This is a genomic window from Burkholderia semiarida (genome assembly GCF_029268935.1).
GTDB classification, from domain to species: Bacteria; Pseudomonadota; Gammaproteobacteria; order Burkholderiales; family Burkholderiaceae; genus Burkholderia; species Burkholderia semiarida.
On the sequence record NZ_JAHLCL010000008.1, the window covers coordinates 1,905,352 to 1,962,458 of the forward strand.

At 67.7% G+C, this 57,107-nt stretch carries 50 protein-coding genes (2 of these 50 only partly in view); 12 read left to right on the forward strand and 38 right to left on the reverse strand.

Going from position 1 to position 57,107, the window contains the following annotated elements:
• Nucleotides 1-15: the start of a choline ABC transporter substrate-binding protein gene (locus KPB06_RS31665; RefSeq protein ID WP_060011927.1), read on the reverse strand. The gene continues 939 nt to the left of window position 1, outside the view; only the first 15 of its 954 coding nucleotides appear in the window; its start codon is at nt 13-15; the stop codon falls past the left edge of the window.
• 445 nt (nt 16-460) lie between these two features.
• Between KPB06_RS31665 and KPB06_RS31670 the strand changes: the two genes are divergently transcribed.
• Nucleotides 461-628 carry a hypothetical protein gene (locus KPB06_RS31670; protein ID WP_155644555.1) on the forward strand — a complete coding sequence of 56 codons (168 nt, stop codon included), beginning with the start codon at nt 461-463 and terminating at the stop codon, nt 626-628.
• A 148-nt stretch (nt 629-776) separates the two neighbouring features.
• Here KPB06_RS31670 and KPB06_RS31675 read toward each other — a convergent pair whose 3' ends face one another.
• The 7 genes from KPB06_RS31675 to KPB06_RS31705 are packed head-to-tail and all read right to left on the reverse strand — an operon-like array spanning nt 777 to nt 6,276.
• Nucleotides 777-2,282, reverse strand: coding sequence for an aldehyde dehydrogenase family protein (locus KPB06_RS31675; RefSeq protein ID WP_275905722.1), 1,506 nt, complete (start codon nt 2,280-2,282; stop codon nt 777-779).
• A gap of 33 nt (nt 2,283-2,315) precedes the next feature.
• The gene (locus KPB06_RS31680) at nt 2,316-2,783 is read right to left on the reverse strand and encodes a c-type cytochrome (RefSeq protein ID WP_226094018.1); all 468 of its coding nucleotides are present in this window, start codon (nt 2,781-2,783) and stop codon (nt 2,316-2,318) included.
• A 59-nt stretch (nt 2,784-2,842) separates the two neighbouring features.
• Complete coding sequence (locus KPB06_RS31685; RefSeq protein ID WP_275905721.1) at nt 2,843-3,343, reverse strand: c-type cytochrome; 501 nt, start codon at nt 3,341-3,343, stop codon at nt 2,843-2,845.
• Entirely contained in the window at nt 3,340-3,885 is a 546-nt protein-coding gene (locus tag KPB06_RS31690) for a methylamine dehydrogenase light chain (RefSeq protein ID WP_059643247.1), read from the reverse strand. Before KPB06_RS31690 ends, KPB06_RS31685 begins: the two co-directional genes overlap by 4 nt.
• Nucleotides 3,886-3,924: 39 nt before the next feature.
• On the reverse strand, nt 3,925-4,560 hold the full coding sequence (mauD, locus tag KPB06_RS31695) for a methylamine dehydrogenase accessory protein MauD (RefSeq protein ID WP_275905720.1): 636 nt from the start codon (nt 4,558-4,560) through the stop codon (nt 3,925-3,927).
• Nucleotides 4,557-5,111, reverse strand: a complete 555-nt coding sequence (locus KPB06_RS31700; protein WP_059584391.1) for a MauE/DoxX family redox-associated membrane protein — start codon at nt 5,109-5,111, stop codon at nt 4,557-4,559. Before KPB06_RS31700 ends, mauD begins: the two co-directional genes overlap by 4 nt.
• Before the next feature lie 7 nt (nt 5,112-5,118).
• Nucleotides 5,119-6,276 (reverse strand): amine dehydrogenase large subunit, encoded by a 1,158-nt coding sequence (locus KPB06_RS31705; RefSeq protein WP_059584390.1) that lies wholly within the window; start codon nt 6,274-6,276, stop codon nt 5,119-5,121.
• A 241-nt stretch (nt 6,277-6,517) separates the two neighbouring features.
• Between KPB06_RS31705 and KPB06_RS31710 the strand changes: the two genes are divergently transcribed.
• The 5 genes from KPB06_RS31710 (at nt 6,518) to KPB06_RS31730 (ending at nt 12,559) form a co-directional block, all read left to right on the forward strand.
• Complete coding sequence (locus tag KPB06_RS31710; RefSeq protein WP_059584388.1) at nt 6,518-7,480, forward strand: helix-turn-helix domain-containing protein; 963 nt, start codon at nt 6,518-6,520, stop codon at nt 7,478-7,480.
• Between the two features lie 113 nt (nt 7,481-7,593).
• Entirely contained in the window at nt 7,594-8,538 is a 945-nt protein-coding gene (locus KPB06_RS31715) for a GlxA family transcriptional regulator (protein WP_059584387.1), read from the forward strand.
• A 480-nt stretch (nt 8,539-9,018) separates the two neighbouring features.
• A complete protein-coding gene (locus KPB06_RS31720) occupies nt 9,019-10,731 on the forward strand; it encodes a M36 family metallopeptidase (RefSeq protein ID WP_275905719.1) in 1,713 nt (570 codons plus the stop codon).
• A gap of 79 nt (nt 10,732-10,810) precedes the next feature.
• Nucleotides 10,811-12,064, forward strand: coding sequence for a M20/M25/M40 family metallo-hydrolase (locus KPB06_RS31725; RefSeq protein WP_275905718.1), 1,254 nt, complete (start codon nt 10,811-10,813; stop codon nt 12,062-12,064).
• 132 nt (nt 12,065-12,196) lie between these two features.
• Nucleotides 12,197-12,559 carry a YbjQ family protein gene (locus tag KPB06_RS31730; protein WP_059584382.1) on the forward strand — a complete coding sequence of 121 codons (363 nt, stop codon included), beginning with the start codon at nt 12,197-12,199 and terminating at the stop codon, nt 12,557-12,559.
• 19 nt (nt 12,560-12,578) lie between these two features.
• Here KPB06_RS31730 and KPB06_RS31735 read toward each other — a convergent pair whose 3' ends face one another.
• The 4 genes from KPB06_RS31735 to betC all read right to left on the reverse strand — a co-directional run bounded on the left by KPB06_RS31735 (nt 12,579) and on the right by betC (nt 18,027).
• Nucleotides 12,579-13,829 (reverse strand): MFS transporter, encoded by a 1,251-nt coding sequence (locus KPB06_RS31735; RefSeq protein WP_275905717.1) that lies wholly within the window; start codon nt 13,827-13,829, stop codon nt 12,579-12,581.
• A gap of 248 nt (nt 13,830-14,077) precedes the next feature.
• A complete protein-coding gene (locus tag KPB06_RS31740; RefSeq protein ID WP_059584379.1) occupies nt 14,078-15,217 on the reverse strand; it encodes a porin in 1,140 nt (379 codons plus the stop codon).
• A gap of 260 nt (nt 15,218-15,477) precedes the next feature.
• Entirely contained in the window at nt 15,478-16,446 is a 969-nt protein-coding gene (choX, locus tag KPB06_RS31745; RefSeq protein ID WP_275905716.1) for a choline ABC transporter substrate-binding protein, read from the reverse strand.
• A 45-nt stretch (nt 16,447-16,491) separates the two neighbouring features.
• Nucleotides 16,492-18,027 carry a choline-sulfatase gene (betC, locus tag KPB06_RS31750; protein WP_059584376.1) on the reverse strand — a complete coding sequence of 512 codons (1,536 nt, stop codon included), beginning with the start codon at nt 18,025-18,027 and terminating at the stop codon, nt 16,492-16,494.
• A gap of 240 nt (nt 18,028-18,267) precedes the next feature.
• Between betC and KPB06_RS31755 the strand changes: the two genes are divergently transcribed.
• Both KPB06_RS31755 and purU read left to right on the forward strand, forming a co-directional pair.
• Entirely contained in the window at nt 18,268-19,173 is a 906-nt protein-coding gene (locus KPB06_RS31755; RefSeq protein WP_059584374.1) for a choline sulfate utilization transcriptional regulator, read from the forward strand.
• Between the two features lie 180 nt (nt 19,174-19,353).
• On the forward strand, nt 19,354-20,238 hold the full coding sequence (gene purU, locus KPB06_RS31760; RefSeq protein ID WP_059584373.1) for a formyltetrahydrofolate deformylase: 885 nt from the start codon (nt 19,354-19,356) through the stop codon (nt 20,236-20,238).
• Between the two features lie 23 nt (nt 20,239-20,261).
• Here the strand turns inward: purU and KPB06_RS31765 are convergent, their stop codons facing one another.
• From KPB06_RS31765 to KPB06_RS31790, 6 genes are all read right to left on the reverse strand, one after another.
• Nucleotides 20,262-20,414, reverse strand: coding sequence for a hypothetical protein (locus KPB06_RS31765; protein ID WP_179231788.1), 153 nt, complete (start codon nt 20,412-20,414; stop codon nt 20,262-20,264).
• Nucleotides 20,411-21,304, reverse strand: coding sequence for a sugar phosphate isomerase/epimerase family protein (locus KPB06_RS31770; RefSeq protein WP_059585084.1), 894 nt, complete (start codon nt 21,302-21,304; stop codon nt 20,411-20,413). Before KPB06_RS31770 ends, KPB06_RS31765 begins: the two co-directional genes overlap by 4 nt.
• Nucleotides 21,301-22,359: an ABC transporter permease gene (locus KPB06_RS31775; RefSeq protein ID WP_275905715.1), complete on the reverse strand. Its 1,059-nt coding sequence runs from the start codon at nt 22,357-22,359 to the stop codon at nt 21,301-21,303. Before KPB06_RS31775 ends, KPB06_RS31770 begins: the two co-directional genes overlap by 4 nt.
• A 2-nt stretch (nt 22,360-22,361) precedes the next feature.
• Entirely contained in the window at nt 22,362-23,369 is a 1,008-nt protein-coding gene (locus tag KPB06_RS31780) for an ABC transporter permease (protein ID WP_059584371.1), read from the reverse strand.
• A complete protein-coding gene (locus tag KPB06_RS31785; protein WP_059584370.1) occupies nt 23,362-24,921 on the reverse strand; it encodes a sugar ABC transporter ATP-binding protein in 1,560 nt (519 codons plus the stop codon). The genes KPB06_RS31780 and KPB06_RS31785 overlap by 8 nt, the downstream gene beginning before the upstream one ends.
• Nucleotides 24,922-25,006: 85 nt before the next feature.
• Complete coding sequence (locus KPB06_RS31790; protein ID WP_059584368.1) at nt 25,007-25,999, reverse strand: substrate-binding domain-containing protein; 993 nt, start codon at nt 25,997-25,999, stop codon at nt 25,007-25,009.
• 212 nt (nt 26,000-26,211) lie between these two features.
• On the opposite strand from KPB06_RS31790, the gene KPB06_RS31795 reads away from it, so the two are divergent.
• Nucleotides 26,212-27,285 carry a LacI family DNA-binding transcriptional regulator gene (locus tag KPB06_RS31795; protein ID WP_059584365.1) on the forward strand — a complete coding sequence of 358 codons (1,074 nt, stop codon included), beginning with the start codon at nt 26,212-26,214 and terminating at the stop codon, nt 27,283-27,285.
• Nucleotides 27,286-27,421: 136 nt separating this feature from the next.
• Here KPB06_RS31795 and KPB06_RS31800 read toward each other — a convergent pair whose 3' ends face one another.
• From KPB06_RS31800 to KPB06_RS31850, 11 genes are all read right to left on the reverse strand, one after another.
• Nucleotides 27,422-29,077: a trimethylamine N-oxide permease gene (locus KPB06_RS31800; protein WP_226221196.1), complete on the reverse strand. Its 1,656-nt coding sequence runs from the start codon at nt 29,075-29,077 to the stop codon at nt 27,422-27,424.
• A 226-nt stretch (nt 29,078-29,303) separates the two neighbouring features.
• Entirely contained in the window at nt 29,304-30,167 is an 864-nt protein-coding gene (locus KPB06_RS31805; protein ID WP_059642386.1) for a glycine betaine ABC transporter substrate-binding protein, read from the reverse strand.
• A 134-nt stretch (nt 30,168-30,301) separates the two neighbouring features.
• The gene (locus KPB06_RS31810; RefSeq protein ID WP_226290715.1) at nt 30,302-31,450 is read right to left on the reverse strand and encodes an FAD-binding oxidoreductase; all 1,149 of its coding nucleotides are present in this window, start codon (nt 31,448-31,450) and stop codon (nt 30,302-30,304) included.
• A gap of 113 nt (nt 31,451-31,563) precedes the next feature.
• The gene (locus tag KPB06_RS31815; protein ID WP_059583196.1) at nt 31,564-32,805 is read right to left on the reverse strand and encodes an aromatic ring-hydroxylating oxygenase subunit alpha; all 1,242 of its coding nucleotides are present in this window, start codon (nt 32,803-32,805) and stop codon (nt 31,564-31,566) included.
• 52 nt (nt 32,806-32,857) lie between these two features.
• Complete coding sequence (locus KPB06_RS31820; RefSeq protein WP_059583197.1) at nt 32,858-33,643, reverse strand: electron transfer flavoprotein subunit beta/FixA family protein; 786 nt, start codon at nt 33,641-33,643, stop codon at nt 32,858-32,860.
• A complete protein-coding gene (locus tag KPB06_RS31825; protein ID WP_059583198.1) occupies nt 33,640-34,809 on the reverse strand; it encodes an electron transfer flavoprotein subunit alpha/FixB family protein in 1,170 nt (389 codons plus the stop codon). Before KPB06_RS31825 ends, KPB06_RS31820 begins: the two co-directional genes overlap by 4 nt.
• A 4-nt stretch (nt 34,810-34,813) precedes the next feature.
• On the reverse strand, nt 34,814-36,739 hold the full coding sequence (locus KPB06_RS31830; RefSeq protein WP_059642375.1) for a (Fe-S)-binding protein: 1,926 nt from the start codon (nt 36,737-36,739) through the stop codon (nt 34,814-34,816).
• Nucleotides 36,740-36,742: 3 nt separating this feature from the next.
• A complete protein-coding gene (locus KPB06_RS31835) occupies nt 36,743-38,806 on the reverse strand; it encodes an NADH:flavin oxidoreductase (RefSeq protein ID WP_089465733.1) in 2,064 nt (687 codons plus the stop codon).
• A gap of 68 nt (nt 38,807-38,874) precedes the next feature.
• The gene (locus KPB06_RS31840; RefSeq protein ID WP_059583203.1) at nt 38,875-39,408 is read right to left on the reverse strand and encodes a DUF5943 domain-containing protein; all 534 of its coding nucleotides are present in this window, start codon (nt 39,406-39,408) and stop codon (nt 38,875-38,877) included.
• 138 nt (nt 39,409-39,546) lie between these two features.
• Nucleotides 39,547-40,518 (reverse strand): dipeptidase, encoded by a 972-nt coding sequence (locus KPB06_RS31845; protein ID WP_034186088.1) that lies wholly within the window; start codon nt 40,516-40,518, stop codon nt 39,547-39,549.
• Nucleotides 40,519-40,556: 38 nt separating this feature from the next.
• Nucleotides 40,557-41,831 carry a serine hydroxymethyltransferase gene (locus tag KPB06_RS31850; protein ID WP_089465735.1) on the reverse strand — a complete coding sequence of 425 codons (1,275 nt, stop codon included), beginning with the start codon at nt 41,829-41,831 and terminating at the stop codon, nt 40,557-40,559.
• 355 nt (nt 41,832-42,186) lie between these two features.
• Between KPB06_RS31850 and KPB06_RS31855 the strand changes: the two genes are divergently transcribed.
• Entirely contained in the window at nt 42,187-43,302 is a 1,116-nt protein-coding gene (locus tag KPB06_RS31855; RefSeq protein ID WP_081066474.1) for a GlxA family transcriptional regulator, read from the forward strand.
• A 54-nt stretch (nt 43,303-43,356) separates the two neighbouring features.
• Here KPB06_RS31855 and KPB06_RS31860 read toward each other — a convergent pair whose 3' ends face one another.
• A complete protein-coding gene (locus tag KPB06_RS31860) occupies nt 43,357-44,766 on the reverse strand; it encodes a discoidin domain-containing protein (protein ID WP_275905713.1) in 1,410 nt (469 codons plus the stop codon).
• 266 nt (nt 44,767-45,032) lie between these two features.
• Here KPB06_RS31860 and KPB06_RS31865 point away from each other — a divergent pair, with 266 nt between their 5' ends.
• Together KPB06_RS31865 and KPB06_RS31870 are read left to right on the forward strand one after the other, a co-directional pair.
• Nucleotides 45,033-46,454: an aminotransferase-like domain-containing protein gene (locus KPB06_RS31865; protein WP_089465738.1), complete on the forward strand. Its 1,422-nt coding sequence runs from the start codon at nt 45,033-45,035 to the stop codon at nt 46,452-46,454.
• Nucleotides 46,455-46,643: 189 nt separating this feature from the next.
• Complete coding sequence (locus KPB06_RS31870) at nt 46,644-47,402, forward strand: hypothetical protein (RefSeq protein ID WP_104013278.1); 759 nt, start codon at nt 46,644-46,646, stop codon at nt 47,400-47,402.
• A 267-nt stretch (nt 47,403-47,669) separates the two neighbouring features.
• Here KPB06_RS31870 and fdhA read toward each other — a convergent pair whose 3' ends face one another.
• The 8 genes from fdhA to KPB06_RS31910 all read right to left on the reverse strand — a co-directional run.
• Entirely contained in the window at nt 47,670-48,866 is a 1,197-nt protein-coding gene (gene fdhA / locus KPB06_RS31875) for a formaldehyde dehydrogenase, glutathione-independent (protein WP_044844368.1), read from the reverse strand.
• 251 nt (nt 48,867-49,117) lie between these two features.
• Nucleotides 49,118-50,308, reverse strand: a complete 1,191-nt coding sequence (locus KPB06_RS31880) for an HlyD/EmrA/EmrK family protein (protein ID WP_275905712.1) — start codon at nt 50,306-50,308, stop codon at nt 49,118-49,120.
• A 7-nt stretch (nt 50,309-50,315) separates the two neighbouring features.
• Nucleotides 50,316-52,160: an efflux transporter outer membrane subunit gene (locus tag KPB06_RS31885; RefSeq protein ID WP_275905711.1), complete on the reverse strand. Its 1,845-nt coding sequence runs from the start codon at nt 52,158-52,160 to the stop codon at nt 50,316-50,318.
• Nucleotides 52,161-52,171: 11 nt separating this feature from the next.
• Nucleotides 52,172-53,110, reverse strand: a complete 939-nt coding sequence (locus KPB06_RS31890) for a glycosyltransferase family 2 protein (RefSeq protein WP_275905710.1) — start codon at nt 53,108-53,110, stop codon at nt 52,172-52,174.
• A 9-nt stretch (nt 53,111-53,119) separates the two neighbouring features.
• Nucleotides 53,120-54,712 (reverse strand): DHA2 family efflux MFS transporter permease subunit, encoded by a 1,593-nt coding sequence (locus KPB06_RS31895; RefSeq protein WP_059583218.1) that lies wholly within the window; start codon nt 54,710-54,712, stop codon nt 53,120-53,122.
• Complete coding sequence (locus tag KPB06_RS31900; RefSeq protein ID WP_059583220.1) at nt 54,709-55,992, reverse strand: glycosyltransferase; 1,284 nt, start codon at nt 55,990-55,992, stop codon at nt 54,709-54,711. The genes KPB06_RS31895 and KPB06_RS31900 overlap by 4 nt, the downstream gene beginning before the upstream one ends.
• A gap of 16 nt (nt 55,993-56,008) precedes the next feature.
• The gene (locus tag KPB06_RS31905; protein WP_059583221.1) at nt 56,009-56,578 is read right to left on the reverse strand and encodes a methyltransferase family protein; all 570 of its coding nucleotides are present in this window, start codon (nt 56,576-56,578) and stop codon (nt 56,009-56,011) included.
• A gap of 67 nt (nt 56,579-56,645) precedes the next feature.
• Nucleotides 56,646-57,107, reverse strand: partial view of an alpha/beta fold hydrolase gene (locus KPB06_RS31910; protein ID WP_059583275.1) — the 3' portion only. 441 nt of this gene lie beyond the right edge of the window; 462 of the gene's 903 nt are visible here — the last part of the coding sequence; the start codon falls outside the window, past its right edge; the stop codon is at nt 56,646-56,648.

Below are 57,107 nucleotides of genomic sequence, written 5' to 3' on the forward strand. Positions count from 1 at the left end.
CTTCGTCGACTTCATGGTTCGATTCCTCCCGGTTGGTCTCGCGGCAGCCGGTGCGCGAAGTGTGCGCCGGCCTGCATCGTGGGAGTAAAAGTAACGAGCCATATTCGCCGCGAGAAGACCGGCGGCGACCTGTTCTTGCCTGTTTGCGACTATGAGTGGAAACCACTAGGTTTCGTCCGAGGCTTGACAGACGGGGGTTTGGGGTTTTTATGGAGATCCGCCGGATTGCCCGGATGCGGCGCACACCTTTCGATTCCGTCACGGTGTTGCTGACGGATTTCCGACGCGTTGCCGGATGCCGTGGGCCGGCCCTATGCTGGCAGTCGCCGGGCGTTCGCGCGCGGCTCGCCCCGTTGCCGTGCCGCACCGGGCCCGGACGTCGCGCGTCGCCGGAACGAATGCAGACGGACACGGCCGCCCGTCGCGACGTCAGTCTTCGATCTTTCCGCCAAGGAACACCATGATGCTTGCCGCTTTCTTCGTCGTCGCCCTTGTCGCCCTCATCGCGCCCATGTACCGCGGCGTGATGCGCGGCGCGGATGCGAAACTTCGCGCGCGATTCGATGAGGAGGCCCCGCGCGGCGATGCGGCACGCCAGTTGATGCGCGACGCGGGATACAACGTCTGATCGGCATACCTGGCATCGCGCGGCATTCGGCGAGCGCGATCCGCGTCGCCGGCGCGGCGTGCGTCATCGTCGGGGGGGGGCTGATCCGCGCGTGACGGCCGCGCTTGCGTTCCCGATACGCCGGAAACGCACGCATTCGCCGCGACGCTCACGCGTAGTTCATCATCACCGACTTGCTTTCCGTGTACTGATCGATCACCGCGCGGCCGAGCTCGCGGCCGAAGCCCGACTGCTTCATCCCGCCGAACGGCAACGCGTTGTCGAGCAGCGAGTGGCAGTTGACCCACACGGTGCCGGCCGCAATACGCGGAATCAGCTTGTGGATCGCTGCAAGATCGTTCGACCAGATGCTCGCGCCGAGGCCATACGGGGTGTCGTTCGCGAGCCGTACGGCCGTGTCGACGTCGTCGAACGGCATCGCGACGAGCACCGGCCCGAAAATCTCCTCGCGCACCACGCGCATCGCATGCGTCGTATCGACCAGCACCGTCGGTTCGACGAAGAAGCCGGGGCCGTCGATCGCGCGGCCGCCCGCCGCCGCGCGCGCACCGTCGCCAAACCCCGAGTCGATGTAACCGCATACGCGCTCACGCTGCTTCGCCGACACGAGCGGGCCGACCTGCGTGGCCGGGTCCATCCCCGGGCCGATCTTCAGGCTCGCGGCGATCTTCGCGACGCGCTCGATCACGCCGTCGAACACCTTCGCGTGGATGTACGCGCGCGACCCGGCCGTGCACACCTGCCCCTGATTGAAGAAGATCGCGTTCGCGACGCCCAGCGCGGCCTTGTCGAGATCGACGTCGGGCAGCACGATCACCGGCGACTTGCCGCCGAGTTCCAGCGACATCCGCGTCATGTTGTCGAGCGCCGCGTGGCCGATCGTCTTGCCCGTCTGCGTCGATCCGGTGAACGCGATCTTGTCGATGCGCGGATCGCGCGACAGCGCCGCGCCGGCCGTGTGACCGTAGCCGGTGACGATATTGACGACGCCGTCCGGGACTCCGGCCGCCTGGATCAGCTCGCCCAGCCGCAATGCGCTCAGCGGCGTGTCCTCGGCGGGCTTCAGCACGACGGTGCAGCCGGTCGCCAGCGCCGGCGCGATTTTCCATGCGGCCATCAGCAGCGGGAAATTCCACGGAATGATCGCGCCGACCACGCCGACGGGCTCCTTGCGCGTATAGGCGAAGATCTCGCTGTCCGGCAGGTACGGCATGCCGGCATCGATCACGCTGCCTTCGATCTTCGTCGCCCAGCCGGCCATGTAGCGGAAGCATTGCGCGGCCATCGCGACGTCGAGCCCCTGCGCGACCATCACCGGCTTGCCGTTGTCGAGCGATTCGATCTCGGCAAGCTCGCGCGCGTGGGTTTCGATCAGGTCGGCGAGCGCGAGCATCAGGCGCTCGCGGTCGGTGGTCTTCGCGCTGCGCCACGGGCCCGCATCGAAGGCGCGGCGCGCGGCAGCGACCGCCTGCTGCACGTCGCGCTCGTCGGCTTCGGGCACCCGTGCGATCACGGTGCCGTCGGCCGGATTCACCACATCGAGTTCGCGGCCCGACATGGCATCGCACCATTCGGCGCCGATCAGCATCTTCTTCGGCTTCGCGAGAAACGCGCGCGTTGCGTCGAGCAGCGCAAAGGTTTGGTTCGTCTCCATGTTCACGTTTCCTTGAATCGTTGAATGAGTCGGTCAATAGCGATCCGTGACGCCGTCGATCCCGCGCGCCTGCAACGCGCGAACGAGGCCGGCGCGCACGGTCGCGACGTCGGACAATGCGGGACGGCGGTGCGCGGCGACTTCGGCGGCCGTATACGGCTTGAAGTCGCGCGGCAGCGCATCGCGGTTCATCGTCGTCAGCACCCAGTTGAGCACGTCGGCCAGTTCCCGATCCGACAGCGCCGAGTTCGACGCGCCGGGCACGCGCATCACGTACTCGCGCCCGGCCGGCAGGTGCGTGAAATAGCCGAGCGAATTCGCGAGCGGCGGCACCTTGCCGGGAATGCCGCCACCCGTGGCCGTGTGGCAACCCATGCAGTTGAGCACCCAGTGCTGCCGCGCGAGCGCGGCATCGGCCGCGCCGTCGGCCCGTGCGGGCGTCGCGAACGCGCAAGCCGCCGCGCCCGCCAGCAGCAGCCAGGACGACAGGCGATGCGACATGCCGCCGAGCCGCGACGCCAACGCGCACCGCCTGCCGCGTGCCGGCGCGCGAACGCCGTTCACAGGCCGAGCCCCTTGATCACCGCCGCGCGCTGCGCATGCACGGCCGCGCCGTCCATCGGCTTCGCGCGCGCCGCGCGGATATCGGCGGCCGTGAACGGTTTCGCGTCGCCGTGCTGCGCGTTGAGGTCGAACACGACGTAGTTGAGCACGTGCGCGATGTCGTCGTCGCTCGCGCTCGCGAACGACGGCATCTTGAAGTTGTAGCGCTTGCCATGCACGTCGATCTCGCCAAACATCCCGTGCAGCAGCGTCGCGATCAGTTGCGCTCGCCCCGCTTCCGCCGCCGCGTATTTGCCCGGATACTCGGTCAGCGGCGGCGCGAGGCCGTCCTGCCCTTTCCCGCCCGCCTGGTGACACACCACGCACTGTGCGTCGAACAGGCTTTTCCCGGCCGGGTAATGGACGGTTGCCTGTGCGCCCGCCGCGGCGGGCCACGCGAAGGCCGCCACGGCTGCCATGCACGCCACGACGATCTTTCCTGCCTGCGTCATTTTCATTGTTTTGCCGCTCCCAGCAGAACCGAAACCGAACAGTGGTAATTCGAATTACCGTTCGCCATGCACCAGTTGATGTCGTTGTTCAGCGACAGCTTGTACAGCGGCTTCTCGCGCTCGTTGCGGTTGCAGAAGCATTTGCCGCACGAGGTCTTGCCGCAGCAGTCGTTGTACGACACGATGTAGTCCGAACCGTCGTGCGGATTGCGGCAGGTGCCGATCCACGTGATCGGCGAAGGCGTCGTGCCCGGTGGACAACTGCTCGACGTGCCGCCGCAGCAGCTGCAGAGCCAGCCGTCGATCGCGCAGTATTTCCAGTAGTCGCAGCTCGTCGGGTCGTCGCTCGCGCCCGCCGCGGCGGCACCGGATGCGCCTGACGCCCCCGACACCGCCTCGGCCGCATACGCGGTACGGTCGACGGGCAGCAGCGGCAAAAGCGCCGACCCCACCAGCACCTTGCCGAGCTTCGCCATCGCGCCGCGCCGCGAGCTGTGCTGCGCGACGCCGCGCGCCGACCGCTCGAACCATGAATCAAACACGCCCATGTCGTCGTTCTCCAGTGACGTTGAAAAAGGTTCGGCCGGTCATGCGTGCCGCGCGTGCGCGTCGTGGGCATCGTGGCCGCGATCGCCGTGCACGAACTGCTGCAACGACGCGACGCCGCGCTCCTTCGCCTCGAACAGGCTCTCGAGATGCTCGCGCGTGTTGACGAGCCCCTTCGCGCGCACGGTGCCCGTTTCGTCGAGCAGTACCGCATACGGCAGCTTGCCGATCTGATAAGCGAGGCCGAGCTCCCGCGACAGCACGTACGGGAAGCGCCCGAGGTCGTGCTTTCCCGCGAAGCGCGTGTGTTCGTCGGCATCGCCGTCGCTCGCGAGCACGATGTTCACCGGCGTCGCCTCGCTGGCCTGCAGCGACGGCAGCAGCGGCAGCAGCTTCTTGCAGACCGGGCACGTCGGCGACAGGAAGAACAGCAGCGTGGCCTTGCCCGCTGCATCGATGCCGCCGACCTTCACGTGCGACCCGCGGATGTCGGCCAGTTCGAACGTCGGCGCGATCGTGCCGACCGCCGGCCCCTTGTCGATCATCAGCGCGCCGGCCGGCATGATGCGTTCGTACAGGATGCCGATCTGGCGCACCAGCGCGAGGCAGATCGCGCCGAGCGCGAGGACGGCCACCCACAACAGGGCGGTGGAAACGGTGAGAGCGGTTTGCATCATGAATTCCTCAGATGAGAAAGGCGCGGGACGTTGGCGAGCAGCACGTCGACGGTGAGCAGCGCGCAGACGATCAGCAGCACGGAGAAGAACAGCGTCAGGTAGTCGAGCCACACGATGGCGCGCACGCCCGGCTCGACGAAGGCGGTCGCCGCCAGCGCGACGAGCAGCAGCACGCGGCCGACATGCAGCCAGCCGATGCCGCGCGGTGCGTCCGCACGCGCGGCCGTGAAGCCGGAACAGCCGCAGTCGATGTCGGTGCGGCCGCGCAGCAGATTGATCGCGAGCCCGGCGGCAAACGCCGCGAGCAGCGCGATCAGGCCGCTCGCGCCGGCCGCGCGTGTGTCGGGAAACAGCAGCGCCACGGCGGCGACCACTTCCGCGAGCGGAATCGCGAATGCGACGGGCGCGGTCAGCGCATCGGGCAGCAGCCGGTAGCCGGCAAGCGCCTGGCGGAACGCGGCGGGCCGGCGCATCTTCGCGAAGGCGCCGAGCAGCACGACGGCGGCCGCGCCGGCCTGCGCGCCGGTGGCGAGTACGGGATCGAGTGTCATCGCGGCCTCACGGGTTGACGAGCAGCGACGACGTATTGCCGACCTGCTTCTCGACGTGCCGCAGCGCGCCGGTGCGCGCGTCCATCACGACGAGGTCGGAGGTCGCCGTCAGCCCGTAGAAGAGCGGCTTGTCGTCTTCGCTGACCTGAATCGACACGAGCGGCTCGACCTTCATCTGCGCGAGATCCCAGCGCGCGACGCGCTGTTTGGTCTTCAGGTCGTATACCCACACCTGCGTGCCGGGATCCTTGTGCGAACCGTCGGCGCCCTTGTGCATCAGCACGTAGTAACGGTGCTGCTTCGCGTGCACGGCCGTCTGCTGCAGGCCGCCCGGGCGCCAGCCCGCGGCGCGCTCGGCGTCCGTCAGCAGCGGCCACGGCTTGCCGAACGCCGGCTTGTCGCCGCTGAAATCGGCGCTACGCACGTTGCCGCCGTAGGTGGTGAACAGATAGCCGCCGTCGTACCGCGACGCGTTCACGAACGCCGGATCCCTGTCGACGTCGATGAACGCGTCCGACATCGTGCGCTTCGCCTCCTTGCCGTTCGCGTCGAGCGTGACGGTCAGCGCCTTGCCGCTTTCGCACAGCGCGGTGAAGCGGTCGTTACCCGACGGATAGGCGAGCACGCACGCGGCCATGTCGATCTCCGACAGCACCTGCTTCGAGACGGCGTCGATCACCGTCACGGACGCGGCCGGCGTGATGTTCGCGACGTACAGCCGCTTGCCGTCCGCGCTGAACGCGGTGTTGTACGGCGACGGCACGTGTTGCGCGTGCTTCGCCGGAATCACGATCTCGCCCGCGTGATCGAGCGTCGTGTTGTCGATCATCTCGACGACGTCGGTGCGCGTGCCGTGCGAGCCGCGCGAGAAGTAAGTCGTCGCGACGAAGCTCGTCTTGCGGTCCGGCGAGATCGCGAAACCGGGGGCGAAGCCGCCGTCGATCTGGCCGAGCAGCTTCTTCGCATCGGCGTCGTACACGTGGATGCGCCCGTCGGTCATCGACGGCATCGAGATGTCGACGACATAGACCTCGTGCGGATGCCACGGCGGCATCTTCCGCACGGCCAGCTCTTCGGGTTTTTCCGTCGCGTTCGCGCTGCCGGCCCATGCCGCCGCCAATGCCAGCGTCGCCGCGAGCGCCGCGGTTCGTCGCCTTGTCCTCATGCCGCCTCCAGTGGGGAATTCACGTTGTGTGAGGCGACTGTAGTTCGACAATAAATGCGTCCAGCACCCGGACCGGCAACGCGTACGTGCCGATTCGGGATATCGGAAATGTGCGTGAAAGCCTCGCGGCGGCATGCGTTGCGCCCCTCTGAAGCACGCGCACGGAATAGCGCTGGCCCGTATTGCGTCGACCGCCCGGTCGGTTTAATCTTGCGCGGTCCGAACGATCGCCGGAGGTGCCGTGCTCGCGTTTCATCAGAGGTTCGACGACGCAGATCGGCATGCGGAGGCGCTGCGCGGCTGGAATCAGCGTTACGACCAGATCGGCTCCGGCGCGTATCGCAGCGCGGTCAAATACGCGGTGCTCGATGGCGTCCAGCTGTTCCAGGAAGCGGCGAACGTGCGCATCATCCAGCGCGGATGTTTGCCGCACGGCCATACGGTGTTCGGCATGCCTCTGACCGGCTCGGGCACCTTCGCGTTCGGCGACGCGCGCCTCGAACGCGGCACGATCGTGATGGCGCGCGGCGGCATACCGTTCGAACTCCATTCACCCGACGACATGTCGCTGATCGGCGTGGTCATCGAACCCGAATTGATGCAGCAGATCGAAGATGCCGCCGACGTCCGGCTGGATGCACGCGCGCTGCGGCGCGGCGTCGTCGAGGTGCCGGTCGCCGCACGCGAACGCGCGAGCGTGCAGCTCGCGACGCTGCTCGAACGCGTGCTGTCGGCGCCCGACACGTTCGATTCGGCCCGCGCGCAGTGCTCGATGCGCGCCGACGTCGGCAACGTGCTCGTCGATCTCCTCACGTACCGGATGCCCGAGCCGTCGAACCGGCTCACGCACGCCTGCCACGCCGACATCGTGCGCCGCGTGCACGACTACGTGATCGAGCACCCGGAAGCGCCGGTCGACATCCTGAGCCTCTGCACGCAATTGCGCGTGAGCCGGCGCACGATGCAGAACAGCTTTCAGTCGGTCGTCCAGACGAGCCCGCTCAACTACACGCGCTCGCTGCGCCTCGCGCAGGTCCGGCGCCTGCTGCTCGACCCGCGGCAATCCGACCTGCCGATCAGCGAGGCGGCCGCGCGCTGGGGCTTCATGCATCTCGGGCATTTCGCGAACGCGTACAAAGCCCAGTTCGGCGAATTGCCGTCGACGACCGTGCGCCGGACGGTGCATCGTGCGAAAACGCGCTGAGCGCCGGCAAAACCCGCGATAATCGGGCTTGAACGTCCGGCGAGCGCGCCGGGCGCGGCCCGCTCGCCGCGTCGCGCGGTGCGCGACGACCACCCGCTTCCACCCACGCTCCGATGCCCGAGGACTTCCACTTCCTGCTGCTGCCCGGCTTCTCCGCGCTCGGCTTCATGTCCGCGGTCGAGCCGCTGCGCGTCGCGAACCGCTTTCGCACCGAGCTCTATCGCTGGCACGTGATCAGCGCGGACGGCGCGCCCGTCGCCGCGAGCAACGGCATTCCGGTCGCCGCGGAAGCCGCGTGCGCGGACGTCCCGCAGGTCGATACGGTGTTCGTCGTCGCCGGCTTCGATCCGCTCGTCTGCTACACGCGTACGCTCGGCGACTGGCTGCGCCGCCAGCACCGGCATGGCGCCACGCTCGGCGGCATCGATACGGGCAGCTTCGTGCTCGCGGAAGCCGGGCTGTTCGACGCGTCGCAATCGCTCACGCTGCACTGGGAAGCGCTCGCCGCGTTCCGCGAGCGCTACCCGGGCCTGAACGCGACGCAGGAGCTGTTCGAGATCGACGACCGGCGCATCACCTGCGCGGGCGGCACCGCATCGATCGACATGATGCTCGACCTGATCGGACGCCGGCACGGCGCCGACCTCGCGGCGGCGATCTCCGAGCAGTTCGTCGTCAGCCGCATCCGGCAGCGCTCGGACAGCCAGCGGCTCGAGATCGCCGCGCGCTACGGCGTGCACAACCGCAAGCTGATCCAGGTGATCGGCACGATGCAGCGGCACATGGAGAATCCGCTCGGCTCCGACGCGCTCGCGCGGGAGGTGTCGATCACGCGGCGTCAGCTCGAACGGCTGTTCAGCGCGACGCTGAACGACACGCCGACGCGCTTCTACCTGAACCTGCGCCTCGATCGCGCGCGCGAGCTGCTGCAACAGACCGACATGAGCATCACCTCGGTCTGCGTCGCGTGCGGCTTCGAATCGCCGTCGCATTTCTCGCGCACCTATCGCGCGCGATTCGGGATGAGCCCGCGCAGCGACCGGCGGGCAACGCGCTGATCGTCGCGGCTTTTGACTACAATCCGGCGCGGTATTGCGGGTTCCGACAGCGTTTCCCGCCGTTCGCTCAACAATGCCGGCGATTGAACGGCCAACCGAAGCGGTCGTCGAAAATAATCTGGAATGTCGTTGAAAATATTCTGTAACATACCAAACAAAGTTAGATAGGGAGCCTAACGACACGCGTGCGTCATCTCCACGCGCGTCGGGTCGTGCAGGCTGCCAACCGATATCCGATATCGATCCGAGGGGTATGACATGACGATGCTCGATTCGCCGTCGCCGCACCTGCCTGCCGTTCGCTTCTCCTCCGCTTCGCCTGCCCGCTTATTTTCGACCTGACAGTTAGGCTTCCTTAGTCAGTCGAGACTCCCAGCACCGCTTCGCCGCACCGGTTCCATCGAACCGGCGCGCGGGCCGTGTCGTGCCTGCTCGCCACGAGCGCGCGGGCGTGTCCAACCGTTGAGATGAGGATCACGTATGCAGACATCACGCAAAGCATTGCCGCTCGCCCTGGGTCTCGCGCTCGGTTTCGGCATCGTCGGCGGCACCCTGGCCGATACGAAAGTGTCGAATCCGCAGGCCGCGAGCCTGCGCGAAAGCCTGACGCGCGGCGTCGCGCCGCCGCCCGCGAAGGCCGATACGGCCACCGGGCAATTCCGCGCGGACGGCGTCGCCGTCACGCTGTACAACCCGGCCTATCGCGCCAGGAAGGCCGCCGCGACGCCCGCCGCCACCGCGCGCGACTTCATCGCGTCGCAGGCGGCGCAACTCGGGCTCGACGCCACCGCGCTCGCGAGCCTCGTCGTCACGTCGGAACGCGACGACGCCGACTTCACCGTCGTGCGCCTGCAGCAGCAGGCCGCCGGATTGCCCGTGTACGGCAGCGACATCGCGGTGACCGTCGCGAAGGACGGCCGCATCCTGTACGTCGCGAGCAACACGATCAACGGCGTGGTCGCGACGACGCGCAAGTCGCAGGCCGTCGACCAGCAGCAGGCGCTCGAGCGCGCCCGCGCGTATCTCGGCGTGAGTGGCTTCACGCATCTCGACGCGCAACTCGTCGCGTTCGTCGACAAGGCCGGCACGCATACGGCATGGAAGGTGCGCGGCCGCCCGCAGGACGGCCCGAAAGGCGACTGGGAGCTGCTGATCGACGCGGGCAGCGGCGAAGTGCTGCGCGCCGAGGACAAGGCGTTCTACGCGACCGACGGCACCGGCTTCGTGTTCCGCCCCGATCCGCTGTCACCGACGAAGAGCAGCTACGGCAGCACGGGCTACAAGGACGGCAACGACACCGATTCGACGCAGCTCACGGCCGCGCGCGTGCGCGTGACGCTGAAGGATGTCGCGCAGTCGGGCACGCGCTACACGCTGACGGGCCCCTACGCGGCATGCGTCGATTTCGACGCGCCGCTCGACAAGGCCTGCCCGTCGCAGTCCACGCCCGCGTTCGAATTCACGCGCGGCAACCTGTATTTCGAGGCGGTGAACGTGTACTACCACATCGACACGTTCCTGCGTTACGTGAACCAGACGCTCGGCGTCAAGGCGCTGCCGTACCAGTACACGGGCGGCGTGCAGTACGACCCGCACGGCGAATCGGGCGACGACAACTCGTCGTACTCGTCGAGCAGCGGCCGGCTGACCTTCGGGCAGGGCGGCGTCGACGACGCGGAAGACGCGGACGTCGTGATCCACGAGCTCGGCCACGGCATCCACGACTGGGTCACCAACGGCGGCCTGTCGCAACAGGAAGGCTTGTCCGAAGGCACCGGCGACTATCTCGCCGCCGCGTACAGCCGCGACTTCAACCAGTGGAGCCCGTCGGACGCGCAGTATCACTGGGTCTACAACTGGGACGGCCACAACGAGTTCTGGGCCGGCCGCGTCACCAACTGGAACGTCGGGCGCACCTATGCGCAGGCGCGCGGCGCGGAGATCCACACGGCCGGCCAGTACTGGGCGTCGTGCAACCTCGTCGCGCGCGACGCGATCGGCGCGCAGGCGATGGACAAGGCGTTCCTGAAGGGGCTGTCGATGACCAACAGCTCGACCAACCAGAAGGCCGCCGCGCAGGCCGTGCTGACCGCCGCATCCGCGCTCGGCTACAGCAACGCGCAGCTCACCGCGATCGGGAACGCGTACAACAAGAGCTGCACGTACGGCGTGACCGTCCCGCAGAAGTCGTAATCCCGCAGCAGGCGGGAGCGCATCGCACGACCTGCGGCGCGCTCCCTTCATCGACATCGCCATCCTCACGAGATCGAACATGCCTACTCTGACACCGACCCGCCTGAGCGCCGCGCTGGGCGGCATGCTGCTGACCGCCGTCGCGCACGCGACGCCCGTCTGGATCACGCTCGGCGACACCGCGTTCCGCCAGCTTCAACGCGTCGATGCGTCCGCAACCGCGCAATACAGCGCGAGCGTCGACGCCGGCAAGGCGGCCGACGGCGCCGCGCGCCGCGAAACCGTTCACGTCGTCGAGATCGACGATTCTCGGCTCGGCGAACTGGCCCACGCCGTCCACCACACGCGCGGCCACGGGCCCGGCTACGTCGTCCACGATTCGTTCGACGACGCGCGGCAGGCGCTGCAGCCGTTGCCGGCGACGCTCGCGAAACAGGCCGCCGCCCCCGCGTACACTGTGTCGAACGTGCCGCAGATCGGCACGTGGATCCAGCAACTGCAGGCGAGCAACATCGTCGGCACGATCACGTCGCTGTCCGGCTTCACGAACCGCTACTACACGACGTCGCACGGCGTCGCGGCGTCCGACTGGCTCGCGCTGCAGTGGAAGCAGCTGGCCGGCTCGCGCGCCGACATCACCGTCGAACAGTTCGCGCATACCGGTTTTCCGCAGAAATCCGTGATCCTGACGATCCGCGGCAGCGATCCGGCCGCGGGCACCGTCGTGCTCGGCGGCCACCTCGATTCGACCGTCGGCCGCACGACGGAGAACACGCGCTCGCCCGGCGCCGACGACGATGCGTCGGGCATCGCCAGCCTGACCGAGGCGCTGCGCGTGCTGCTCGCGAACAACTACCGGCCGAAACGGACGATCAAGTTCGTCGGGTACGCGGCCGAGGAAGCCGGCCTGCTCGGCTCGAAGGCGATCGCGAAGCAGTTCCGCACGCAGAATGCGAACGTGGTCGGCGTGCTGCAGCTCGACATGACGAACTACAAGGGCGATCCGAAGGATATCTACCTGATCACCGACTACACGAACGCGGCGCAGAACACCTACGTGAAGAACCTGGCGGCGACCTACCTGCCCGAGCTCGCGATCGGCACGTCGCAATGCGGCTATGCGTGCTCGGATCACGCGTCGTGGAACGCGCAGGGGTATCCGGCATCGTTCCCGTTCGAGGCCGACCAGAACGACAGCCCGTACATTCACACGGTGAACGACACGCTGGAAAACTCGGATCGACAGGCGAACCATGCGCTGAAATTCGGCAAGCTGGCGCTGGCCTATGCGGTCGATCTCGGCGGCATGGCGGGCGCGACGGCCAAGCGCTGAGCGTTCGTCGTCGAGCGGCTTTCTCGTTCGGCAACGAAACGGGCGTTCACCCGCGCGAGTGCGCCCGTTCGCATGCCTTTGCTCCGTCCGGCTAGAATCGTCGTTCGACCACTCGCTACACGCTCGCCCACCATGACCGAATCCACCCGCTCCATCGACGACCTGTCGCCCGATCGCGTCACGACTGCGTTCGACCTGCCCGGCCATACGACCGTCCGCTCGCTCGGCGTCGCGCAGGGTATCGTCGTGCGCTCGCGCTCGATCGTCGGCTCGTTCGGCGCGTCGCTGCAGACGATCTTCGGCGGCAACATCACGCTCTATACGTCGCTGTGCGAGAAGGCGCGCGAACAGGCGTTCGACAAGATGCTCGCCGATGCGCGCAAGCTCGGTGCGAATGCGATCGTCGCGATGCGCTACGACTCGACCGAGATCGGGTCGGGCGTCACGGAAGTCATCTGCTACGGCACGGCCGTGCGCGTGACGCAGGACGCGTGACGGGATCGCGCATCACGCGTCACGCATCGCGTTCGAGCGACTTCATGTTCGTGAGCTGCGGAAACAACCGCATCCACGCCAGCGCGACGGCGATCGTCGCCACGCCGCCGACGACGATCGCGGCCGGCGCGCCCCACCATGCCGCCGTCACGCCCGATTCGAATTCGCCGAGCTGGTTCGACGTGCCGATGAACAGCGAATTGACCGCGCTCACGCGACCGAGCATGTCGTCGGGCGTGCGCAGTTGCACGAGCGACAGCCGCACGACGACGCTCACGACATCCGATGCGCCAAGTGCCGCCAGCGCGACGAGCGACAGCACGAAATGCCTCGACAGCCCGAACACGATCGTCGCGACGCCGAACGCGATCACGCCGCCGAACATCGCACGGCCCGGCCGCCCCTTCAACGGGAAGCGCGTGAGCCACAGCGTGCCCGCGAGCGCGCCGACCGCCGGCGCCGCGCGCAATGCGCCGAGCCCCCACGGGCCGACCTGCAGGATGTCGCGCGCATAGATCGGCAGCAGCGCGGTTGCGCCGCCGAACAGCACGGCGAACAGGTCGAGCGACAGCGCGCCGAGAATCGCCGGTTCGCGCCGGATGAACGCGATGCCCGAAAACACCGAGCGCAGCGTGACCGGCTCGCGCGCGGGCGGCGCGCCGCGCAGCGGAATCGTGCCGCTCAGCACCGCCGCGACCGCGAAGGCCGCGACGCTCGTGCCGAACGCGACGGGCGCGCCGACACCGTAGAGCAACCCGCCGCACGCGGGCCCGAGGATCTGCGCGGCCTGGTTCGCGGACGTCGACAGCGCGGTCGCGCGCGGCAGGTCGGTGCGCGGCACGACGGCCGGCAGCAGCGACGACACCGACGGCGACTCGAACGCGCGGGCCGTGCCGACGACCGCCGCGAGCGCGTACACGGCCGGCGCGGCCAGCCACCCTTGCAGCGCGCCGAGCAGGAACACGCCGGCGGCCAGTGCTTCGACGCTCTGGCAGATCGTCGCGATGCGCCGGCGGTCGTAGCGGTCGGCCACCTGTCCGACGACGAGCGTCAGCGCGAACATCGGCACGAACTGCGCGAGGCCGACGAGGCCGAGCGCGAACGCGCTGTGCGTGAGCGCGTACACGTACCAGCCGATCGCGACCGACAGGATCTGGAAAGCCAGCGACGACATCACGCGCGTGCCCCAGAAGCGCTGGAACGGTGCGTGGCGGAACAGGTTGGCGGGTAACGGGGATAAAGGACTGGAATCGGGCACGGGGGTGGTCATCGGGGTCTCGGCGGTTGGCGGTGCGCACCGCAGCCGTTCGGGAAACGACGACACGCGCGAATGCGTGCGCGCGGCAACGGTGCAGGCGCGGCCAAACCGCGATGATATGCCAACCGCCGAAAACCGGCCGGCCGCCGGCCACGCGCCCCGTCGAGCCGCGGCATCGCACAAAAAAAAGCGCGAACCACGGTTCGCGCCAAAGAGAGACCTCGCTGAAGACGTCACATCACTACACGGCACCCACTCGCTCAGAACGAATGCCGCATCCCGATCCGCACGTCGGCCTGCGTCTGCGTCGTCGACGGCGTGAAGCTGTAGCCGATCACCGCATCGACGCCCTGCGACGCGCGCAGGTAGTCGCCGGAGATGTACACGTCCGTGCGCTTCGACAGCAGGTAATGCAGGCCCGCCGTGCCCTGGTTCCAGTGATGGCCTTCGAAGCGCGTGTGCTGGTAGCCGGCGATGAAGCTCAGCGCCGGCGTGAACTGGTACAGGCCGCCGCCTTCGTACACCTGCATGTGCGACGACTGGCCGAAGCCCTTGATCGTCGTGTACGAGTAGTTGGCATCGAGCGTCAGCTTGCCGATCGTGTAGCTCGTGCCGATGCCGAACGTGCCCTGGCTGTCGACACCCATCGGCGTGTTCGCGAACAGGTCGGTACGTGCGCCGGTCGCCGGATCGACGGTGACGGTCTGCTGGCCGAGGAACGTGTGCGTGCCGATCATCGCGTACGGGTCGAACGCGTAGATGCCGTTCGGGTTGTTCAGGCGCGTGTACGCGGCGCCGATCGAGAAGTCGCCCTTCGTGAAGCTCGCGCCCGCGCTCCATGCGCTGTTGCGGTGGAAGTTGCCCGCGACGTTGCCGAACGAGTACATCGCGCCGAACTTGAAGCCGCTCATGTCGTTCGACAGGAACTTCACCGAATTCGGCAGGCGGTCGCCGTTGAAGCGGTCGAAGTCGCCCTGGTGGATGGCGTAACCGCTGCCCCAGGCCGAGATGTTGTAGATCGACACGAGTTCGTTCGTGATGTCGAGCTGGTTGCCGAACGACAACGTGCCCCAGTCGTTCTGCAGGCCCACATACGCCTGCCGGCCGAATTCCGCGCCGCCGAAGCCGAGTTGCCCGTTGCCGAGACGGAAGCCGCTCTCGAGCACGAACACCGCCTTCAGGCCGCCGCCCAGGTCTTCGGTGCCCTTGAGGCCGAAGCGGTTTCCGTACGCGACGCCGTCGTCGAACTTGACCACGTGCGAGCCGCCCGTGTTGTTCACGTACGTGATACCGGCGTCGAGAATCCCGTACAGCGTCACGCTGCTTTGCGCGTGTCCGATGGCGGGAATACAGGCCGCGCATGCAAGCGCGGCGGCTACGGCAACTTTCGTGTGCTTCATTGTCGACCACCCTCCCTGAACCATTCGATGGATAGAATCTCGTCCCGGCGCGTGCCGCGATGCGCCGGTGGATTCGAATTCAGACCGCCCCGCTGGCTTCGGTATTTCGTTTTCCGCAATAACGCAGCCATTGGCGAAAAATACAAACCCATATTTCGGGTCACCCGTCTGAAGGCGACACTAAATGGTCACGATGCGACGGGTCGGGAAAACACGTAGACAGGCGGCACGGCGAAAACCGGCCGCCCGGAGGGAGGCGATCAGCGGCCGTCAAGGGCCGCGCGCACCGCCGGCAGGCCCGGCGCGCCGGCCGCGGTCGTCACGCCGTCGAGCCAGCCGGCGACCAGCGCGGGCTCGGCTTTCAGCGCATGCTGCGCCGCGAGCGCGGGCGGCGTCTTGTTGTCGAGCATGTCGGCGATCATCCGGTTCTCGACGTCGACGGAGAACGTCATCTGCCGGAACAGCCGCGCGAGGTTCGCGCACTGGCCGGCGAACCCGGCACGCGCGACCGTGTTGACCGTCGCACCGCCGTAGTTCGGGCCGAAATACGCGTCGCCGCCCGACAGATACGTCAGATGAAACTTCGTGTTCATCAGATGCGGCTCCCACGCGAGAAACACGATCCAGCGCTTGTCGCGCACCGCGCGCTCGACCTGCGTGAGCATGCCCGTCTCGCTCGATTCGACGAGCGACCAGTTCGCGGACCCGACCGCGTGGTCGGACAGCATCCGCTTGATGTTCTGGTTCGCGGGCGCACCGGGCTCGATCCCGTAGATCTTGCCGTCGAAGCGGTCCGCGTAGCGCGCGAGATCGGCGAACGTACGCACGCCGGCGGCGGCCACATAGTCGGGCACCGCGAGCGTGAATTTCGCGCCGCTCAGGTTCGCATGCAGCACGTCGATCGATTTCTCGTCGACGAACGGCTTCACGAGCGGCGCCTGCGCGGGCATCCAGTTGCCGAGGAACACGTCGACCTGGCCTTTCTTCAAACCCTGGTACGTAATCGGCACCGACAGGTTCGCCACCGCCTGCCGGTAGCCGAGCGCCTTCAGCACGACGCCCGCCATCGCGTTCGTCGCATCGATGTCGGTCCAGCCGGGCGCCGCCATCTTCACGTCGCCGCACGTGCCCGGATCGGCGGCAGTCGCAGGCTGCGTCGCCGCCACGCACGCGGCGGCGGCGAGCGCCGCGCCGATCCTTCGGATTGCTGCATTGCATTGCCGTTTCATCGTCCGCTTCCTCCGTCGTTCGTCAATGTTCGCACTGCCGGACGTTCAGCGCCCGACGCGCGGAAAACGCGCCATCGCCTCGAGCGTGTCGAGTTCGATGTGATTGCGCATGTAGCGCTGGCTCGCGTCGGTAAACGGCTGCCAGTCCCACGCGTGGATGCGGCCCTGCGTCGTCGCCGCGTAATGGAAGCGCCGGCGCCGCTGGCTCGCGCGCACCTGCCGGTCCAGCTCGGGCAGGTTCCAGCGCTGCCCGGCCTCCGCACGGAACGCGGCGAGCACGTCGGCGGCTTCCGGCCGACCGGCCAGATTCGTGAGCTCGCGCGGGTCGTCCGACAGGTTGTAGAGCTGGTCCGGATCGGCCGGGCAATGCACGTATTTCCAGTCGCCGCGGCGGATCATCACGATCGGCGCGAGCGCCCCTTCCGCGAGGTATTCGCCGAACGCGACGTCGTGCGCGGGCGTGCCGTGCAGATGCGGCACGAGGCTCGCGCCGTCGACCGGGTCCGGCCAGCCGCCGGCGGGCGCCGCGCCGGCCAGATCGACGAGCGTCGGCAGCAAATCGACGTGCGACACGGGCCCGCGCACGCGCGCGGCGCCGAAGCGGCCCGGCGCATGCACGATCAGCGGCACGCGGCAGCCGCCCTCGAAGAACGTCATCTTGTACCAGAGCCCGCGCTCGCCGAGCATGTCGCCGTGGTCGGACGTGACGATCACGATCGTGTCGTCGGCGAACCCGCATTGCTCGAGCGCGGCCAGCACGCTGCCGAACTGCGTGTCGACATAGGACGTCGCGCCGTAATACGCGCGGCGTGCGGCGCGGATCTGCGCGTCCGTCGGCGGCGTGCGGTCGTTCTCGCAGACGAAGCGCAGCCGCTGCGAATGCGGATCGCTTTCGGCCGCATCGAGCCGCACGGCCGGCATGTCGATCTCGTCATCGTCGTAGCGATCCCAGTATTCGCGCGTGATCGCATACGGGTCGTGCGGATGGGTGAGCGACACGACCATGCAGAACGGCCGCGCATCGTGTCCGGCCGCACGCTCGCGCGCGACGTCGTATAGCTTCTGCTTCGCGGCGAACGTCACTTCGTCGTCGAAGTCGAGCTGGTTCGTGCGCACGCACGGGCCGGCGTCGAGCACCGAGCTCATGTTGTGATACCAGCTCGGCCGCTCGGTCGGGCTGTCCCAGTCGGGCACCCAGCCGAAATCGGCAGGATAGATGTCGGTCGTGAGGCGCTCCTCGAAGCCGTGCAACTGGTCGGGCCCGCAGAAGTGCATCTTGCCGGACAGCATCGTCCGGTAGCCGCCCGCGCGCAGGTAGTGCGCGAACGTCAGCGTTTGCGCGGGCAATTCGGCGGCGTTATCGTAGGCGCCGATGCCCGACGGCAGCTTGCCGGTCAGCAGCGAGAAGCGCGACGGCGCGCACAGCGGGCTCGCGCAGTACGCGGCGTCGAACACCACGCCTTCGGCCGCAAGCCGGTCGAGCGTCGGCGTGCGGGCGACGCGGTTGCCGTACGCGGGCAGCGCGAACGGCGTGAGCTGGTCGGCCATCAGGATCAGGATGTTGGGTGTCGGGTTCGTCATCGGCGATCGTGGGAAAAGCGGTGTTCGAATGGAACGGCTCGCCGCTCGGGCAGCGGGACGTCCGGCATGACGGAGGCGGCCCGCGGAAACTGCCGCGCGCCGGGGCCGCGCTGGCTAGAATCGCGGAATCCGTTGCCGCCGGCGCGTGAAGCGCACGTGCCGTACCGTCTGCCGGCACTATCGCCCGCCCGAATTCGTGCGGGTAGGCGTCCGGCCCTTATGGGGCCATTAGAGGGACTTATGTCGAAACCCGAACCGTTACCGTCGATGCAGGCGCTGCGCGCGTTCGAATCGGCCGCCCGGCTCGCGAGCTTCACGGCCGCCGCGCGCGAGCTCGGCTCGACGCAGCCGGCCGTGAGCCAGCAGGTGTTCCAGCTCGAAGCCGAACTCGGCGTGCCGCTGTTCGAACGCAGCCCGCGCGGCGTCACGCTGACGGCCGACGGCGAGTGCCTGTACGAAGCCGTGCGGCTGAGCCTCGACACGCTGCGCGGCGCGACCGCGACGCTGCGCGCACGCCGCGAGCACGGCGCGCTCACGATCGTCACCGACTTCGGCTTCGCGACCTACTGGCTGATGCCGCGCCTGGCCGGGCTCAAGCGCGTGATGCCGGACGTCGACGTGCGCGTCGTCACGTCACAGGATTACGACGCGCAACGCGACCACGGCGACATCGCGATCCTGTTCGGCGACGGCCACTGGCCGTCATGCACGGCCGCGCGGCTGTTTCCGGAATCCGTCACGCCCGTGTGCTCGCCCGCGTTTCGCGACGCGCACCGGGGCGTCGCGCGGGCCGACCACCTGCTCGCGCTGCCGCTGCTGCACGTGCAGCCGACGCACCCCGAGCGCTGGCTGTCGTGGGCGGGCTGGTTCGACGCGCACGGGCTCGAATCGCCGGCCGCCGCCCGCGGCGTGACCTTCAACAGCTATGCGCTCGTGATCCACGCGGCGCTGCTCGGCGAAGGCGTCGCGCTCGGCTGGTCGCCGCTCGTCGACGAACTCGTCGCGAGCGGCCAGCTCGTGAAGCTCGTCGATGCGCCCGTCGTCACGTCGCGCGGCTACTTCCTGGTGCGGCCGCCGCAGCGGCCGGAGCCGGACGCGACCCACGTGTTCCGGCGCTGGCTGCTCGACGCGTGCGCGGGGGCCTGACACGGCTCGCACCCTGCGGCCCTCGCCCGCCCGCTGGCGCACCGATACCAGCCACACGGCGCGTTGGTTCTATCCGCCGCGAAATCGTCCTGATTTACTTGAGCCTCCCGCTACCCGCGCGGCGCGGCGCTGTCGTGCGCCGCCGCGCGGCCGTACGCCCCCTGCCATCCGAGGAGTCTCATGACCGCCGAGCACCGCCCCGATCAATTCGTCCTGACACTGTCGTGCCCGAGCGCGGCCGGTCAGGTCGCCGCCGTCGTCGGCTTTCTCGATCGCCATCGCTGCTATGTCGATGCGCTGAACGTGTTCGACGACGATCTCAGCAACCGCTTCTTCGTGCGCTGCGTCTTTCATCCGACGGATGAGACGTTGCAGATCGACGCGCTGCGCCAGGAATTCGCGCCGATCGCGGCCGGACTCGCCGGCCACGATGGCGGCATCCAGTGGGCGATCCACGATGTCAACGCGCGGCCGAAGGTGCTGATCATGGTGTCGAAGCTCGAGCACTGCCTCGCGGATCTGCTGTTCCGCTGGCGCATGGGCGAGCTGAAAATGGACATCGTCGGCATCGTGTCGAACCACCCCGACTTCGAGCCGCTTGCCGCGCAGCATGGGTTGCCGTTCCGGCACTTCCCGATCACGGCGGAGACCAAGGCGCAGCAGGAAGCGCAATGGCTCGACTTCTTCGAATCGAGCGGCGCCGAACTCGTGATCCTCGCGCGCTACATGCAGGTGCTGTCGCAGGAAACGAGCGCGAAACTCGCGAACCGCGCGATCAACATCCATCACTCGTTCCTGCCCGGCTTCAAGGGCGCGAAGCCGTATCACCAGGCGCATGCGCGCGGCGTGAAGCTGATCGGCGCGACCGCGCACTTCGTGACCGACGATCTCGACGAAGGCCCGATCATCGAGCAGGTCGTCGAGCGTGTCGATCATGCGCTGCGGCCGGAGCAACTGCTTGCGGTGGGACGCGATGTCGAATCGCTGACGCTCGCGCGTGCGGTGAAGGCGTTCATCGAGCGGCGGGTGTTTCTGAACGGCGACCGGACGGTGGTGTTTTCGTAAACCGGGCGCCGCGCCGGCCTCTATCAGGCGTTGCCCGCCAGGAAATCGGCGGGAAGGCTGTGCGCCAGCACCCTGTCGACATTGATCAGATCGTTGCCGTCCAGCTTCGCGCGCAGCAGGTGTGCGGCCAACGCCTCGCGGTCGATGTGTCGCGCGCCCGTCGACGCGCCGCTCATGGCAGACGGCTCCGCTCGGCCTGCTTCAGTGCCTCGCGCGCGGACTTGAGCTGCACGCGCGTGAAGGCCAGCGCGTGCGCGGCGAGATCGTGGCTGTCTTCCCACAGGTTGCGCCAGATCGCGAGGATGCCTTCGAGCGGCTGGCCGACGACGCGCGACGAAAAACTCTCGAACGTGATCGGCCCCGTGTAGCCGCTGAACACCAGCGCGCGGAACACCGCGGTGAAATCGACGTTGCCCGATCCGAGATACCCGCGATGCGAATCGCCGACATGCACGTAGCCGAGATGCTCGCCCGTATCGCGGATCGCCGACGTCACGTCCGACTCCTCGATATGCATGTGATACGTATCGAGATGCACCTTCACGTTCGGCCGCGCGATGCGTCGGCACAGCTCGACACCCTGCGACGCGGTGTTGAGCACGTTCGACTCGTAGCGATTGACGACCTCGAGCCCGAGCGTGATGCCGCTTTGCGCGGCCATGTCGGCCACCTGCGCGAGGATGTCCGCGGACATCGCGACGCCGGCAGCCGTCGTCGGCGTGACATTCTTCTGGAACGCCGAATACAGGATCCCGCATACGTGCGTCGCGCCGCAATCGCGCGCGACACGCAGCGCGGCCTCGAGTTTTTGCTTGCCGCGCGCGGCCTTCTGCACGTCGCCGCTCGAAATGTCGGATTCCGCGTCTAGCCCGAGCGAGAACGTGATGCCGAGGCCGGATCGTTCGAGTTCGCGCCGCGTGAACTCGGCATCGATCGAATCGGGATCGAGCGCGGGCACCTCAATGAAATCGAAGCCCGTCTCGGCCGTGTTCGCGATCGCGCGCACGCACGCGTCGCGGCTCCAGCCGGCTTCCCACACCAGCGCATGTACGCCAAGCTTGTTCATTTCGTCTCCTTCCGTTGAGGGGGTTCGAGGGCGCCGAGCGCAGGCGCCGCACTTGAACTGGGCCTGCGCGGCCGCGACGCATGCCGGGCCCATGCCCAGCGCACCAGCATCACTGCGAGCAGGAACGCGCCCCACAGCGCGGTCGCGAGATGCTGGCTCGCACCGAGCAGGTTGAGGCCCGATGCGATCACCTGCAGGATCACGAGCGCGATCACGACCGGCGCGACGCGACCGAAGCCGCCGAACGGATCGACACGCCCGAGAAAGCAGGCAAGCACCGAGATCAACAGGAACGCCTCGCCGTGGCCGACACGCACCGAGTTGAAGCGCGACAGCATCACGACGCCGGCCACGCCGCACATCAGCCCCGACAGCATGTAGATGCGCGTGATCGCGCGCGTGGTCGAGATGCCCGAGTAGCGCGTCGCCTCCGCGTTCGAGCCGATCATCCGCGTGACGAAGCCGAGCCGCGAATACGTCATCACGACGTGCCACAGCAGCGCGCAGCCCGCGAAGATCCACAGCGGCACCGGCACGCCGAGCCACAGCCCGTTGCCCATCGCACGCACGACCGGCGGGAACCCGGAAATGTCGCCGCCGCGCGTCAGGAATTCGCCAAGGCCGCGCAGGAAGATCATCGCCGACAGCGACACGAGGATCGGGCTCGCGCCCGTCCAGGCGATCACCGCGCCGGTCAGCCAGCCAGCCGCGGCGCCCGTCGCGAGCGCCGCCGCGATGCCGAGCGCGACCGCTGCGATGCCGGCCTCCGGGCCGCCGTGCGACTGGATCACCCACGCCATCGCGAGCCCCGCGATGTTCGCGGTGAACGTAACGGCGAGATTGAAGCCGCCGGACACCAGCGGCATCAGCATCGCGAGCGTGAACAGCCCGAGCTCGGGAAGCTGGAACGCGATCGACACGAAGGTTCCGTCCGTGAGGAAGCGATCCGATGCCAGGCTCATCGCCACGACGACGCAGGCAAGGAAGCCGAGCAGGCCGGCCACGTCGGCCGGCACGGACAGCACTGCCAGGCGCCGGGATTGTCCATGTTTCATGATCATGCCCTCGCACGCGGCGACAGGAAGCGCGAGCCGGCCAGCCGGGCGACGCCGTCGCTCGACACGGTGATCGCAATCAGGATGACGGCGCCGACGATCATCTTGAACGCATACGGCGACACGCCGAGCAGGTTGAGCCCGTTCGCGGTAATCGATACGAGCAGGATGCCGAGGATTGCGCCGAGCACGGAGCCACGCCCGCCGCCGAGCCGCGCGCCGCCCAGCACGACGGCCGCGAGCACGTCCAGTTCGCGGCCGTGCAGCGCATTCGGCACGACCTCCTGCACGTAGTGCGCCTGCATCAGCCCGGCGACGCCCGCCATCATCCCGAGCCAGCCGTATGCGACGTAATGCATCGTCGCGACATCGATGCCGACGCGCCGTGCGGCTTCCGGGTTGTCGCCCGTTGCGTAGAGCTGGCGACCGAGCGTCGTGCGGCGCAACAGGAACCACGTCGCGACGACGGCGATGGCCATCACCGCGACCGGCAGCCCGAGCGACGCGACGCCTCCCGTCGTTTCGACCTGCACGATCGCGATGCGATTCATCCACCAGTCCGGCAGGTCGTAGATCGACACGCCGCCCGTCACGAACATCAGCCCGCCGAAGAAGATATTGAAGGTCGCGATCGTCGCGACGATCGACACGACGCGGAACCGGTAAATGATCGTCGCATTCACCGCGCCGAGCAGGATGCCGAAGCCGGCAGCGAACGCGAAGCCGAGCGCCCAGTTGCCGCCGCCGAGCCGCATCAGCGACAGCGCGGCGAGGTATTGCACCACCGACGCGCCGACCGCGAACGAGATGTCGATGCCGCCCGCGATCAGCACGATCAGCAGCCCGACCGCGAAGATGATGTTGACCGCGCTCTGGTTGAGCAGGTCGAACAGGTTGGACAGCGTCAGGAAGGTCGGCGTCGCGAAGCCGAGGCCGACCGCCATCGCGACGATCACGGCGAGCAGCCACGCTTCGGTCGCGCCGATGCCGAAGGGTTGCAGGTTACGCATGAACGTCTCGCTCGATGTGGTCGATCGGCTCGCGGCCCGGCACGTACTCGGCGACGATCCGGCCGTCGCGCATGTGCAGGATACGGTCCGCGTTGAAGTAAACCTCGGGAATCTCGTCGGAAATCAGCACGATCGCCATCCCTTCCGACGCGAGCCGGTGAACGATCGCGAAGATGCCGGCGCGCGCGCCGACGTCGACGCCGACCGTCGGCGAATCGAGGATCAGCAGCTTCGGCTTCGTCGCGAGCCATTTCGCGAGCACGATGCGCTGCTGGTTGCCGCCCGACAGCGTCGATACCGCGTCGTCGGGACCGCCGATCTTCACCGCGAGCCGCGCGACCCAGTCGCGAATCAGCGCGTCGCGCCGCCGCGGCGAAATCAGACCCGCCGCGCCAAGCAAGCTGTCGAGTACCGCGATCGCGGTGTTGTCGCCGATCGATTGCGGCTGCACCAGCCCCAGTTGCAGGCGGTCCTCCGACACATAGGCGATGCCGGCGCGAATCGCGTCGCGGTTGGAGCGCAGCGACAGCGGCCGACCGTCGAGCGTGATCGTGCCGGCATCCGGTCGCGTCATTCCGAACAGCGACAGCGCCAACTCGGTGCGCCCGGCGCCGAGCCGCCCCGTCAGGCCGAGGATTTCGCCGCGCCTCACCTCGAACGACACCGCATCGTATTCGCCGCGCCGCGACAGTCCGTCGACACGCAGCATGGCCGGTGCGGTCGACAGGTCGGTCGTGCGCACCGCGTAGTCGAAGGTGCGTCCCGTCATCAGTTCGGTGAGCCGCGTCTGCGTCATCCCGGCCGTCGGAAACGTGCCGACATGACGACCGTCGCGTATCACCGTCACGCGCGCGCAGACGTCGAGCACTTCCGCGAGCCGATGACTGACGAACACCACCGCGATGCCGTCGGCCGACAGGCGGCGCACGATCGCAAGCAGCGCCTGCGTCTCGGCGTGACTGAGCGACGCGGTAGGTTCGTCCATGAACACGAGGCGCGCCTGCGCCACGAGCGCGCGTGCGATCGCGACGACCTGCCGCTGCGCGATCGTGAGCGTGCGCACCGGCCTGTCGAGATTGAGCTCGACGCCGAGCCGCGCGAGAATCTGCCGCGCGGCCGTCTTCATCCGCCCGTAGTGAACCAGCCGCGGACGCGCGCCGAGGTTCTGCTCGAACGCGATGTTCTCGGCGACCGTCATCTCGGGAAACAGCGCGAGGTCCTGCCAGATCACCTGGATGCCGAGCGCGCGCGCCCGCATGGGATCGAGATCGACCGCCGGTTTGCCGTCGAAGCGGATCACCGCGCCGGGTTCCGGACGATGGACACCACTCACGATCTTGATCAGCGTGCTCTTGCCACAGCCGTTCTCGCCGGCCAGGCACAGCACTTCGCCCGGCATCACGTCGAAACGCACCTGCTGCAGCGCCTGCACGCCGCCGAACGTCTTCGACACGTTGTCGAGCTCGAGCAGCGGCGCGCCGGCCGCGCACGCGGCCGATGGCCTGACCGACCGGCCGGACGCCGCGGCTTCGCGGGAATGGGCAGACATCATCGCTATGCTCCGTTACGGCCTGCAATCGAACATCGGGCGAGTGGAACGACCGCGTCACATGACGCGTCGCGCCGGGGTGCGTCGCTCACAGCCCCTGCTTCGCGAGATCGTCGACGGTCTTCGCGTTCAGCTCGACGAGCTGGTTCACGATCAGGTTGTGGCCGTCCGGATGCACGACGCCGAGCCCCGGAATCGTCGTGCCGTCCTTGACCGGCTGCCCCTTCGCGAGCATCGTGCCGAGCGTGACGAACACCTCGCCGGCCTGCGCCGGATTCCACATGTAGCCGCCGCTCAGCACGCCGTCGTGCACGAGGCGCCTGCCTTGCCCCGGGGAAAACGGCCCGAGCACGATCACCTTGCCCTTCGCCTGCCGCTCGGCAACCGCGCGCGCGGCGCCGATCGGCCCCTGACTGCCGAACGCGAGGATCGCCTTCAGGTCCGGATGCGCGCGCATCAGGTCGAGCGCGGTCTTGCGCGAAGCGTCCACATCCTCGGCCACGCCGTAGCGGTCGCCCACGAGCTTCATGCCCGGATAGTTGGCCTTCAGGTAAGCGATCGCGGCATCGGCCCATGCGTTGTGCAGCGGTACCGTCAACGAGCCGACGAATACCGCGTATTCGCCCTTGCCGCCTACCGCGGCGGCGAGATTCTTCGCATACGCTTCGCCGAACCCCTTCGCGGACGCCAGCTCGAAATTCCAGTCCGTATTCTTTTGCTTCGGCGATTCGTGCGTGATGACCTTGATGCCAGCGGCCCGCGCGCGTTGCAGCACCGGATCGAGCACCTCGGCATCGTTCGGCACCACGCCGATCACGTCGACCTTCTGCGCGATCAGGTCCTCGATCGCGCGCACCTGCAGCGCCGGATCCGCGCTGGTCGGCCCGACCATGAACGCCTTCACGCCGAGTTGCTCGGCGCGCTTCCGGATGCCCGCATCCATCGCGTTGAACCATGGAATGCCGCCGATCTTCACGACGACGCCGATCACCGGCTTGTCGGGCGACGCCGACGCGATACCGGTTGCGAGCGCGAACGCAGCCACGCCCGCGCATACCGTGCGCAAGAAGTTCACAGACATGTCTCCTCCATCCGAAGGCGACCGTCGCCGGGCTCTCGAGCCGCGACATGGCGGTCAGTTGCTAAATCCATTCAGCAAACTGTTTCATGTATGCTGAATCCATTTAGCTCCGACGGGAAGCATGGGAAAACCCTGATAGGGAATCGCGTCCCGAAACGCATACCGTCGGCATCATCAGGACCAGAACGCACTCGAGGGGAGCAACGACGCAGATGGCCCGCACGACTACCGGACGCAAGTCCACGATCTACGACATCGCGAAGGCGACCGGCGCATCCACGTCCACGGTCAGCATGGTGCTGAACGGTAACTGGGCGCGCTACCGGATCAGCGAGGAGACGGCCGCCCGCGTTCTCGACAGCGCCAAGACGCTCGGCTACAACGTCAACCTGAGCGCGCGCGGCCTGCGCCTGTCGCGTTCGGGGCTGGCGGGTATGGTCATCCCGCACTACCGCAACCGATTCTTCGCGGGGCTCGCGGAAACCTTCGAGGACGAGGCGCGCCGGCGCGGCCTGTGCCCGATCGTCGTCGGCACGCAGCGCGACCGGGACGTCGAACTGAACGTTACACAGACGCTGCTCGCGCAGCGCGTCGAGTTGCTGTTCATCGCTGGCGTACGCAATCCGGCTCCGCTCAACGCGCTGTGCGACGCGGCCGGCATACCGTCGATCAACGTCGACCTGCCGGGAGAAGGCGCGCCGTCGGTCGTGTCGGACAACCGCGCGGGCGCGCGGGCGCTGACCGACGTGCTGATCGACAAGATGATCGCGCGCGGCAATTCGGCAAACGAACTGATGCTGCTCGGCGGCATCGCCGGCGAATACGCGACGGAGATGCGCATCGCGGGCTTTCACGACGCGTTCGCCGCGCGCGGCCTGCCGCCGCCGCCGCACGACGCGATCGAGCGTTGCGGCTACGCGCCCGCCGCCGCGCGCGAGGCGCTCGCGCGACGCTACGAGACGCTCGGCCGGCTGCCTGCCGGCATGCTGACGAACTCGATCACGTCGTTCGAAGGGCTCGTCCGTTTCGCGTCGGAGTTGCCGTGGGATATCTGGCAGCGCACGGCCGTCGGCTGCTTCGACTGGGATCCGTTCGCCGCGCGCCTGCCGTTCGACGTCACGATGCTGCGGCAGGACGTGCAGCGGCTGATTGCCGAAGCATTCGCACTGCTCGATACCAATGACGCCGAGAGCAGCGCGCCACATCCGGTCGTGATGGTGCCGACGCGTTTCATGCGCACGCTCGACGACGACATGCGCGCGAGCGACGAAGAGCCGGCCGGCTGACCACGCGCACGCGGCATGAAAAAAAACGCCCGACCGGCCTTGCGGCCAGCCGGGCGTTCTTCATTCAGGTCGCGCGACATCGCGACGCCGCGCCGAAACCGTGTGCGTGCGCTCCGGGCGAGCGAGTCTCAGGCGCTCACTTCACCCAAGCAAAGTAGTACGACAACCAGATCGTGAGCGCCGCGCCGATCAACGCCGCATACGGCATCAGGCTCAGCCAAGGCGCGCGCTTCGGCACTTCGAGCTCCATGTCGCGCTGCATCTGCGCCGGGAATCGGCCGCGGTCCTGCCAGTAATGGCGATACAGGAACACCGGCACGATCAGCAACATCGCGATCAGCCCGTTGCGCAACGTGCCCTCGCCCTGCAGGTTCGCGCCCGCGCCAACATAGACGAGGTTCGCATAGCCGCAGATCGAGCCCGCGACGAGCAGCCACGTCGGGCAGCGGAACGGCCGATCCCAGTTGCCGCGATCCATCCGGTGGATCCAGCCCGACTGAAGATTCAGGAATACGAACAGCATGTAGCAGACGTTCGAGATCGACAGCACCGTCATGTAGTCCGACATCATCAGCAACACGAGGTTGAAGCCGAGGTCGGTCCACATCGCGCGCGTGGGCGAGCCGTGCTCGTTCACGTGCGACAGGTACTTCGGCAACCAGCCGTCGACCGATGCCTGGTACAGCGTGCGCGACGAGCCCATCATCGACGTCATCACGATCAGCAGGATCGACAGCATCAGCATCACGACGACCGCATTCGCGACCCACGCGCCGCCGCCGACGATCTTCGCCATCGCGGCCGCGACGCCGGTGCCGTCGCCGATCGCCGGATCGAGCATCGCCTGCGTGCCGAGCGCGCCCTGGAACGCCATCGGAACGAGCGTCATCACGACGAGACACAGCGCGCCCGACCAGAAGATCGCCTTCGCGGTATCGCGCCGCGGATCGCGGAATTCACGCGTGTAGCAGACGGCCGTCTCGAAACCGTACGACGCCCAGCCGGCCATGAACATCGCGCCGAGCGCCATCGTCACGCCCTGCCCGTTCCACGCGCCGAAGGTCGCGGCCGTGAGGTTGCCCTGCGCGTCGTGACCGAGCGGCAGCAGCGGGAGCAGGTTCGACATCGGCACGTCGCCGGTGACGAACGGCACGATGCCGACGATCAAGAGCGGCGTGAGCGACGCGATGCCGAGAATGCGCTGCGTACGCGCGGCCTTCGACGCACCGCTGTGCTGAAGTTTGAACGTGATGAGAAGCAGAATCGTCGCGATGATGAACGTCGCGTTGATCCGCAAAGACAGACCGGGCTTGATGAACCCGAGATCCGCAACCTTGAGCTGCCAGTGCAGCACCGCCGCATTGGCGGGAAAGAGACTCGTGAGCGCATAGCTTGCCGCGAGGCCGCAGCCGAGCGCGAGCATCGGCGACCACGCGAGCCAGTTGCACCACACGGACACCGGGGCAATCAGCTTGCTGTAACGGACCCAGCCGATCGCGCCATACACCGACGCGCCGCCCGATTTATGCGGAAATAGCCCGGATATTTCCGCATAAGTCGCGCTTTGAACCAGCCCCATCGTGATCGCGGCGATCCAGATCGCCCACGCGGGCTGGCCGATCGTCGCGCATACGCCGCCGATCGTGAACAGCACGCCTGCCGGCACGCCGCTCGTTACCCAAAAAGCGTCTTTCCAGGTCAGGCCACGATGCAGCGTGTGGCCCGTCGAATCATGTGAGATGGTTGCCTCGACATCACTGGTGCGATTAGCACGCAGTCCTGCTTGACTCATCCAATTCCTCCTCTCGATCAGCGTAAGCGCTTCAACGTTTACGCTGCTCCGATACAAAGCGGGATGACTCCGCACAAGGGCGCTAGTGTAACAACTTACGCGCTTTCTTGCAGAATCCGAAAAAGAATTCCGGGATATGGCTGCATTTCATCCTTATTGTTTCGGATTCCTGCATGCCATTCCCGGCGTGTTTTTATGATGATTCGTACGACGTATGTCGGGAGACTTACTGCGCGCCTTCCGTCCACGCATTCACGCGGTCGGCATGCGCCGCGATCCACGCATCCGCGGCCGCTTCCGGCTTCGAGCCGTTCTGGATCGCCAGCATCACGCTGTCGATTTCACCCGGCTTCCACTGGAATTTCTTCAGGAACGCGACGACCGGCTTCGCCTTGGTTTCAAGGCCCGGATTCACGACGCTGTCGACGTGCTCGGCGCCGCCGAACACCTTCTTCGGATCCTCGAGGAAGCGCAGCTTCCACTTCGCGAACATCCAGTGCGGCGCCCAGCCGGTCACGATCACCGGCTTGTTCGCGCCGACCGAGCGCGACAATTCGGCCGTCATCGCGCTGCCCGAGCTCGGCATCAGCGTGTAGCTCAGCCCGTAGTTCTTGATCGCCTCGTCGGTCTTGCGCATCACGCCAGCACCGGCATCGATGCCGACGATGCGGCCGCCGAAGCTGCTCTTCTCGGCGTTCAGATCGTCGATGCTCTTCGCCTTCACGTAATCCGGGACGATCAGGCCGATCTTCGCGTCGGGAAAGTTCGCGCCGAGGTCGACGACCTTGCTCTTGTATTCGCTCCAGTAGGAGCCGTGCGTGACCGGCAGCCATGCGGACAACGTCGCATCGAGATCGCCGCGCGCGACGCCCTGCCACATGATCCCGGCGGCGACCGGCACGAGCTTCACCTCGTAGCCGAGCTTCTTCTCGATCACGCGCGCGGCGACGTTCGACGTCGCGACGCTGTCGTCCCAGCCTTCGACGTAACCGATTTTCAGCGTCGGCTTCGTATCGGCGAGCGCCGATGCGCTCAGTGCCGCCATCGCCGACAGCGCGCCGGCCCAAAACAGTTTTCCGAACAATTTCATGGTCGATCTCCTTGGTCTGCGCACCGTGCGCGTTGTCTCTCTAGGTTCTTCAACCACAAATCCGCGGTATCGTTGTTTTCCGACAGATGCTTGTCCGGACGCGACGCGCCCGGACAGCCGATGGGCGCCTTCGACTACTTGTCGATCACGAGATCCGACAGCGGCTTGCTGCAGCACAGCAGCACCATCCCCTGATCGATCTCGCGCTGGCGGATGCCGCCGTTGTGTTTCATCTCGACCTGCCCCGACACGAGCTTCACCTTGCACGTGCCGCACATGCCCTGCGTGCACGATGCCGGCAGCCGCACGCCCGACTGGCGCGCCGCGTCGAGCACGTGCTGCTCCGAGCCGCACGAAATCTCGCGATTGCTCTTCGCGAAGCTGACCGTGTACTGCTTCGTGCCGGCGTCGCCGCCTTCGGCCGGCGGCGCGAGATCGGCCAACAGCTCGTCGCTCGCGGTCTGCGCGAGCGTCTCGAACGAGAAGCTTTCCTCGTGATACTGCTTGCGATCGAAGCCGGCTTCGTCGAGCAGGTCGCGCACCGCCTTCATGTACGGTGCGGGGCCGCACGTGAAGATTTCGCGTTCCATGAAATCCGGCGCGATCAGCTTCAGCAGCGGCAGCGTCAGGAAGCCGGTGACGCCCGGCCAGTTGGTGCGTGCGCCGACGCGCTCGACGACGAACGACGTGCGGAAATTCGTGTGGTTCGACGCGATCAGGTCGAGCTCGCGCGCGAAGATGATGTCGTCCGGCGTGCGTGCGCTGTGCACGAACAGGATGTCGCGATCTTCCGCGAGATCATGGTGTGCACGGCTCATCGACATCAGCGGCGTGATGCCCGAGCCGGCCGACAGGAACAGGTACTTGCGTGCCGGATGCCTTGCACACGTGAATTCGCCGGCCGGGCCGAGCACGCGCACCGACGCGCCCGGCTGCAGGTTGTCGTGCAGCCAGTTCGACACCTTGCCGCCCGGCACGCGCTTCACCGTGATCGACACCGTGTGCGGCCGCGCCGGCGACGACGAGATCGTGTAGCAGCGGTTGATCGTTTCGCCGTCGATGTCGAGCTCGAGCGTGAGGAACTGCCCGGGCTCGAACGAAAACGTGCGGCCCTGCGGCGAACGGAAGAAGAAACTCTTCACGTCGTGCGTTTCCTGCCGCACGTGGCAGCACACCAGCGTTTCCTCGACGTCGCTCGTCCAGCGCTCGGGCAGCGCGTTCCAGAACGCCGGGCGCGTCACCCGGCTGTCCGCCGGCTCGAAATTGGCCGCATCTCGCATCATGTCAGCCTCCGCAGGGCCGCCCCAAGGAGGCTGACCGCCCCCGCGGGGGGCAGTGAACGAAGTGAACGTGAGGGTCGTTTCATCAGTTGCTCCGCTTGCTGTTCCGCTGACGACTACGCGCCGGTTTGTTCGGCGAGCCGGCCGATGTACCAGGCCGAGAATTTTTCGACGAGACCTTCCGTGTACGGCGAATACGGGCCCGGCTCGTACGCGCTGCTGGTCGCGCCGCGCTGCGAGAATTCGACGAGCGCGCGATCCTGGTCGTTGGTCGCGTTCCACACGGCCGTGAGGTTCTTCACGTCGTAGTCGATGCCTTCCTTCGCGTCCTTGTGCACGAGCCACTTCGTGCGCACGAGCGTCTTGCCGGCCGACAGCGGGATCACCGAGAACGTCACGATGTGATCGCTCATGAAGTGGTGCCACGAGTTCGGCTGCGTCCAGAACGACAGCCCGCCGAGGTCGGCCTTGTCGAAGCCGCCGAGCAGCTTCTTCGACGCGACCTTCGCGTCGAGCGTCTGCGATTCGCCGTGGCGGTCGAGCGGCAGGCGCTGCGTGCGGAAACCCGTCACGTCGAGCAGCTTTTCGATTTCGGCGGACGGCAGGCCCATCTCCGCCCACTCCTTGCCGCGGCGCACGCAGGTCTCGGCGAAAGCGTCCATGCCTTCGGCGTTCGCGTCGGAACGCTGGTAGCCGAAGCCGTATTCGTACAGCGAGATCGTGAGCTCCGGATGGTTCGCGACGCAGTGATAGCACTCGCGGTTGTTCTCCATCGTGAGCTTCCAGTTGCCTTCCTCGATGATGTCGATCTGCGCGGCGATCTTCGTGTTCGGCAGATCGTGCGGCAGCAGGTACGGTTCCATCTCGGCGCGCATCTGCGCGAAATCGACGGGCGGCTCGTCGGCGAGGCAGATGAAGATCAGGCCCGCGAGGTTCTCGACGTGCACCGACTTCAGGCTGTGCTTGCAACGGTCGAACTTCTCGCCCATGTGCTCGGCGAACATCAGTTGGCCCGTCAGGTTGTAGGTCCAGCTGTGGTACGGGCACACGATGTTGCCGACCGAGCCTTTATCTTCGTTGCACAGGCGTGCGCCGCGGTGACGGCACACGTTGTGGAACGCGCGGATCGCCATGTCGTCGTCGCGCACGATCAGGATCGAATCGTTGCCCAACTGCACGGTCACGTAATCGCCCGGCTCGGGAATGTCCGGTTCGATCGCCACCTGGATCCAGTGCTGGCGGAAAATCGCCTCCATGTCGAGCGCGAAAATGTCCTCGCTCGTGTAGAACGGCGCTTCGAGGCTGTAGCCTGCCTTGCGGCGTTCGATCAATGCACGAATGTCTGCCGATACTTTCATCGTTTGCTCCGGATTCCTTGCATCCCTGGGTTCTTGCCGACAGGCATCAAAATCAGTAGTCGATGAGCTGATGCTCGCGCAAATACGCAAGGATCACTTGTGCTTTTTCGACCGAACTCCCTTCATTTACGACGTTGCCGCCACGGCTTTCGGTCGTCGTCGCGGACAGCATCCGGGCATGCCCGGAGCGCTTCTCGGCGGCGACCAGTTTTACGGGTTTACGCTCGACCGGGCCGACCGTCCACGCGGTCGCGTCGGCGTCCGCGCCGCTCGCCGCGAGCGCCGGCCGGATCGCGCCGGCGCGCAGCCGCGCATAGGCATAGCGCGGCTCGACACCGGCGAGCGGATGGACGGCCACGACGGCCGGCAGCGCCGCGTCGACACGCCGCCGCAGCCCTTTCGGCAAAAATTGCCGGACTGCCACGCGACCGCCATCGACCGTCACGTCGACGGCCGAGCCGACGAGCGGATAGCCGAGCGCCGCGGCGACGCGGTACGGCAGCATCCCGGTGTCGTACGCGCCCTCGGCGCGCGTGCCGGTCAGCACGAGGTCGTAGCCTTCGATGCGCGCGGCGAGCGCGTGCACGGCATCGTCGCCGTCTCGGCAGGCCAGCACTTCAACCTCCCGCGCGCCGAGCGCCAGATACTCGGCGAGCGCCGCGTTGGCGGGGTCGCCCGCGTGGATCACGTCGAGCGTCGCGCGATGTTTTTCCGCGAGCTGGCGGCCGGTTTCGAGTGCGGCCGCATCGTTGCGGCTGTAGCGCGCGACGCCGCTGACCGGATGCCGGCCGACGGACACGAGCACCGCGATGCGTTGCAAGGGGCGAGGGGCATTCATGCCGCGACTCCTTCGGGTTCACGGGTACCGACCGCGGCCGGCGATTCGCCGCGCGCGGCCCGCGCGGCCTGGACCTGTTCGATCAGCGCGGCGATCGTCGCCTGCGCGTCGCCGACCACCGTCAGGTTCGCGCGCTTGGCGATCGGCGCGCTGCCGTCGAGGTTCACCGCGATCACGTGGCGGCAATCCTTGATCCCCTGCAAATGCTGCACCGCGCCCGAGATGCCGAACGCGATGTACACGCTCGCCTCGACCGTCTTGCCGGTCGCACCGACCTGCTTGTCGCGCGTGAAGTGGCCGTTGTCGACCGCGACGCGGCTCGCGCCGATCGCCGCGCCGAACACGCCGGCCAGCCGCTCGAACGCAGCGATGTCGGACACGCCGTTGCCGGCCGACACGATGAAATCGGCTTCCTCGAGCGCGACCTGGGCCGCATCGATTTCGTCGAGGCCGAGATCGCGGTACGGCTGCGCGGCGTCATGCGCCGGGCGGATGAAATCGGCAGCCACGCGTTCGCCGGCGCCGACGAACGGCAGCTTCGCCTCCACCGCGTTCTGCGCGAGCAGGATCACGTCGGGCAGCGCACGGGTCGCGAACGCGCGCCCGGCCTGCGCGTACGCGCCCACGTGCTTCGCGTCGATCTCGACGACGTGGGTCGCGACGCTCGCGCCGGCCGCCGCCGCGTAACGGCGGCCGAGATCGCCGTCGCCGGTCGCGTTGTCGGGCACGAACACATGCTTCGGGGCGAGCGCGGCCACACAGGCCTGCAATGCTTGCAGTTCGCTTTCGGGATCGAACGCGCGGCGATCGAAGCCGGTCAGCTCGAGCAGCTTGTCGACACCCAGTTCGGCCACGTCGTCCTTGAGTTCGCCGAACGCGAGCAGCGCGACTTCGGTCTGCGCATCGGCGAGCACGGCCGCGGCGGCGATCGCCTGCCGCGAATGGTCGTCGAGCGCGCCGCGTTCGCCATGGGCGACCACCAGCATCACGTGCTTCGGATCCTGCAGCGCGCGGCGCGGCTTCGCCGCCGCGGCGCCATGACCGTGCGCGGACCACTGCGCGGCGTTCGCATCGGCGCTGCCTTCCTCGCCGAGCGTGATGCGCTTCAGGCCGGCGGCCGTGATGATGAACGGCCGGCGCGGATCGATTCGTTTGATCGTATTCATCGATTCACTCCAGCGAGGCGGCGACGAGTTCGGCGACGTCGAGCACGTCGGGGCGCGGGCCCACGACGCCTTCGAGCATGGCCGTGCAGTTCGGGCACGCAACCGCGACCACGTCCGCGCCGATCGTGCGTGCGTCGGCGATGCGGATGTCCGGGATGCGCTGCTTGCCGGGGATGTCGGTGAGCGGCGCGCCGCCGCCACCGCCGCAGCAGCGGCCGCGCATGCCGTTGCGCTCCATCTCGACGACCTGGATGCCGATCGTCTTCAGCAGCTTGCGCGGTGCTTCCGTCTCGCCGTTGTAGCGGCCGAGGTAGCACGGGTCGTGATACGTGGTGCGCTTCTCCTGCAGCGCCTCGACCGCCTTCGGCGCGATCTTGCCGCTGTCGGCCAGTTCGGCCAGATACGTCGTGTGATGCTTGACCGTCACGCGCAGCCCGAGCGCACGGTATTCGTTGCGCAGGCTGTGCATCACGTGCGGGTCGGCCGTCACGATCTGCTTGTACGACAGCGTGCCGAGCGTGCCGATCAGGCGCTTCGCCATCTGCTGGAACGTCGCTTCGTCGCCGAGCCGGCGCGCGACGTCGCCCGTGTCGGTCTCGGTCGGGCCGAGCACCGCGTAGTCGACGCCCGCCTTGTTCAGCACCTTCACGAACGCACGCAGCGTGCGCTGGTAGCGCATGTCGAACGCGCCTTCGCCCGCGACGAACAGCACGTCGACCGGCTTGCCGGGCTGCGCGACGGGTGCGCTCAGGTCGACCGACCAGTCGTAGCGCGCGGCCGTGTCGTAGCCGCCCATCGTGCCCGTCTCGCGCAGGTTCGCGAGTACTTCCTGGCCCTTGCCCGGCACCGTGCCGTGCACGAGCGTGCGGTTGCGGCGCATGTCGACGATCGCGTCGACGTGTTCGATCAGCATCGGGCATTCCTGCACGCACGCGCGGCAGGTGGTGCACGACCACAGCGTCTGTTCCTCGATCAGGCCCGACACGATCGGGCCGTTCGGCTCGCCGCGATGCTGGCCGACAGGCAGGCCCGGCGTCGGGCTGCCCGCGTACGCCGCATCGGTGCCGCCGGCCATCCCGACGACGAGATCCTGGATCAGCTTCTTCGGGTTCAGCGGCTGACCCGACGCGAACGCGGGGCACGCGGCTTCGCACTTGCCGCACTGCACGCATGCGTCGAAGCTCAGCAACTGGTTCCAGCGGAATTCGACCGGCTTCGCGACGCCGTACTCCTGATGGTCGATGTCCGGCAGCTTCAGCGCGGTCGGCGGCGTGGCCGTGCCGTTGCCGGTGAACGATTCGCGGGTGGCCGCGAAACGCTCCTGGCGCGGGTGAAACGCGAGGTGCAGCAGGCCGGCGATCGCATGCTTCATCGGGCCGCCTTTCGCCGCGCCGACCGTCATCGTGAACGCGCCGATGCCGATCAGCAGCGCGCAGAGCACCGCGAACGCACCCGACATCGCGCCGGTGGGCACCAGCATGAACAGCACGAGGCCGAGCGCGAACGAACCGAGCAGCCAGGGCAGCGTATTCCACGGGCCGCGCGACAGGCGCGCCGGCACGTTCTTCGCCGCGCGGCGACGCCACACGAACACCGCGCCGACCAGCATCGCGAGCGCCGCGAGGAAGATCAGCTTGTCGAGCCACGGCGAGTAGATCGCGAGGCCGTAGTTGACGAACACCAGCGCGAGCGCGCCGATCGCGCCGCCGGCGGTCGCGACGTGGGTCTTCGCGATGTACGGATCGCGGGCGACCACGTGGTGCAGGTCGACGAAATAACGCTTCGGAATCGCGAACAGGTTCGCGACGCCAAACGCGCCGGGCGCGGTGGCGCGGCCCAGACGCCAGTAGGACGAGCGCTTCGCGACCGCGAACGCGAGCCCCGCCACCGACAGCCACAACAAGGCGGTAATGAGGAAGGACGGATTCATCTTTTAGAAATCCTTCACGAGACGCAGCGAGTCGTAGATCGCACCGTGGACGTTGTGCATCGAGATGCAGTCGCCGACACGGAACAGCAGGAAACGGCCGTTGCCGAGTTCTTCCGACAGGCACGGCTGCGGCTCGGCCGCGAACAGCGTGTGCGGATCGATCTGGCCGCGGTTCACCGATTCCAGCTTGAGCTTCCAGTACAGCTCGTCGTTCGGCGACGAGCCGTTCTCGATCACCACCTGGTCGACCGCGCGCTCTTCCAGTTCTTCCGTGTACTCGTTGCGCAGCACGGCGATCATCTTGCCGTTCTCTTCATAGACGCGATCGAGCATCGTGTTCGGCGTCGGGATCACGCCGAACGCGTACAGGCGGCGATAGAAGATCGGGAACGTCGTGCCGCCGCAATCGTCGGCGACCTTCACGTCCGGCGTCACCACCTCGACCTTCGAGCCGCGGCTCGCCATGAAGTCGGCCACGCCGGCGCCCGCATGCGTGCTCACGCCGTCGAACAGCAGCACGTTCTGCTTCGGCTCGACCTTGCCGGTCAGGATGTCCCACGAGCTCACGGCGAGGCCTTCGGCCACGCCCCACGCCGGCACCTGCCACGTGAAGCTCGAACCGCCGGTGGCAAGCACGACGATGTCCGGCTTCTCGGCCATGATCATCTTCTCGTCGGCGGCCACGCCGAGACGCCGGTCGACGCCCAGGCGCTTCGTTTCCATGTCGAACCAGCGGATGATCCCCGACATCTGCTCGCGCTGCGGCGCCTTCGCGGCGATCATCACCTGGCCGCCCACTTCCGCGTTCTTCTCGAACAGCACGACGTCGTGGCCGCGCAGCTTCGCGACGCGCGCGGCCTCGAGGCCCGCCGGGCCGGCGCCGACCACCACGACCTTGCGCTTCGGGCCGCGCGACTTCTCGATGATGTGCGGCATCGTCGCTTCGCGCGACGTCGCCGCGTTCTGGATGCACAGCACGTCGAGCCCGTTGTACTGGCGGTCGATGCAATAGTTCGCGCCGACGCACTGCTTGATTTCGTCCTCGCGGCCGTCGCGGATCTTGATCACCATGTGCGGATCGGCGATCTGCGCGCGCGTCATGCCGACCAGGTCGATCATCCCGTTCGCGAGCAGGCGCTCGGCCTGCCCCGCGTCGCGAATGCTCTGCGCGTGCATCACCGGAATCTTCACGACCGACTTGATGCCGGCCGCGAGGTGCACGAACGGCTCCGGCGGCAGCGCCATCGGCGGCATGCAGTTGGCAATCGTGTTGTGCGTGTCGCCGCCCGAGCCCACCACGCTCAGGTAGTCGATCAGGCCCGTCTCGGACATTGCCTGCGCGATTTCCTTCAGCGCTTCGTGATCGAGGCCGTCCTCGTGGAATTCGTCGCCGCACATGCGCAGGCCGACGCAGAAATCCTTGCCGACCGCCTCGCGCACGGCCGTCAGCACTTCGATACCGAAGCGCAGGCGGTTTTCGAGGCTGCCGCCCCATTCGTCGGTGCGATGGTTCGAACGCTTGCTCCAGAACTGGTCGATCAGGTGCTGGTGCGCGGCGGAGATTTCGATGCCGTCCATGCCGGCCGCCTTCACGCGCTTCGCGGCCGCCGCGAAATCGCCGATGATGCGGCGGATTTCCTCGATCTCGATGATCTTCGCGTTGCCGCGGTGCACGGGTTCGCGCACGCCCGACGGCGACATCAGGTGCGGCCAGTGCTCGCCGTGAAACGACGAGCGGCGGCCCATGTGCGTCGCCTGGATCATGATCTTCGCGCCGTGCTTGTGCATCGTGTCGGCCAGGCGCGTGAGCGGATCGATGATCTTGTCGGTCGACAGGTTCACCGATTTCCACCAGCCTTGCGGGCTGTCGATCGACACCGGGCTCGAGCCGCCGCAGATGGCCAGGCCGACGCCACCCTTCGCCTTTTCTTCGTAATAGCGGATATAGCGGTCGCCCGGCAGGCCGCCCGGCTCGGCATACACCTCCGCGTGCGCGGTGCTGACGATCCGGTTGCGCAGCGTCAGCTGGTTCAGCTGCATGGGTTTGAACAGGTGGGGATAACGCATCGCTGGCGACCTCTGGCGTTCGAATGTCTCGTGTTGCGGGTGTTGTTCTGCTTCAGTGAATCAATGCATCAGTGCGCGATCGGCGACACTTCGAAGACGCAGTGGTCGTGATGCTCGGCCGCGCACTGCACTTCCTTCGATTGCGCGCGCGGCGCATGCTTGCCTTCCGGCGTCGTGTCGTTGACCCAGTCCATCGCGCCCGCGAACCAGCCCGCGAACATGTAGCAGAGCTTGCCTTCCTTGCCCGGCTGCTGGAGCACGAACGACGAGTGGCGCAGCTCGATCTTCGCGCGTGCGCTCGCCGGATCTGCCTCGATGATCGAGAACAGCCCCCAGCCGCGTTGCGACAGGCGCTTCAGGTAATGCTCGAACACGGCCATGCCGGTGATGCCGTGCTGCTTGGCTTCCTTGTCGCACCAGTGGTAAGCCGACTTGTAGCCGGCCTTGTAGAGGATCTCGGCATACGCTTCGACGCCGAGCGCTTCCTCGACGGCGACGTGGTTGTTCGTGAAGAAGTGGCGCGGCACGTACAGCATCGGCAGCGCGTCGGTGGTCCAGACGCCGGTATCGGGATCGACGTTGATCGGCAGTTGCGGTTGCATCGTGGTGACTCCGTGAGGAAAGTGGCCGCGCGGCTCGGCGCGCAGGCGCGACATCGTCCGCGTGCCCGCGCGGCAAGCGCTGGCACGTCCCGATTTTTTTATGTTGAAACGAAGGGAGCGGTTCGGCTCGGCGGGCGCTTACGCGCCCCACACGTCCTTGAACACGCGTACCCAGTTCTCGCCCATGATCTTGCGGATGCGCGATTCCTTCCAGCCGTGACGTTCCATCGCGGCGGTCAGGTTCGGGAATTCGCCGATCGTGCGGATGCCGTCCGGGTTGATCACCTTGCCGAAGTTCGTCAGCTGGCGATAGCGGCCCTTGTCATGCGTGAGCATGTCGAAGAATTCCTTCGCGAAATCCTGCGTGAAGTCCGTGCCGATGCCAACCGCGTCCTCGCCGATCAGGTTCACGACGTAGTCGATCGCCTCGATGTAGTCGTCGATGTTCGCTTCGATGCCGCGCTTCAGGAACGGCGCGAACATCGTCACGCCGACGAAGCCGCCCGCATCGGCGATCTCCTTCAGTTGCGCGTCGCTCTTGTTGCGCGGATGCTCCTTCAGGCCCGACGGCAGGCAGTGCGAGTAGCACACCGGCTTCTTCGAGAACGCGATCGCTTCCGACGACGTGTTGCCGCCCACATGCGACAGGTCGACCATGATGCCGACGCGGTTCATCTCGGTGATCACTTCGCGGCCGAAATCCGACAGCCCGCCGTCGCGCTCGTAGCAGCCGGTGCCGACGAGGTTCTGCGTGTTGTAGCAAAGCTGCACGACGCGCACGCCCATGTCGGCGAACGCCTCGATGTAGCCGAGGTTGTCCTCGAACGCATGCGCGTTCTGGAAGCCGAGGATGATCCCCGTCTTGCCTTCCTTCTTCGCGCGGAAGATGTCGTCCGTCGTGCGCACGAGCGTCAGCAGCTCGCCGTTGTCGCGGATCTTCTTCTTCATCACGCCGATGTTGTCGACGGTCTTGGTGAAGTTCTCCCACACCGACACCGTGCAGTTCGCGGCCGTGATACCACCCTTGCGCATGTCCTCGAACACCGGCTTCTCGAACTTCGAGATGTTCAGTCCGTCGATGATGATGCTGTCCTGATGCAGCGTGCTCATATCTGCTCTCGCTCGTGTGACTGTTCTTGTGGGGTCGATCAGTAGATCGGGAAGCGCTCGCAGAGCGCGAAGATCTCGCGGCGCACGCGCTGCTCGGTTGCCGGGTCGCCCTCGGGGTTCGCCCGCAGCGCGTCGAACACTTCGAGGATCAGGCGGCCGATCTCGCGGAACTCCGCGAGGCCGAAACCGCGCGTCGTGCCGGCCGGCGTGCCGAGGCGAATGCCCGACGTGACGGTCGGCTTCTCGGTGTCGAACGGGATGCCGTTCTTGTTGCAGGTGATACCCGCGCGTTCCAGCGCCTGCTCGACCGGCGCACCCTTCAGGCCCTTCGGGCGCAGGTCCACCAGCAGCAGATGGTTGTCGGTGCCGCCCGTGACGAGATCGACGCCGCCGGCCTTCAGCACTTCGCCGAGCGCCTGCGCGTTCGCGAGCACGTTGTCGATGTAGGTCTTGAAATCCGCATGCAGCACTTCGCCGAACGCGACGGCCTTGCCGGCGATCACGTGCATCAGCGGGCCGCCCTGCAGACCGGGGAACACGGCCGAGTTGATCTTCTTCGCGATCTCCTCGTCGTTGGTCAGCACGAAGCCGCCGCGCGGGCCGCGCAGCGTCTTGTGGGTGGTCGACGTGACGACGTGCGCGTGCTCGACCGGGTTCGCGTGGCGACCCGCGGCGATCACGCCCGCGATGTGCGCCATGTCGACCATCAGCTTCGCGCCGACGCTGTCGGCGATCGCGCGAAAGCGTGCGAAGTCGAGCGCGCGCGGGTACGCCGAGAAGCCGGCGATGATGAGGTTCGGCTTGTGCTCGTGGGCAAGCGCCTCGACCTGATCGTAGTCGATGCGCAGCGTGTCGCGGTTCACGCCGTACTGGACCGCGTTGAACCACTTGCCCGACAGTGCCGGCTTCGCGCCGTGCGTCAGGTGGCCGCCGGCATCCAGCGACATGCCGAGCACCGTGTCGCCCGGCTTGGCCAGCGCGAGCATCACCGAGCCGTTCGCCTGCGCGCCCGAGTGCGGCTGCACGTTCGCGTAGCCGGCGTTGAAGATCTGCTTCACGCGTTCGATCGCGAGCGCCTCGACCTCATCGGCGAATTCGCAGCCGCCGTAGTAGCGCTTGCCGGGATAGCCTTCCGCGTACTTGTTGGTCAGTACCGAGCCCTGCGCCTCGAGCACGGCGCGCGACACGATGTTTTCCGACGCGATCAGCTCGACCTGCGACTGCTGACGCTCGAGTTCCTTCAGGATGGCGCTGCGCACCGGCGCGTCGCGCTCGGCAAGGGGCTGCGAGAAGAAAGGCTGGGTGTTCGACATAGTGCGTCCGTGACGAAGAATAAAGGGCTGCAACCGAAGCTCAGGGCCCGCCGTGCCTGGGTTTGCCGCTCGTCCAGTGCAAGGCTGCCGACGGCTCTATTCTTGTCGTTCGGATTTTCGGCGGATTGATGAATTTAGACGCGTTCTTTGCCTTTTCCGCCATGCGCGTCCGTTTTATACAAGTGACCGGTCGTGCTTTTCGGTACGGCCGCTCGAAACGGCATTGGACGTTCACCTATCGACACGCACACCGGCAGTGCGTTTGCCGCACGTTCGAGTGCGCCGTCTCCCGGATACGGTGCAGTGCAGCAACGCGCCGATGCCCAGACAACGTATGGAGCTAGGGTTTAGCCGTATGGCACGCTTGTTGCACTCGCTCACACAATACCGCAGCCCGATTCGTGCCCCGGGCCAAAAGCTATTAGAGATTCAAGGAACGCTCCCCATGTCGCCCGACCGCACAGCGTCGCTGTCCCACTTCGCGTTCATGCCTTTACCGAACTTCACGATGATCGCGTTCACCAATGCGATCGAGGTGCTTCGGATGGCGAACTACCTGAGCGGCCAGCCGCTCTATCGCTGGTCGGTGATCAGCCCGGACGGCGGACCGGTCACGGCGAGCAACGGCCTGACGGTCGACACGGGCCCGGCCGAGTGCGCGGGACAACCCGACATCGTGTTCGTGTGCGGCGGCGTCGACGTGCAGCGCGCGACCACGCCCGCCCATCTGTCGACACTGCGCCGCTTCGCGCGCTCCGGCATCCCGCTCGGCAGCCTGTGCACGGGCACCTATGCGCTCGCGAAATCGGGGCTGCTCGCTGGCTACGCGTGCGCGATCCACTGGGAGAACATGTCGGCGCTGAAGGAAGAGTTTCCGGACACGCGCTTCCTGAAGGAACTGTTCGTGATCGACCGCGACCGCATCACGTGCACGGGCGGTGTCGCGCCGCTCGACATGATGCTGAACCTGATCGCCGCGCGCGTGGGCACCGCACGCGTCACGCAGATCGCCGAGCAGTTCATCGTCGAACACGTGCGCGATACGAGCGCACAACAGCGCATGCCGCTCGTCGCGCGCCTGGGCTCGGCGAACAAGTCGCTGTTCGAAGTGATCTCGCTGATGGAGAACAACATCGAGGAGCCGCTGTCGCGCGAGGAGCTCGCGCGGCTCGCGAACATGTCGCAGCGGCAGTTGCAGCGCCTCTTCCGCGAGCACCTCGGGATGACGCCGACGCACTACTACCTGACGCTGCGGCTGCGCCGGGCGCGCGAGTTGCTGCTGCAGACCGACATGTCGATCATGCACATCACGATGGCGTGCGGCTTCCAGTCGGCATGCCACTTCAGCAAGAGCTACCGTGACGCGTTCGGCGTCGCGCCGACGCGTGAGCGCCGCAAGCAGGTGGCGCCGCTCGCGCAGGGTGCGGCGAGTGCGGGGCCTGCGTTTCCGGCGCATGTGCTGCATGCGTGAAGCAGGCAGTACCTGAAGAAAAAAGCGGCCTCGAAGGCCGCTTTCCGTTTGCGCTTACGATCCCCACACCTGCATTTCATCGAGCGAATACCCCCACTGCGTCGCCCGCTTCGTGCCGAGCATCCGCACGTAGCGGCCCTGCGCCTTCAGGTTCGGCAGCGTCACATGCCCGTACGACACGCCGTTGCTCGTCGAGTAGATCGTCGTCCAGTTCGCGTTGTCGTTCGACGTCTGGATCTGGTAGACGAGCGCACCCGCATCCCAGTACAGATCGATGCTGCTGATCGCCTTCGTCGCGCCGAGATCGACCGAGATCCATTGCGGATCGACGCCGGCGCCTTCGGGTGAATCCCAGCGCGTGCTCGTCGTGTTGCCGTCGAAGGCCTTGTCCGGCGTGAGCGACGCGTTGTAGCTCGCCGACGCCGCGGCCGGCCGCCCTTGCGACAGCAGCGTGCGTGTAACGGCCGGGCCGCCGTAGTAGTTCGCGCCGAGCTTCGCCTTCGTCGCGTCGGCATTCACGCCGAACTGCGACAGGCTCCAGCGCTGCCCGGTCGTCACGTCGCCGACGTACAGCTGATAGCCGCCCGCCGTCGTCGACGAGAAGAACAGGTAGTTCGTACCGCTGACCGGCGCCGGATCCGAGTTGTTGCTCATGCAGTCGTTGAGCGCGAGCGCGCTCGGCGTCGAGGCCGGGTCGGCCGTCTTCGCATAGATCTGGTCGGCCCCGCCGCTGTCCTTCCAGCGTGCGTAGTACACCATGCCGTCCGCACGCACGGTCGGGTAGTACGTCTGCAGCCCGGCCGGACGATCGAACACGGCGGTCGCGCCGGTCGCGAGCGTGCGCTTCATCAGCCCCATGTTCGCGCCGGTGCCGGTCGCGTAGTACACGGCGCTCGCGTCCGGCGCGAGGAACGGCATCGAGTACTCGGCGCCGGCCGGTGCGTTCGTCAGGCTCACCACCGACGTGAACACCGGGCCCGCGCTCGTGTACGACAGCGTCGCCTGCTTGACGTCGCCGTTCTGCTTGAACACGAGCGTCTTGCCGTCCGTGCTGAACTTCGGATCCTCGTTGCGCGTGGCGCCCGTGCTGTGCGTCATGTTGACGGGCGGCGTGCCCGTGCCGAGCTGCAGCATGAACACGTTCCATGCGCCGTTGCTGATGCCCATGAACGCGAGCCACTTGCCGTCAGGGCTGAACACGCCGTTCATCGGATCGGTGATGCCCCACGCGCTTTTGCTGAGCTGCGTCAGCGTATGGGCCGAGAAGTCGTAGAGGAAAAGCTGGCTCGTGCCGTCGCCGTACTTGACGTAGCTGTGATAGACGAGCTTTCCGGTGAGCGCGGCGGGGAACGTCGCGTTCGGCTGGGCGGCGGGATTGTTGACGCAGGCTGCGGCTGCGACGCCGCCGAACAGGTTGAGGGCGATGCCGGCCACGAGGCCGGCGACGAGGGTCTTCAGTTTCACGCTGGATGCTTTCGGGTAAGGTAAGGACGCCGCAGAAAAGGACTCGCGCGACACGCGCGGGCGTCACGGATTCGCGGTCGGGCAGCGTGAATTCCGTATCGGTCGGACAGCGGGAACAAAGCTTGCGAGAGGATGCCCGCTTGTCAGACGAAAGAACAGGATCAGAGCGCTCACAAAACATGCGGATCAGCGATATGGGGCGCGCTTGCACGTGACGGCTGCCGTACTACTCTTTGTCATCGAGGTCCAACGGCCGGAGGGCACGCATGAAGCGCTATGCGGTGCTGGCAAAGACGATCGCCGACGCCATCCGGCGCGGCGACCTGGCGGCCGGCGCGCGCATCCCTACCGTGCGCGCGGCATGCCGCGCGTATCGCGTGAGCCCGTCCACGGTGTTTCGTGCGTACTACGCGCTGGAAAGCGAGGGCCTGATCGTCGCGCGGGCGCGCTCCGGCTATTTCGTCGCGAATCTCGCGGACAAGCACGTACGGTTCGGCCGCGATCCGCCGCGCAAGCCGGCCGCCGTGCAAGCCGACGACGATGACGCGCTGCCCCGCCTGCTCGATTCGCTCAAGTGCGACGACATCGTGCCGCTCGGCTCGGCATTCGCGAGCTATTCGCTGTTTCCGATGAGCAGCCTGTGGCGTCACGTGGCGTCGGCCGCCCGCCACATGGATCGCACGAAACTGCTGGAGGGCCTGCCGCCCGGCTACGACCCGCTGCGCCGCCAGATCGCGTTGCGCTACCTGAACGCGGGTGCGTCGCTGCCGCTGGAGGAAATCGTCATCACGACGGGGGCGATCGAAGCGCTGACGCTCAGTCTGCAGGCGCTGACACGTCCGGGCGACATCGTCGCGATCGAGCGGCCGGCATTCCACGCGGTGTTGCAGGCCGTCCAGTGCCTGCACCTGAAGGCCGTCGAGATTCCGGTCGACCCGCGCACGGGCCTCGACCTCGACGCGCTCGCCGAGGCGCTCGATACGCATCCGGTGCGCGCGTGCTGGTTCATGACGTCGCTCCACAATCCCACCGGCGCGACGCTGACCGACGAGCGCAAGCGCGCTCTGATCGACCTGCTCGCGTCGCGCGGCGTGCCGCTGATCGAGGACGACGTGTATGGCGAACTGCAGTTCGGCACGGCGCCCACACGCCCCGCGAAACTGTACGACGATAACGGGCTCGTCCTGCATTGCGGGTCGTTCTCGAAGTGCCTCGCGCCCGGCTTCCGGATCGGCTGGGTCGCGGCCGGTCGCTTCGTGGGGCAGATCCGGCAGGCCAAAGGCGCGAGCGCGCCGGCCGCCGACGTCCCCGCGCAGATGGCGATTTCGAGCTACCTGCGCGACGGCGCATACGACCGGTTCCTGCGCAAGCTGCGGCGCAATCTCGCCGCGCACCAGGCGCAAATGTTGTCGGCCGTGCGCGCGTATTTTCCGGCGGACACCGAAGTGTTCGCGCCGCGCGGCGGGTATTTCCTGTGGATCGAGTTGCCGCCGCACGTGGATGCGATGCACCTGTTCGGCGATGCGATGGAAAGCGGCGTCAGCATCGCGCCCGGGCCGCTCTTCTCCGCGACCGGCGGCTTTCGCCGCTATGTGCGACTCAACTACGGGCGGCCGTGGACGCCGGCCGTCGAGCGCGCACTGGAGACGCTCGGCACGCTCGCGGCGCGACAGCGGCACGGCAGTTAGCACGAAACGAGCGGCACGCGACGCGCGAGAAGCGCCTTGCGTTTCGCGCGCGAGCGACAAACAATGAAGCGGAAGGCAGCCGCGGACGAACGGGTTCCAAGCGTCCGATGTTATGGAGAATCTCATGAACGCCGCATGCGAACGACCGTCGATGTGCAGCCCGACGATAGCGTTCATCGGTTGCTGACGATGCGCGTCCTGCCCAATCGAAGCGTCCGCGCGCGCGATGCGTGGCGTGCCGTGCTGAATGCGCGCGCCGAATCGCGGCACGCGACGTGCTGCCGCTGCCGCGAATGCGGCTTCGTCGCGTTCCGCGCACTCGAGCACTGCCCCGTCTGCGGTCAATGGAACGGGCCGTTCGAGCCGATCGATCGCCGACCGGCCGACGCACACGCCGCGCACGCGCCGCGGTCGTTCCACACGTGGTCGTCGCGCGTCGCCCGCGCGCTGCGCAACGCGGCTTTCCAGCGGCCGCGCGCGTCGAGCGCGCCGATCCTGAGCATCCTCACGGTCGTACTGCTCGTCGGCGGCTACGTGACGGTCGACCAGACCTGCAAGGCCGATCTCGTTTGTCGCGGGTCCGGTACGCCGGCCGCCGTCGCGACCGAAACCGGGTTGCCCGCGTCGAACGATCCGTTCCTGCCGGTCTTGCCCGCACCCGTCTACCCGTTCCATTCGCCTGATGCAACGCAAGTGGCGGCCGATCCGCAACAGGGTGCCCCGGTCGCCGTCAAACCCGCTCGCCCGATGGCGGTTGCGCAGGCCGCGCCATCGTTGCGCGTACCTGACCGGACGCGCGCCGGCGCAATCCGCGGAGCCGACTGGAAAGGCAACCGCGACACCGCCCATCGCACGCGCGCGATCCGCCGCGTCAGCGCGCACACCGGGCGTGCACGTCGCGTCGCGGCCAGCCACGCCGAAATCGCGAAGCTCTATCGCGGCCACTGAGCGTGGCCCGGGCCCGCGCGCGACGATTCGCTTTTCCCGGCCGCTCTTCATACAACGGCGTTCGTGACCTGTGCGTGTGCGCGCGAATCCGGCCGCACGGTAATGAACGGTTCGTCAGCGCGCGACGACGATCGCCGCGACGCCGCACGATCGGGGGTCGCCGGTCGCCGCGTTGCGCTGCCCTTCGCTCCCGCAACGAAAAACGGGCGGCCCGTTTCCGGAGCCGCCCGTTCTCGCGTCACGCGTCGCGTGTCGAACGCCAGCGCATCACGCCGCCAGCAACCCGTGCGGATCGATCACGAATTTGCGCGGCGCGCCGCCGTCGAACTTCTTGTAGCCTTCCGGCGCCTGGTCGAGCGAAATCACTTCGACGTTGACGATCTTCGCGATCGGCAGCCGGTCGAACAGGATCGCCTGCATCAGGTTGCGGTTGTACTTGAGCACCGGCGTCTGGCCCGTGAAGAACGAATGCGACTTCGCCCAGCCGAGGCCGAAGCGGATGCTCAGGCTGCCGTGCTGCGCGGCCTTGTCCTTCGCGCCCGGATCGTCCGTCACGTACAGGCCCGGGATGCCGATCGCGCCGGCCGGGCGCGTGATCTCCATCAGCGAGTTCAGCACCGTCGCGGGCGCTTCCTCCGAATGGCCCGATGAACCGTGGCCGTGCGCCTCGAAGCCGACGCAATCGACCGCGCAGTCGATCTCGGGCACGCCGAGGATCTGCTCGATCTGCTCGCCGAGCGACGCGTCCTTCGACAGGTCGACCGTCTCGAACCCCATCGCCCGTGCGTGCGCGAGGCGTTCCGCATTCATGTCGCCGACGATCGTCACGGCCGCGCCGAGCAGGCGCGCCGATGCGGCCGCCGCCATGCCGACCGGGCCCGCGCCCGCGATATAGACCGTCGAACCGGGCTTCACGCCCGCGCTCACCGCACCGTGATAACCGGTCGGCAGAATGTCGGACAGGCAGGTCAGGTCGCGGATCTTCGCCATCGCCTGATCGCGATCCGGGAATTTCAGCAGGTTGAAATCGGCATACGGCACGAGCACGTATTCGGCCTGGCCGCCGATCCAGCCGCCCATGTCGACGTAGCCGTACGCGCCGCCCGCACGCGACGGGTTCACGTTCAGGCACACGCCCGTATGCGTGTCCTTGCACATCGCGCAGCGGCCGCACGCGACGTTGAACGGCACCGACACGAGATCGCCGATCTTCAGCGTCTCGACGTCGCGGCCCACTTCGACCACTTCACCGGTGATCTCGTGACCGAGCACGAGGCCGATCGGCGCGGTCGTGCGGCCGCGCACCATGTGCTGGTCGGAGCCGCAGATGTTCGTGCTGACCACCTTCAGGATCACGCCGTGGCCGATCGCGCGGCCGGTCGGGTCGACCATCTTCGGATAATCGATTTTCTGGACTTCGACCTTGCCCGGCCCAAGATAGACGACACCTCGATTGCTGCTCATCGTATTGTCTCCATGTCTCGTTGGATGGCGCGGCGGCGCGCCGGCTCATGCGGCGCACACGCAACGTGCTGTTCGAGAGTAGTCCGGGAGGCAGGGGCGCCGATGTCTCAAACGCGACATGCGTTTGATCGGCGCCGACATCGATGGCGGAAATACGAAAGTCGGGCGGGAAACGACGGGGACGCCCCAGGTGAGAAACGCACCGGGGTCGGACCAGCCGTCGCGGCCTGCCGCCGCCGCGACGGCGGGCGCTACCCGCGCTGATTCTCGCGGATGATCGCGGCGGCGGCGGCCTCCGCGTCGCTCGCGACGCCGTCGTGCACGCGCGTGCTGACGGCCGGCGTCGGCGGCTCGCTGTCGAGCGCGTGGCCGTTGCGGTCGTGCGTGTCGACCGTCGCGCGCATCGACAGCCCGACGCGCAGCGGATGCGCGGCGAGGTCGCGCGGATCGAGCGCGATCACGACCGGCACGCGCTGCACGACCTTGATCCAGTTGCCGGCCGCGTTCTGCGACGGCAGCATCGAGAACGCGCTGCCCGTGCCCGCCGAGAAGCCCTGCACGCGGCCGCGATAGGCGACGCGCGAGCCGTAGAGATCCGACACGACCTCGACCGGCTGCCCGACGCGCATGTGGCGAATCTGCCCTTCCTTGAAATTCGCCTCGACCCACAGCCGGTCGAGCTGCACGATCGACATCAGCGGCACACCGGGCCCGACCTGCTGGCCGACCTGCACCGAGCGCTGCCCGATCGTGCCGTCGACGGGCGCGACGATCGTCGTGCGCTTCAGGTTCCGGTACGCAAGCTTGAATTGCGCGGCCGCCTGCACGACGGCCGGGCTTTCGTCGACGGGAAGCTTGCTGCCGAGCGCGCGCGCCGCGTCGAGCTGCGCCTGCGCGGCCGCGAGGTTCGCCTGCGCGCCGGCCACCGCCGCGCGGGCCCGCGCCAGTTCTTCGGGCGCGACGATTTCGACCGAGGCGCCCGAACGCGCGGCCAGCGCGCGCTGCGCCAGCGACAGGTCGGCGCGGCGCGCATTCACGGCCTCGACGTACATCGTGTTCGAGATCTTCGCGTTCGCGACCTGCCGCACCGCCTGTGCGAGCTGCGCCTTCGCCTGCGCGAACGCGACGGACGCCTCGGTGTCATCGAGCTTCACGAGCGTCTGCCCCGCGCGCACGGCCTGCGTATCGGCGACCTGCACGTCGGTCACGGTGCCCGGAATCTGCGCGGCGACCTGCACGATGCTGCCCGCGACGTACGCGTCGTCGGTGTCTTCGTCATAGCGGGCGCTCGACAGCCAGTACGCGACCCACGCGATCGCGGCCAGCAGCACGATCGCGAGGAACACGGTGAAGCGCTTGCGGCGCGTCGCGCGGCGTGCATCGAGGGCCGGGGCGTTCAGCGCGGCCGGCGGCGCGGCGGAATGAAGGTTGTCGTGGTGCATCAGTTCATCAGTCGCTTTGCGTGACGATCAGACGATCGTGCTGGAACACGGGAATCGCGGGCATCGGCGCCGGGCCCGGCATCGGGCTCGCCGAGGCCGTACGTGCGAGAACGGGGGTGCCACGCGGCGTCGCATCGGAGTGGGTCGCACCGACCGTGGACGGGCGCGTGGTGTCGTCGCGTCGTGCGGATTCAGGCGTGGACACGGCCCTCGTCGTGGCGGCGGCTGGTGCAACCGTGGCGCTCCGCGCGGGCGAGTCGTTCGACGGGCCGGCTACCGCTACCCGGTTCGCGGCCACGGCGGCCGGCGCTCCGCGTCTGGCCGCCGCCCCGCTGCGCGCCCGCTGCACGGCCGGCGCTTGCGCCTGCGCGACCGTTGCGCCCGCATCGAACCCGCCGCCCAGCGCGCCGATCAGCCCAACGCGCAGCGTCCGCTGCTTGCCGAGCAACGCGATCATCTGCGCGCGCTCGTCGATCAGCGTGAGATCCGCGACATCGACGTCCTTCTGCATCAGCACGCCGCGCCGATGCCGGTCCGCCGCGATCTGCACGATCTTCTGCGCGGCCGCGACCGCATCCTGCTGCTGCGCGACGAGCGTCTGCGACGTCTGCAGCGACGTGACGAGTTGCGCGACCTGCCCGAGCGCGTCGTCGACGGTCTTGTTGTACAGCCCGATCGCGACGTCCGCCTGCGCGACGTCCGCGCCGAGCTTGGCCTTCAGCCGGCCGCGATCGAAGATCGGCAGCGAGATCGCGGGGCCGACGGAGCCGGCGAGCGAATCGCGCGAGAACAGCGACGCGGGCGTCAGCGCGAACACGCCGCCGAGCGCGACGAGGTTCACATCCGGATAGAACTGCGCGCGCGTCGAGTCGGCGTTCGCGAACGCGGCCTCGACCCGCAGCCGCGCGGCGACGATGTCGGGCCGGCGGCCGAGCAGATCGGCCGGCAGCCGGGCGGGCAGCGCGCCGCCCGCGAACGCGCCCACGCGCGGCCGCTGCAGCGCGAGCCCGCGCTCCGGGCCGCGGCCCGACAGCACGCCGAGTTGCAGTTGCGCGAGCTTGATCTGCTCGTCGTTCAGCGCGATCTGTTCGAGCAGGCGGCTGCGCTTGATCGCCGCGTCGCTCGCGTCGTACGCATTGTCGAGGCCACGCGCGGTGCGCTCGCGCAGCACGGCCGTCACGCGCTGGCTGATCTTCAGCTTCTGCTGCAACAGGTCGCGCACCGCATACGCCTGATCGAGCTGGCAATACACGGTGACGATCGCGACGGCGAGCGTGAGCCGCACCTGTTCGGCCTCGACGCCGGCGGCGTCGCGCAACGACATCAGGCTCTTCGTCGCCGCGCGGTTCTTGCCCCACAGGTCGAGCTGGTAGTTCAGTCCGACGAAGATCGACGACGGCGACACGTTCGGATCGCCGAAAATCTGTACCGGCACGCGATAGCCGCCGGCCGTCACGTCGGCGATGTCGCCGGGCTTCGGCATCCGCGCGCGGCTGATCGTCGCGCCGGCCGTGCCCGTCAGCCCGGTCAGCGAATCGAACTGCTGAAGCTGCGCCTGCGCGATACGCAACCGCCCCTGTGCAACCTGCACATCGGGACTGTTCCGCGACGCCTCGGCCACCAGGTCGTCGAGCTGCGGATCCTGTAGCTGCTTCACCCAGTCGGGCGCCGGCCACGCGCCGTTCGCGCCGGAGCCGGCGGTATGCACGAGCGCATCGTCGGCCGGCGCGCGCAGCGACAGCGACGGCAGGAAGCCCGACGGCACGCATCCGGCCAACGCGAGCGTTGCCGCGGCGGCCGCGATCATCGCGCCGCCCTTCATGCCACGCGGCGAACCCGCCGCTTGCTTCATCCGACGCATCGTCACCCCTGCCGAACGCGCTGCGCCCGCGCGGCCAGACGCGGCCGCGTGCGCTCGAGCGGGCCGAGCCGGCCGAACAGGCCGTCCGCGACGCCGAACAGGATGCCGGCCAGCTTCGCGCGCTTGTCGCGCTCGACGAGCGCGATCTGCACCACCTGCCACACGGTCAGCAGGTTCGGCACGAGCGCCACCGGAAAACGCAGCCCGTACTGCATCCCGAGCTGCACCGCATTGCGCGCGCTGTAGTAGCGCCGTTGCCACGAATGGTTCATCGACGTCATTTCGAAAGGACCGATCGCGTGCCGCCGTTTCTCGCCGATCCGGTGCGACAGCACCAGCGACGGCACGACATAGAGCGGCACGTTGCGCGACAGCGCGCGGAAGCTGTATTCGGTATCGACGTGATCGATGAACAGCGTCTCGTCGAAGCGGCCGAGCACGTCGAACGCATCGCGCGACACGACGCAGCCCGATGAAATCAGAAACGCGCAGCGCTGCATCGGCGCGCCCGGTTCGATGCGCAGGCGGCGCAGGCCGATGCCGTTCGTCGCGAGTTCCGGCAGGAAGCTGCGCGCGTTCTCGTCGAAGATGCGCGGGCCGGCGAGGAACGCGCGCCCGCCAAGCCCCGCGCAAACCTCGCGCATCGTCGGGAAATACGCGGCCGGCACCGACGAATCCTGGTCGAACAGCGCGACCGCATCGACGCGGTCGCGAAACAGCGCCGCGAGCCCCGCGTTGTACGCGCCCGCGATGCCGCCGCGATTGCCGTGATGCAGCAGCGCGATGCCTTCACGCGCGCACAGGTCGCGCACCCGTGCATCGGCCTGCGGCGTGTTGTCGACGACGAGCAGCGCATCGCACGCGTGCCGCCACGCGCGCAGCGCGTCGAGCTGTGCGTCGCTGGGGTGATACAGGATCACGAGTGCACCGAGTGTCGTCATGGTCTCTTCTCAATGTCCGAACGATGCGGCCGCGCCGCGTTTCGGCCGCGTCAGCCACATCATCGCGGCGAGCGCGAGACACGTCATGCTCGCCATCCAGAACATGTCGTTGGTCGCCATCATGTAGGCCTGCTGCATCACGACGTGATGCAGCGTCGTCAGCTCGCGCACGCCGTCCACGCCCATCGCGTTCAGCGCATGCACGAAGCGTTGCGTGTTCGCCGACGCATGCGTGACCGATTGGGACACGACGTCGTAGTGATAGGTCGCGCGGTTGTCCCACAGCGTCACGCTCATCGCGGTGCCGAACGCGGCCGACAGCGTGCGCAGGAAATTCGACAGGCTCGACGCGGCGGCGAGCCGGTCGTCCGGAATGCGCGACAGCGTCGCGGCGGTCAGCGGAATGAAGAAGCACGGCAGCCCGATCCCCTGGATCAGCCCGGGTGCTGCGATCTGCGCGAACGTCATCTTCAGCGTGAAATGCGCGTCCCACGCGAGCACGGCCGCGAACACGAGAAAGCCGAACGTCGCGAGCACGCGTGCGTCGAAACGGTGCGCACGCAGCCCGACGAGGATCGAGAATACGAGCGCGAGCACGCCGAGCGACGCGGTCGCGAGCCCCGCATGAAACGCGTTGTAGCCCATCACGGCCTGCATCCACAGCGGAAACACCACGCCGACCACGGAGAAGCTCATCATGCCGAGCGAGATGATCAGCACGCAAAACGAGAACGTGCGGTCGCGAAACAGGCTCAGGTCGACCACCGGATGCGCTTCGCCCGCTTCCCAGATCAGCAGCGACACGATCGCAAGCGCCGCGACCACCGCGAGCGTGACGATCAGCGGCGAATCGAACCAGCCGCGGTCGTGGCCGAGATCGAGCATCGCCTGCAGCGAGCCGACGCCGATCACGAGCAGCACGATGCCCGGCACGTCGATCGGGCCGGCCGCGCCGCGCTGCGCGTCGGGGCGCAGCATCGCGGTGCACACCGCGAACGAGAACAGCCCGATCGGCAAGTTGATCAGGAAGATCCACGGCCACGAAAAGTTGTCGACGATCCAGCCGCCGACCACCGGCCCGAAGATCGGCGCGAGCAGCACCGTCATCGCCCATAGTGCGAGCGCGATCGTACGTTTGGCCGGAGGAAAGGTGCGCAGCAGGATCGTCTGCGACAGCGGCACCATCGGCCCCGAACACAGCCCCTGCAGCGCGCGGCAGATCACGAGCACGTGCAGGTCGCGCGCGAGCCCGCACATCAGCGACGTCAGCGTGAACAGCAGCACCGCGCCGACGAACAGCCGCAGTTCGCCAACGCGGCGTGCGAGCCAGCCGGTGAGCGGCACGGCGATCGCGGCCGCGACCGAATACGAGCTGATCACCCACGTGCCCTGGCTGTTCGATACGCCGAGACTGCCGGAGATCGCCGGCACCGCGACGTTCGTCACGGTCGAGTCGAGCACTTCGATGAACGTCGCGAGCGACAGCGCGAACGTCAGCAGCGCGAGCCGGATGCCGCGCACCGGCTGCGCGGCCGGCGCGGGCGGCACGTCGAACGCCGGCGGCGCGGCGGCCCCGTCGTGAAGCGGCGACGCGGCGCTCATGCGCCGGCCACCGCGACATCGGCCCGCGCGGCCGCTCGTCCGCGCTTCGGCACGAACCGTTCGATGAAATCGGCGGCCGCGCCGCAGCCGTCCGGCGCGGCCGCGAGCAGCGCACGCGTGCGCTCCGCATGCACCGCGAACGCGGGTTCGTCGAGCACGCGCGCGAGCGCCGCGCCGAGCCGCGCGCCGTCGAGCGGGCCGTCGACACGCACGCCGCAGCCGTTCGCGACGACGCGTTGCGCGTTGTCGAACTGATCGTGCGCGAACGGCGTGACGACCTGCACGATGCCGGCTTCGCACGCGAGCGCCGCCGTGCCGATCCCGCCGTGATGCACGAGCGCGCGGCAACGCGGCAGCAGCGTGCGCATCGGCACGAAGCGGCGCACGAGCAGCCGGTCGCCGTCCTGCGCCGCATCGTGCGGCGTCAGCAGGATGCCGCGCGCGCCGGTCGCGCGCAGCGCGTGCGCCACCGCGCGCGCATAGGCCGCATGATCGACGAGCGTCGAACCGGCCGTGAACACGACCGGGGCTTCGCCGGCCGCGAGAAACGCATCGAGTGCCACATCGTCGTCGGGTGTCGCGATATCGTTGAACAGCGGAAAACCGCTTTGCAGATGATTCGACGGCCAGTCGGGCTGCGGCGGCGCGAACCAGCCGGGAAACAGACACAGCACGCCGTCGGTCGAATGCAGCCAGCGGCCGAGCACGCGGCGCGCGGGCGCCAGCCCGAGCCCGCGGCGCACCGCGTCGAGCGCCGGGCCGCACACGCGGTCCAGCACCTGGCGCTCGATCAGCGTCATCAGCGCCGACTTCACCGGCAACGGCCAGCGCGCGGGTATCGTCAGGCGCGGGTGGGTCGGCGGTGCATGCGCGGACAGCAGCGTCGACGGCGACACCTGCACCGACACGTACGGCGTGCCGTGCAGCTCCTGCATGAAGCGCGCGGAGAACGCCCACAGCGTGCCGACCAGCACCGTGTCGGCATCGGTCAGCGCGCGCAGCGTGTCGTAATGCGGGCGCAGCGTCGGCGCGATCACCTGCCACAGCGTGCGGAACGACGTCCGCGGATCCCACAGCGCCGGGTTCGCCATCGCCGCGTCATAGTCGGCCGCGGTGCCGACCGGCACGAACGCGAAGCCGCAGCGGCGCACGGCCGCCTCGAACGGCGCATGCGTGCAGAACACGACCTCGTGGCCGCGCGCGGCGAGCGTGCGCGCGATGCCGAGCAGCGGATGCACGTCGCCCGCCGAACCGATCGCGGTCACGATCATCTTCGCCATCGCGCGCCTCGCGGGGTCAGTAGAAGCCGGGGATCAGCGCCGCGACCTCGCGGCGGTACTGCGTATAGGCCGGCCCGAAATGCCCGGTCAGCCAGCTCTCCTCGACGCGCACCTTGTACGCGAGCGACGCGAACACCAGCAGCACGCCGATCGCGCCGCGCCATTCGCCGCCGATCAACGCGGCGCCGACCAGCGCGATCAGGCAGCCGGTATAGATCGGGTGACGCACGAGCGCATACGGCCCCGTACGGACGAGTTCGTGGTTTTCCTTCAGCGTGACCGACACGCTCCAGTTCGTGCCGAGGTGCAGCCGCGCCCATACCGAAAACAGCAGGCCGGCCACCAGCACCGCGAGCCCGCACTGCGCCTGCAGCCCGAAGCGCTGCCAGTCGGGCGCGAGCGCCTGCCACGACGGATCGGGCAGGATGATCAACGCGCCGCCGACGATCAGCGGAATCGACTGCAGCGTGCGCGAGCGCGACGCCTCCTTGCGCACGGTCGTCTTGACGCCCTGCGACGTGGCGATCCAGTACGCGAGCCACGCGGCCCACGGAACGACGATGGCGATGGTCTGAACGATATTCACGGCTGGCCTGCCTCGTTGGGATGGGAATTCGGATGCGCGGGACGCGCCCGCTGCACGACGGATGGCGTCACGACGAAAGCGCATGCATCGGCGCGGGCACGCACGCGTGCGCGGCGGCACGTGCGACCCCGGCCGCGGCAGATGGCTCGCCGCAGAAGAACTCGAGCAGCGCGGTACGGGTGGATTCGCGCTGCGCCCGGCCTTCGATGTCGAGGAAGTGGCCCGCGTCCGGCACCGTCGCGAACCGCGCGCGCGCCACGTGCGCGCCGAGTTGCCGCACGTCGGCCGGCGTCGTGTATTCGTCGCGCTCGCCGTTCAGGAACAGCAGCTCGCAGCCGATGTTCGCGAACTCGCTGAAATAGCGCTCGGGCTGCAGCGACAGGATCTGGTCGACGTGGAACGCGACCTGGTCCTGCTCGTCGCGCGGCAAGCGCGTGAGATACCGGTAGTTGTACAGCTTCATGATGCGCGGCAGATAGCGGCCGACGGTGTCGTTCAGCAACTGCGCGGCCTTCAGGTTCTCGCCGGC

What these genes read in the sequence shown, in the direction of transcription:
- KPB06_RS31690 (WP_059643247.1), bottom strand. Translation starts at nt 3,885, where the DNA reads ATGGGCGTGTTTGATTCATGGTTCGAGCGGTCGGCGCGCGGCGTCGCG.
- KPB06_RS31895 (WP_059583218.1), bottom strand. Translation starts at nt 54,712, where the DNA reads ATGAGCGCCGCGTCGCCGCTTCACGACGGGGCCGCCGCGCCGCCGGCG.
- KPB06_RS31850 (WP_089465735.1), bottom strand. Translation starts at nt 41,831, where the DNA reads ATGTCGAACACCCAGCCTTTCTTCTCGCAGCCCCTTGCCGAGCGCGAC.
- KPB06_RS31735 (WP_275905717.1), bottom strand. Translation starts at nt 13,829, where the DNA reads ATGACCACCCCCGTGCCCGATTCCAGTCCTTTATCCCCGTTACCCGCC.
- KPB06_RS31865 (WP_089465738.1), top strand. Translation starts at nt 45,033, where the DNA reads ATGAAGCGCTATGCGGTGCTGGCAAAGACGATCGCCGACGCCATCCGG.
- KPB06_RS31675 (WP_275905722.1), bottom strand. Translation starts at nt 2,282, where the DNA reads ATGGAGACGAACCAAACCTTTGCGCTGCTCGACGCAACGCGCGCGTTT.
- KPB06_RS31780 (WP_059584371.1), bottom strand. Translation starts at nt 23,369, where the DNA reads ATGCGTAACCTGCAACCCTTCGGCATCGGCGCGACCGAAGCGTGGCTG.
- KPB06_RS31810 (WP_226290715.1), bottom strand. Translation starts at nt 31,450, where the DNA reads ATGATGCGAGATGCGGCCAATTTCGAGCCGGCGGACAGCCGGGTGACG.
- KPB06_RS31815 (WP_059583196.1), bottom strand. Translation starts at nt 32,805, where the DNA reads ATGAAAGTATCGGCAGACATTCGTGCATTGATCGAACGCCGCAAGGCA.
- KPB06_RS31700 (WP_059584391.1), bottom strand. Translation starts at nt 5,111, where the DNA reads ATGACACTCGATCCCGTACTCGCCACCGGCGCGCAGGCCGGCGCGGCC.
- KPB06_RS31775 (WP_275905715.1), bottom strand. Translation starts at nt 22,359, where the DNA reads ATGAAACATGGACAATCCCGGCGCCTGGCAGTGCTGTCCGTGCCGGCC.
- purU (WP_059584373.1), top strand. Translation starts at nt 19,354, where the DNA reads ATGACCGCCGAGCACCGCCCCGATCAATTCGTCCTGACACTGTCGTGC.
- KPB06_RS31880 (WP_275905712.1), bottom strand. Translation starts at nt 50,308, where the DNA reads ATGCACCACGACAACCTTCATTCCGCCGCGCCGCCGGCCGCGCTGAAC.
- KPB06_RS31740 (WP_059584379.1), bottom strand. Translation starts at nt 15,217, where the DNA reads ATGAAGCACACGAAAGTTGCCGTAGCCGCCGCGCTTGCATGCGCGGCC.
- KPB06_RS31800 (WP_226221196.1), bottom strand. Translation starts at nt 29,077, where the DNA reads ATGAGTCAAGCAGGACTGCGTGCTAATCGCACCAGTGATGTCGAGGCA.
- mauD (WP_275905720.1), bottom strand. Translation starts at nt 4,560, where the DNA reads ATGATGCAAACCGCTCTCACCGTTTCCACCGCCCTGTTGTGGGTGGCC.
- KPB06_RS31890 (WP_275905710.1), bottom strand. Translation starts at nt 53,110, where the DNA reads ATGACGACACTCGGTGCACTCGTGATCCTGTATCACCCCAGCGACGCA.
- KPB06_RS31705 (WP_059584390.1), bottom strand. Translation starts at nt 6,276, where the DNA reads ATGAGGACAAGGCGACGAACCGCGGCGCTCGCGGCGACGCTGGCATTG.
- KPB06_RS31770 (WP_059585084.1), bottom strand. Translation starts at nt 21,304, where the DNA reads ATGAACAAGCTTGGCGTACATGCGCTGGTGTGGGAAGCCGGCTGGAGC.
- KPB06_RS31755 (WP_059584374.1), top strand. Translation starts at nt 18,268, where the DNA reads ATGTCGAAACCCGAACCGTTACCGTCGATGCAGGCGCTGCGCGCGTTC.
- choX (WP_275905716.1), bottom strand. Translation starts at nt 16,446, where the DNA reads ATGAAACGGCAATGCAATGCAGCAATCCGAAGGATCGGCGCGGCGCTC.
- betC (WP_059584376.1), bottom strand. Translation starts at nt 18,027, where the DNA reads ATGACGAACCCGACACCCAACATCCTGATCCTGATGGCCGACCAGCTC.
- KPB06_RS31765 (WP_179231788.1), bottom strand. Translation starts at nt 20,414, where the DNA reads ATGAGCGGCGCGTCGACGGGCGCGCGACACATCGACCGCGAGGCGTTG.
- KPB06_RS31830 (WP_059642375.1), bottom strand. Translation starts at nt 36,739, where the DNA reads ATGAATCCGTCCTTCCTCATTACCGCCTTGTTGTGGCTGTCGGTGGCG.
- KPB06_RS31840 (WP_059583203.1), bottom strand. Translation starts at nt 39,408, where the DNA reads ATGCAACCGCAACTGCCGATCAACGTCGATCCCGATACCGGCGTCTGG.
- KPB06_RS31885 (WP_275905711.1), bottom strand. Translation starts at nt 52,160, where the DNA reads ATGAAGCAAGCGGCGGGTTCGCCGCGTGGCATGAAGGGCGGCGCGATG.
- KPB06_RS31685 (WP_275905721.1), bottom strand. Translation starts at nt 3,343, where the DNA reads ATGAAAATGACGCAGGCAGGAAAGATCGTCGTGGCGTGCATGGCAGCC.
- fdhA (WP_044844368.1), bottom strand. Translation starts at nt 48,866, where the DNA reads ATGAGCAGCAATCGAGGTGTCGTCTATCTTGGGCCGGGCAAGGTCGAA.
- KPB06_RS31680 (WP_226094018.1), bottom strand. Translation starts at nt 2,783, where the DNA reads ATGTCGCATCGCCTGTCGTCCTGGCTGCTGCTGGCGGGCGCGGCGGCT.
- KPB06_RS31730 (WP_059584382.1), top strand. Translation starts at nt 12,197, where the DNA reads ATGACCGAATCCACCCGCTCCATCGACGACCTGTCGCCCGATCGCGTC.
- KPB06_RS31720 (WP_275905719.1), top strand. Translation starts at nt 9,019, where the DNA reads ATGCAGACATCACGCAAAGCATTGCCGCTCGCCCTGGGTCTCGCGCTC.
- KPB06_RS31870 (WP_104013278.1), top strand. Translation starts at nt 46,644, where the DNA reads ATGCGCGTCCTGCCCAATCGAAGCGTCCGCGCGCGCGATGCGTGGCGT.
- KPB06_RS31790 (WP_059584368.1), bottom strand. Translation starts at nt 25,999, where the DNA reads ATGTCTGTGAACTTCTTGCGCACGGTATGCGCGGGCGTGGCTGCGTTC.
- KPB06_RS31845 (WP_034186088.1), bottom strand. Translation starts at nt 40,518, where the DNA reads ATGAGCACGCTGCATCAGGACAGCATCATCATCGACGGACTGAACATC.
- KPB06_RS31795 (WP_059584365.1), top strand. Translation starts at nt 26,212, where the DNA reads ATGGCCCGCACGACTACCGGACGCAAGTCCACGATCTACGACATCGCG.
- KPB06_RS31785 (WP_059584370.1), bottom strand. Translation starts at nt 24,921, where the DNA reads ATGATGTCTGCCCATTCCCGCGAAGCCGCGGCGTCCGGCCGGTCGGTC.
- KPB06_RS31670 (WP_155644555.1), top strand. Translation starts at nt 461, where the DNA reads ATGATGCTTGCCGCTTTCTTCGTCGTCGCCCTTGTCGCCCTCATCGCG.
- KPB06_RS31835 (WP_089465733.1), bottom strand. Translation starts at nt 38,806, where the DNA reads ATGCGTTATCCCCACCTGTTCAAACCCATGCAGCTGAACCAGCTGACG.
- KPB06_RS31900 (WP_059583220.1), bottom strand. Translation starts at nt 55,992, where the DNA reads ATGGCGAAGATGATCGTGACCGCGATCGGTTCGGCGGGCGACGTGCAT.
- KPB06_RS31725 (WP_275905718.1), top strand. Translation starts at nt 10,811, where the DNA reads ATGCCTACTCTGACACCGACCCGCCTGAGCGCCGCGCTGGGCGGCATG.
- KPB06_RS31855 (WP_081066474.1), top strand. Translation starts at nt 42,187, where the DNA reads ATGGCACGCTTGTTGCACTCGCTCACACAATACCGCAGCCCGATTCGT.
- KPB06_RS31715 (WP_059584387.1), top strand. Translation starts at nt 7,594, where the DNA reads ATGCCCGAGGACTTCCACTTCCTGCTGCTGCCCGGCTTCTCCGCGCTC.
- KPB06_RS31825 (WP_059583198.1), bottom strand. Translation starts at nt 34,809, where the DNA reads ATGAATACGATCAAACGAATCGATCCGCGCCGGCCGTTCATCATCACG.
- KPB06_RS31805 (WP_059642386.1), bottom strand. Translation starts at nt 30,167, where the DNA reads ATGAAATTGTTCGGAAAACTGTTTTGGGCCGGCGCGCTGTCGGCGATG.
- KPB06_RS31820 (WP_059583197.1), bottom strand. Translation starts at nt 33,643, where the DNA reads ATGAATGCCCCTCGCCCCTTGCAACGCATCGCGGTGCTCGTGTCCGTC.